At 39.9% G+C, this 57,671-nt stretch carries 53 protein-coding genes and 3 pseudogenes (2 of these 56 cut by a window edge); 42 read left to right on the top strand and 14 right to left on the bottom strand.

From position 1 onward, the window contains the following. From EGS71_RS13410 to galE, 8 genes are all read left to right on the top strand, one after another. Positions 1-410, top strand: partial view of an NAD-dependent epimerase/dehydratase family protein gene (locus EGS71_RS13410; RefSeq protein ID WP_002009338.1) — the 3' portion only. 547 nt of this gene lie to the left of the window's left edge; 410 of the gene's 957 nt are visible here — the last part of the coding sequence; the start codon falls outside the window, past its left edge; its stop codon occupies positions 408-410. 3 nt (positions 411-413) lie between these two features. Continuing rightward, positions 414-1,430: an MraY family glycosyltransferase gene (locus EGS71_RS13415; protein ID WP_002009475.1), complete on the top strand. Its 1,017-nt coding sequence runs from the start codon at positions 414-416 to the stop codon at positions 1,428-1,430. Further along, complete coding sequence (locus EGS71_RS13420) at positions 1,423-1,956, top strand: acetyltransferase (RefSeq protein ID WP_002009370.1); 534 nt, start codon at positions 1,423-1,425, stop codon at positions 1,954-1,956. Before EGS71_RS13415 ends, EGS71_RS13420 begins: the two co-directional genes overlap by 8 nt. 212 nt (positions 1,957-2,168) lie before the next feature. Continuing rightward, the gene (locus EGS71_RS13425) at positions 2,169-4,043 is read left to right on the top strand and encodes a polysaccharide biosynthesis protein (protein WP_002009497.1); all 1,875 of its coding nucleotides are present in this window, start codon (positions 2,169-2,171) and stop codon (positions 4,041-4,043) included. A gap of 11 nt (positions 4,044-4,054) precedes the next feature. Beyond that, positions 4,055-4,930 (top strand): UTP--glucose-1-phosphate uridylyltransferase GalU, encoded by an 876-nt coding sequence (gene galU, locus EGS71_RS13430; protein ID WP_002009451.1) that lies wholly within the window; start codon positions 4,055-4,057, stop codon positions 4,928-4,930. 107 nt (positions 4,931-5,037) lie between these two features. Next, positions 5,038-6,300 carry a nucleotide sugar dehydrogenase gene (locus tag EGS71_RS13435; protein WP_002009587.1) on the top strand — a complete coding sequence of 421 codons (1,263 nt, stop codon included), beginning with the start codon at positions 5,038-5,040 and terminating at the stop codon, positions 6,298-6,300. Beyond that, positions 6,297-7,967 (top strand): glucose-6-phosphate isomerase, encoded by a 1,671-nt coding sequence (gene pgi / locus EGS71_RS13440; RefSeq protein WP_002009418.1) that lies wholly within the window; start codon positions 6,297-6,299, stop codon positions 7,965-7,967. The genes EGS71_RS13435 and pgi overlap by 4 nt, the downstream gene beginning before the upstream one ends. After that, complete coding sequence (galE, locus tag EGS71_RS13445) at positions 7,960-8,976, top strand: UDP-glucose 4-epimerase GalE (protein WP_002009363.1); 1,017 nt, start codon at positions 7,960-7,962, stop codon at positions 8,974-8,976. Before pgi ends, galE begins: the two co-directional genes overlap by 8 nt. Positions 8,977-9,023: 47 nt before the next feature. Here the strand turns inward: galE and EGS71_RS13450 are convergent, their stop codons facing one another. Next, positions 9,024-10,394, bottom strand: coding sequence for a phosphomannomutase/phosphoglucomutase (locus EGS71_RS13450; protein ID WP_002009518.1), 1,371 nt, complete (start codon positions 10,392-10,394; stop codon positions 9,024-9,026). Between the two features lie 368 nt (positions 10,395-10,762). Between EGS71_RS13450 and lldP the strand changes: the two genes are divergently transcribed. From lldP to dld, 4 genes are all read left to right on the top strand, one after another. Then, a complete protein-coding gene (gene lldP, locus EGS71_RS13455) occupies positions 10,763-12,430 on the top strand; it encodes an L-lactate permease (protein ID WP_011857993.1) in 1,668 nt (555 codons plus the stop codon). Between the two features lie 19 nt (positions 12,431-12,449). Beyond that, positions 12,450-13,202 (top strand): transcriptional regulator LldR, encoded by a 753-nt coding sequence (gene lldR / locus EGS71_RS13460; RefSeq protein ID WP_001222772.1) that lies wholly within the window; start codon positions 12,450-12,452, stop codon positions 13,200-13,202. After that, positions 13,199-14,350, top strand: coding sequence for an FMN-dependent L-lactate dehydrogenase LldD (gene lldD, locus EGS71_RS13465; protein ID WP_002009553.1), 1,152 nt, complete (start codon positions 13,199-13,201; stop codon positions 14,348-14,350). The genes lldR and lldD overlap by 4 nt, the downstream gene beginning before the upstream one ends. A gap of 290 nt (positions 14,351-14,640) precedes the next feature. Further along, positions 14,641-16,347, top strand: a complete 1,707-nt coding sequence (dld, locus tag EGS71_RS13470; protein WP_001193028.1) for a D-lactate dehydrogenase — start codon at positions 14,641-14,643, stop codon at positions 16,345-16,347. Positions 16,348-16,395: 48 nt separating this feature from the next. Here dld and EGS71_RS13475 read toward each other — a convergent pair whose 3' ends face one another. Both EGS71_RS13475 and EGS71_RS13480 read right to left on the bottom strand, forming a co-directional pair. After that, complete coding sequence (locus EGS71_RS13475) at positions 16,396-17,610, bottom strand: aromatic amino acid transaminase (protein WP_000486248.1); 1,215 nt, start codon at positions 17,608-17,610, stop codon at positions 16,396-16,398. Positions 17,611-17,945: 335 nt separating this feature from the next. Next, a pseudogene (locus tag EGS71_RS13480) lies at positions 17,946-18,080 on the bottom strand (hypothetical protein). A gap of 45 nt (positions 18,081-18,125) precedes the next feature. Here EGS71_RS13480 and EGS71_RS13485 point away from each other — a divergent pair. The 4 genes from EGS71_RS13485 (at position 18,126) to acnD (ending at position 23,736) form a co-directional block, all read left to right on the top strand. Further along, positions 18,126-18,836 carry a GntR family transcriptional regulator gene (locus tag EGS71_RS13485; protein ID WP_001153627.1) on the top strand — a complete coding sequence of 237 codons (711 nt, stop codon included), beginning with the start codon at positions 18,126-18,128 and terminating at the stop codon, positions 18,834-18,836. Next, on the top strand, positions 18,829-19,713 hold the full coding sequence (gene prpB, locus EGS71_RS13490) for a methylisocitrate lyase (RefSeq protein ID WP_001118923.1): 885 nt from the start codon (positions 18,829-18,831) through the stop codon (positions 19,711-19,713). Before EGS71_RS13485 ends, prpB begins: the two co-directional genes overlap by 8 nt. A 259-nt stretch (positions 19,714-19,972) precedes the next feature. Beyond that, the gene (prpC, locus tag EGS71_RS13495; RefSeq protein ID WP_000097514.1) at positions 19,973-21,130 is read left to right on the top strand and encodes a 2-methylcitrate synthase; all 1,158 of its coding nucleotides are present in this window, start codon (positions 19,973-19,975) and stop codon (positions 21,128-21,130) included. Then, the gene (gene acnD / locus EGS71_RS13500) at positions 21,130-23,736 is read left to right on the top strand and encodes a Fe/S-dependent 2-methylisocitrate dehydratase AcnD (RefSeq protein WP_001093599.1); all 2,607 of its coding nucleotides are present in this window, start codon (positions 21,130-21,132) and stop codon (positions 23,734-23,736) included. The genes prpC and acnD overlap by 1 nt, the downstream gene beginning before the upstream one ends. A 170-nt stretch (positions 23,737-23,906) precedes the next feature. Here acnD and EGS71_RS13505 read toward each other — a convergent pair whose 3' ends face one another. The 3 genes from EGS71_RS13505 to EGS71_RS13515 form a co-directional block, all read right to left on the bottom strand. Then, positions 23,907-25,490: an IS66-like element ISAba25 family transposase gene (locus tag EGS71_RS13505; protein ID WP_001094424.1), complete on the bottom strand. Its 1,584-nt coding sequence runs from the start codon at positions 25,488-25,490 to the stop codon at positions 23,907-23,909. 74 nt (positions 25,491-25,564) lie between these two features. Further along, on the bottom strand, positions 25,565-25,900 hold the full coding sequence (gene tnpB, locus EGS71_RS13510; protein WP_000619347.1) for an IS66 family insertion sequence element accessory protein TnpB: 336 nt from the start codon (positions 25,898-25,900) through the stop codon (positions 25,565-25,567). Continuing rightward, complete coding sequence (locus EGS71_RS13515; protein WP_001055589.1) at positions 25,897-26,280, bottom strand: transposase; 384 nt, start codon at positions 26,278-26,280, stop codon at positions 25,897-25,899. Before EGS71_RS13515 ends, tnpB begins: the two co-directional genes overlap by 4 nt. Before the next feature lie 221 nt (positions 26,281-26,501). On the opposite strand from EGS71_RS13515, the gene EGS71_RS13520 reads away from it, so the two are divergent. From EGS71_RS13520 to EGS71_RS13545, 6 genes are all read left to right on the top strand, one after another. After that, on the top strand, positions 26,502-27,083 hold the full coding sequence (locus EGS71_RS13520) for a hypothetical protein (protein ID WP_227508939.1): 582 nt from the start codon (positions 26,502-26,504) through the stop codon (positions 27,081-27,083). Between the two features lie 529 nt (positions 27,084-27,612). Further along, complete coding sequence (locus EGS71_RS13525) at positions 27,613-28,452, top strand: GTPase domain-containing protein (protein WP_000243495.1); 840 nt, start codon at positions 27,613-27,615, stop codon at positions 28,450-28,452. Beyond that, positions 28,436-28,969 (top strand): hypothetical protein, encoded by a 534-nt coding sequence (locus EGS71_RS13530; RefSeq protein WP_000580364.1) that lies wholly within the window; start codon positions 28,436-28,438, stop codon positions 28,967-28,969. The genes EGS71_RS13525 and EGS71_RS13530 overlap by 17 nt, the downstream gene beginning before the upstream one ends. Positions 28,970-29,360: 391 nt before the next feature. Then, positions 29,361-29,495, top strand: a complete 135-nt coding sequence (locus tag EGS71_RS22560) for a zinc ribbon-containing protein (protein WP_001983336.1) — start codon at positions 29,361-29,363, stop codon at positions 29,493-29,495. Between the two features lie 123 nt (positions 29,496-29,618). After that, positions 29,619-30,194 (top strand): DUF4126 domain-containing protein, encoded by a 576-nt coding sequence (locus tag EGS71_RS13540; protein WP_000447800.1) that lies wholly within the window; start codon positions 29,619-29,621, stop codon positions 30,192-30,194. A gap of 394 nt (positions 30,195-30,588) precedes the next feature. Next, complete coding sequence (locus EGS71_RS13545) at positions 30,589-31,098, top strand: GNAT family N-acetyltransferase (protein WP_000217638.1); 510 nt, start codon at positions 30,589-30,591, stop codon at positions 31,096-31,098. Positions 31,099-31,461: 363 nt separating this feature from the next. On the opposite strand, the gene EGS71_RS13550 is transcribed toward EGS71_RS13545, so the two are convergent. Next, complete coding sequence (locus EGS71_RS13550; protein WP_002009400.1) at positions 31,462-31,746, bottom strand: hypothetical protein; 285 nt, start codon at positions 31,744-31,746, stop codon at positions 31,462-31,464. Between the two features lie 678 nt (positions 31,747-32,424). On the opposite strand from EGS71_RS13550, the gene EGS71_RS13555 reads away from it, so the two are divergent. Further along, a complete protein-coding gene (locus EGS71_RS13555; RefSeq protein WP_000442895.1) occupies positions 32,425-33,651 on the top strand; it encodes a beta-ketoacyl synthase N-terminal-like domain-containing protein in 1,227 nt (408 codons plus the stop codon). Positions 33,652-33,660: 9 nt separating this feature from the next. Here EGS71_RS13555 and EGS71_RS13560 read toward each other — a convergent pair whose 3' ends face one another. Continuing rightward, a complete protein-coding gene (locus EGS71_RS13560) occupies positions 33,661-34,353 on the bottom strand; it encodes a tetratricopeptide repeat protein (protein ID WP_000694318.1) in 693 nt (230 codons plus the stop codon). Between the two features lie 260 nt (positions 34,354-34,613). Here EGS71_RS13560 and EGS71_RS13565 point away from each other — a divergent pair. Continuing rightward, positions 34,614-36,230, top strand: a pseudogene (locus tag EGS71_RS13565) (type VI secretion system Vgr family protein); the annotation flags it as partial. 74 nt (positions 36,231-36,304) lie between these two features. Here the strand turns inward: EGS71_RS13565 and istB are convergent. After that, positions 36,305-37,078, bottom strand: coding sequence for an IS21-like element ISEc57 family helper ATPase IstB (gene istB / locus EGS71_RS13570; RefSeq protein ID WP_001053381.1), 774 nt, complete (start codon positions 37,076-37,078; stop codon positions 36,305-36,307). Further along, positions 37,078-38,103 (bottom strand): IS21-like element ISEc57 family transposase, encoded by a 1,026-nt coding sequence (gene istA, locus EGS71_RS13575; RefSeq protein WP_002009888.1) that lies wholly within the window; start codon positions 38,101-38,103, stop codon positions 37,078-37,080. The genes istB and istA overlap by 1 nt, the downstream gene beginning before the upstream one ends. 88 nt (positions 38,104-38,191) lie before the next feature. Here istA and EGS71_RS13580 point away from each other — a divergent pair. From EGS71_RS13580 to EGS71_RS13605, 6 genes and pseudogenes are all read left to right on the top strand, one after another. Continuing rightward, positions 38,192-39,340, top strand: a pseudogene (locus EGS71_RS13580) (DUF2345 domain-containing protein); the annotation flags it as partial. A 1-nt stretch (position 39,341) separates the two neighbouring features. After that, positions 39,342-40,172, top strand: coding sequence for a triacylglycerol lipase (locus tag EGS71_RS13585; protein ID WP_000370900.1), 831 nt, complete (start codon positions 39,342-39,344; stop codon positions 40,170-40,172). Further along, positions 40,169-40,657: a hypothetical protein gene (locus EGS71_RS13590; protein WP_000873301.1), complete on the top strand. Its 489-nt coding sequence runs from the start codon at positions 40,169-40,171 to the stop codon at positions 40,655-40,657. The genes EGS71_RS13585 and EGS71_RS13590 overlap by 4 nt, the downstream gene beginning before the upstream one ends. An 8-nt stretch (positions 40,658-40,665) precedes the next feature. After that, positions 40,666-41,076 (top strand): hypothetical protein, encoded by a 411-nt coding sequence (locus EGS71_RS13595; protein WP_000714238.1) that lies wholly within the window; start codon positions 40,666-40,668, stop codon positions 41,074-41,076. Next, positions 41,030-41,452 (top strand): hypothetical protein, encoded by a 423-nt coding sequence (locus EGS71_RS13600; RefSeq protein ID WP_000056184.1) that lies wholly within the window; start codon positions 41,030-41,032, stop codon positions 41,450-41,452. Before EGS71_RS13595 ends, EGS71_RS13600 begins: the two co-directional genes overlap by 47 nt. Before the next feature lie 45 nt (positions 41,453-41,497). After that, positions 41,498-41,974, top strand: coding sequence for a hypothetical protein (locus tag EGS71_RS13605; protein WP_000739893.1), 477 nt, complete (start codon positions 41,498-41,500; stop codon positions 41,972-41,974). A gap of 88 nt (positions 41,975-42,062) precedes the next feature. Here EGS71_RS13605 and EGS71_RS13610 read toward each other — a convergent pair whose 3' ends face one another. Continuing rightward, the gene (locus tag EGS71_RS13610) at positions 42,063-42,764 is read right to left on the bottom strand and encodes an SDR family NAD(P)-dependent oxidoreductase (protein WP_001063519.1); all 702 of its coding nucleotides are present in this window, start codon (positions 42,762-42,764) and stop codon (positions 42,063-42,065) included. 608 nt (positions 42,765-43,372) lie between these two features. Between EGS71_RS13610 and EGS71_RS13615 the strand changes: the two genes are divergently transcribed. The 5 genes from EGS71_RS13615 to EGS71_RS13635 all read left to right on the top strand — a co-directional run bounded on the left by EGS71_RS13615 (position 43,373) and on the right by EGS71_RS13635 (position 46,327). Then, entirely contained in the window at positions 43,373-43,876 is a 504-nt protein-coding gene (locus EGS71_RS13615) for a DUF2867 domain-containing protein (RefSeq protein WP_001040075.1), read from the top strand. Between the two features lie 78 nt (positions 43,877-43,954). Continuing rightward, positions 43,955-44,656, top strand: coding sequence for a DUF1003 domain-containing protein (locus EGS71_RS13620; RefSeq protein ID WP_000428567.1), 702 nt, complete (start codon positions 43,955-43,957; stop codon positions 44,654-44,656). A 111-nt stretch (positions 44,657-44,767) separates the two neighbouring features. Next, on the top strand, positions 44,768-45,433 hold the full coding sequence (locus EGS71_RS13625; RefSeq protein WP_001130507.1) for an RluA family pseudouridine synthase: 666 nt from the start codon (positions 44,768-44,770) through the stop codon (positions 45,431-45,433). Positions 45,434-45,543: 110 nt separating this feature from the next. Beyond that, on the top strand, positions 45,544-45,918 hold the full coding sequence (locus EGS71_RS13630; protein ID WP_001078193.1) for a ribonuclease E inhibitor RraB: 375 nt from the start codon (positions 45,544-45,546) through the stop codon (positions 45,916-45,918). Positions 45,919-45,946: 28 nt separating this feature from the next. Beyond that, entirely contained in the window at positions 45,947-46,327 is a 381-nt protein-coding gene (locus EGS71_RS13635; protein WP_000059273.1) for a nuclear transport factor 2 family protein, read from the top strand. 44 nt (positions 46,328-46,371) lie between these two features. On the opposite strand, the gene EGS71_RS13640 is transcribed toward EGS71_RS13635, so the two are convergent. After that, a complete protein-coding gene (locus EGS71_RS13640) occupies positions 46,372-48,462 on the bottom strand; it encodes a TonB-dependent receptor (protein WP_001216144.1) in 2,091 nt (696 codons plus the stop codon). A 75-nt stretch (positions 48,463-48,537) separates the two neighbouring features. Between EGS71_RS13640 and EGS71_RS13645 the strand changes: the two genes are divergently transcribed. Next, positions 48,538-49,683: a DUF1624 domain-containing protein gene (locus tag EGS71_RS13645; protein ID WP_000051114.1), complete on the top strand. Its 1,146-nt coding sequence runs from the start codon at positions 48,538-48,540 to the stop codon at positions 49,681-49,683. Between the two features lie 40 nt (positions 49,684-49,723). On the opposite strand, the gene EGS71_RS13650 is transcribed toward EGS71_RS13645, so the two are convergent. Then, on the bottom strand, positions 49,724-50,191 hold the full coding sequence (locus tag EGS71_RS13650) for an Lrp/AsnC ligand binding domain-containing protein (RefSeq protein WP_001247568.1): 468 nt from the start codon (positions 50,189-50,191) through the stop codon (positions 49,724-49,726). Between the two features lie 136 nt (positions 50,192-50,327). Here EGS71_RS13650 and EGS71_RS13655 point away from each other — a divergent pair, with 136 nt between their 5' ends. From EGS71_RS13655 to EGS71_RS13675, 5 genes are all read left to right on the top strand, one after another. Next, positions 50,328-51,593, top strand: a complete 1,266-nt coding sequence (locus tag EGS71_RS13655) for a D-amino acid dehydrogenase (RefSeq protein ID WP_001263981.1) — start codon at positions 50,328-50,330, stop codon at positions 51,591-51,593. A gap of 20 nt (positions 51,594-51,613) precedes the next feature. Beyond that, positions 51,614-52,717, top strand: a complete 1,104-nt coding sequence (gene alr, locus EGS71_RS13660) for an alanine racemase (protein WP_001137878.1) — start codon at positions 51,614-51,616, stop codon at positions 52,715-52,717. A 10-nt stretch (positions 52,718-52,727) separates the two neighbouring features. Further along, positions 52,728-53,087 (top strand): RidA family protein, encoded by a 360-nt coding sequence (locus EGS71_RS13665; protein ID WP_000071347.1) that lies wholly within the window; start codon positions 52,728-52,730, stop codon positions 53,085-53,087. Positions 53,088-53,249: 162 nt separating this feature from the next. Further along, positions 53,250-54,689: an amino acid permease gene (locus EGS71_RS13670; protein ID WP_000205436.1), complete on the top strand. Its 1,440-nt coding sequence runs from the start codon at positions 53,250-53,252 to the stop codon at positions 54,687-54,689. Between the two features lie 370 nt (positions 54,690-55,059). Then, complete coding sequence (locus EGS71_RS13675) at positions 55,060-56,490, top strand: amino acid permease (protein ID WP_000178995.1); 1,431 nt, start codon at positions 55,060-55,062, stop codon at positions 56,488-56,490. Positions 56,491-56,547: 57 nt separating this feature from the next. On the opposite strand, the gene EGS71_RS13680 is transcribed toward EGS71_RS13675, so the two are convergent. After that, positions 56,548-57,429: a LysR family transcriptional regulator gene (locus EGS71_RS13680; protein ID WP_000861801.1), complete on the bottom strand. Its 882-nt coding sequence runs from the start codon at positions 57,427-57,429 to the stop codon at positions 56,548-56,550. A gap of 165 nt (positions 57,430-57,594) precedes the next feature. On the opposite strand from EGS71_RS13680, the gene EGS71_RS13685 reads away from it, so the two are divergent. After that, positions 57,595-57,671, top strand: the 5' end (the start) of a protein-coding gene (locus EGS71_RS13685; protein WP_001092389.1) for a CoA-acylating methylmalonate-semialdehyde dehydrogenase. Its footprint extends 1,441 nt past the window's final position; 77 of the gene's 1,518 nt are visible here — the first part of the coding sequence; it begins with the start codon at positions 57,595-57,597; the stop codon falls past the right edge of the window.

Consider the following 57,671-nt stretch of genomic DNA (forward strand, 5'->3'; position numbering starts at 1 on the left):
TACTTAAACTTGTTTCAACTAACCTACCTTTACCTTTTGCTTCCCTCAATAATAGGCGCTCTTTTGTTGCTTTAGAAAATCTAGTTTCATTTATCGAAGCTTGTATTGAGCATCCTCAAGCAAAAAATGAATTATTTTTAATTGCAGATAATGAGGTACTTTCTACCCAACAGCTTGTGATTTCAATCAGAAAAGGTATGGGGCGAAAGGCAAACTTAATTTATATCCCTAAGTTTCTTATGAGGGTAGGGGCTATATGTGTCGGTAAGGGTAAGTTGTATGAGCAATTATTCTTATCTTTAGAGATCGATGCTTCAAAAGCGCGTAATTTATTAAATTGGACTCCTCCAATTAATGCGTATGCTGCTCTAGAAAAAACAGGAAAAATATATTTTGAGAGAAGTGAGTAACTTATGCTGATGATTTGGATAATATTAGCAAGTTTTTTAATTTCGTTCTTGCTTACAGGCTATATGCGCCATTATGCATTGAAGAAAAATATTATTGATAATCCGAATGAAAGAAGTTCCCATACAATTCCGACACCACGTGGTGGTGGTGTATCTATTGTTATCACTTTCTTATTAGTTTTAGTGGGATTGATAGTTAGTCATCAATTAGAATCAACTACGGGTTCAATTTTAGTTGCTGCTGGATTAGGTGTTGCAGTTTTAGGTTTTCTTGATGATCATGGCCATATCAATTCAATGCTTCGATTAGCAATTCACTTTGTTATTGCGATTAGTACTGTTTTTTTCCTAGGTGGTTTCTCTGAGGTTACATTATTCAATGGAAACCTGCAGTTAGGTTGGTCCGCAAATATTATTGCAGTACTTTTTCTTGTATGGTTACTCAATTTATATAATTTCATGGATGGGATTAATGGAATTGCCAGTGTTGAAGCAATTACTACTGTACTAAGTCTTGGTTTTATTTATTTAGCATTAGGTACACCGTTATCTAGTGAATTATTATTTATTTTAGCGGCATGTGTACTTGGTTTTGTTCTATGGAATTTTCCTAAAGCTCGTATTTTTATGGGAGATGCCGGCAGTGGTTTTCTCGGATTAATTCTAGGTATTCTGGCTTTAATTTCTTTAAAAATAGACCCTGCTTTATTTTGTGCATGGATCATATGTCTAGGTGTATTTATCGTCGATGCCACTTTTACATTAATCCGTCGGGTGATTAATGGGCATAAAATGTATGATGCGCACAGATCTCATGCATATCAATATGCTTCACGCAAATACAATAGTCATACTACAGTAACAATTGGTGTACTGCTGATTAATGTATTTTGGCTTTTACCTATTGCCTATCTTGCATCACAAAAAGTAATGATGCCAGAATCTTTATTGCTAATAGCTTACATCCCTTTGATTTTACTTGCTTTATTCTTTGGTGCCGGAAAAACTGAAAATGCTTAAAAAGAATGTTTTATTAGTTTTAGGTGCAGGTGGGCATGGTAAATCTGTTGCAGAAGCTGCTCTCTTGTCGGGCAAATGGAAAAAAGTGGTATTTGCTGATGACAGTTGGCCACAAAAAACAGATATAGCGGGCTTTCCGATTGTCACGAATATAAATAGTATACCAGATATACTATCAGATATTTCTGCTGCAATTCCTGCTGTAGGAAATAACCAGCTCAGACAAAAATGGTTTCAACTATTAGAAAATTTATCGATACCTATTGCTACAGTTGTTCATCCATCTGCCATCATAAGCTCTAATGCTGAAATTGGTGAGGGAGTAACTATTATGGCTGGTTGTGTCGTGGGATTTGATGTGAAAGTAGGAGATGGAGCAATTATAAACATGGCTGCGTCAATCGATCATGATACTCATATTGGTGAATTTGCTCATCTTAGTGTAGGTGTTAAAGTTGTAGGGAATAAGAAAATAGACTCCTTATCATTTCTACCAGCTGGTAGTGTGATTACTCATTCAATGTAGTGATAATTTCTTAATTTAGAAACAAAAGATGTAAAAGTGTACAACTTTATAACCCCTATGATTGATAAGACCTTCTAGGGTAAGTAATGTGTTACAGATTTAGTAATAATGGTTTGATATACATTATGTAACCAATGCGTAAAACTTGTTTCTAGTTATATAAGAAATGAGTATAAATATCGCACGGTTACTAGAACGATTAGAAGAGTATTGTGAAAAAGATTATCTATCAATTCGCATCAGCCCCAAGACTTGCGAAACAATGTTTTTTGGTTCTTATAGACCTTTTTGCTGTTCCTGTTATTTTGTGGTTATGTTACGCCCTTCGTTTATTTGACTTAGGTGCAGAAGTTATTCCAGGTATCAATTATGGCGTAGCAATTGTTACAATTGTTGCTATTTTAAGTTTAACGATAACTGGAGTTTATCGGTTTATTGTTCGAACATTTAACGAAGCCTTTATTGCTAAATTAGCGATAGCTGTTGCGCTGATGGTCATTGTTTTATATGGCATGAATGCTTTTTCACCTGCATTTGTTCCGACTTCAATTCCATTAATGTTTGGCTTCTTAATGTTTGGTTGGGTTTGGTGTAGCCGTGCATTTATTCGTTTTATTGTGAAAGCTGCCTTACAAACGAGTGAAGAGCGTAAACGTGTAGCAATTTATGGTGCGGGTGATGCTGGTCAGCAAATTGCAGCAGTACTTTATCGTTCGGGTGATCATTTGCCAATGTTCTTTATTGATGATAATACCTCTTTACACGACCATATGGTTGGCGGTTTAAAAGTACTATCTTTAGAGAAAGCTTTACAACGTTTTGAAAAATATAGAATAGATGAAATTTTGTTAGCATTGCCTTCTGTAGGTCGTGTACGTAAAAGTGAAATTATTCAACAGCTAGAACCTGCACATCTTAAAATTACTGAACTTCCTGGCCTTACACAACTTGTTGATGGTGAGCTCAAAGTTGCAGATATTCGTGAAGTAGACATTATTGACTTGCTGGGACGTGATCCTGTACCTCCAGTAGACCATTTGCTCGCAAAAAATATCCGAAATAAGATCGTCATGGTTACTGGTGCCGGTGGTTCAATTGGTTCAGAATTATGCCGTCAAATTGTTAAGAATCAGCCTAAGATGCTGATTATTTATGAAATTACAGAGTTTGCCCTTTATAGCATAGAAAAAGAATTACGCTTAACGGCTCAATGTGAAATTGTTCCTATCTTAGGTACAGTGCAAGATCAACAGAAATTAGAGCGTATCATTGAGCAATATGGTGTTCAGACCGTTTACCATGCTGCTGCTTATAAACATGTACCTTTGGTTGAGTGTAATCCAATAGCAGGATTAAAGAACAATGCAATTGGTACTGCGAATAGTCTAAATGCAGCTGTGAAAAAAGGTGTGGAGACATTCGTTCTCATCTCGACCGATAAAGCAGTACGTCCTACTAATGTGATGGGTGCATCGAAACGTATGGCAGAGCTTTACTGCCAGGCCATGGCTGAAGCTCAAAAACAGACTCAAATTAGTATCGTGCGTTTTGGTAATGTATTAGGATCTTCTGGCTCAGTAGTACCGTTATTCAAACAACAAATTGCCAAAGGTGGTCCAATCACTGTGACTCATCCAGAAGTAACACGCTACTTCATGACTATTCCTGAAGCATCTCAGTTAGTTATTCAAGCTGGTGCTCTAGGTAGAGGTGGTGATGTATTTTTACTTGATATGGGTGAACCTGTTCGTATTCAGGACTTGGCTCGACAAATGATTTCTTTAAGTGGCTTAACCGTGCGTGAACAAGGTTCAATGCAAGGGGATATCGAAATTCAATATAGTGGATTACGCCCAGGTGAGAAACTTTATGAAGAATTGTTAATTGATCAAGAGAATACTGAATATACCGAGCATAGTAGAATCCTTCGATCCTTTGAAAAATTCTATCCTCTTACAGAAATTCAAGAAGTCTTTGATCGAGTGAATAATATGACCGCTGTCCAACAAGATATCGATTGGGCGCTATGTCAACTTGAGTACTATGTTGATGGTTATAAACGTAGTAAAGATATTATGGTTAATTAGAGAGTAAGTGTGTGATTAAAAAGGCAGTTTTACCTGTAGCTGGATTAGGTACACGTTTTTTACCGGCAAGTAAATCAATTCCTAAAGAAATGGTCACAGTAGTAGATCGTCCTGCAATTGAATATGTAGTACGTGAAGCTGTAGAAGCTGGAATTGAGCAAATTGTTTTAGTAACTCATTCATCTAAAGCATCAATTGAAAATTATTTTGATCGAAACTTTGAGCTTGAAACGACTTTAGAACAAAAGAAAAAGTTTGATTTGCTTGATGAAATCACTCAAATTATCCCATCTCATGTAAGTGTAGTGAGCGTAAGACAGCCTCAGCCTTTAGGGTTGGGTCATGCGGTTTTGTGTGCAAAAAGTATTATTGGCCAAGATGATTTTGCTGTGTTGTTACCAGATGTATTAGTTAAAGATAACTCAGGGCAAAATGATCTATCGCGTATGATTTCTCGTTATGAAGTGAGCCAAGCTGCTCAAATCATGGTTGAATCAGTACCCGATCATTTAGTAGATCAATATGGCATTGTTGATGTAAAACAGAGCCCGGCAGAGGGTGAAAGTATTGTCATGCAGGGTATTGTCGAAAAGCCTGCTGTCGGCTCTGCACCTTCTAATTTATCTGTGGTTGGCCGCTATGTGTTACCTGCAAAGATCATGCAATTACTTGAGAACACACCGAAAGGTGCGGGTAATGAAATTCAATTAACGGATGCAATTGCAATGCTTCAAGAAACAGATTCTGTTGAAGCTTATCGTATGCAAGGCCAAACATTTGATTGTGGTAGTAAGATCGGTTATTTAAAAGCTGTACTACATTATGGCGTTGCACACCCTAAATTAGGGAACGATTTTAAACAGTTAATTCAGGAACTTAAACTATAAAGTTTTGTAGCTCTGCTTAAGTATTTGTAAAAACTGCTGAATACGATAGCAGAGCAGTATATTCTTTTCCTGGAAAAGGGAATAGAAATCTATAAATCAGGTGTGCAATGAAAATCGCAGTATTTGGAACAACGTTACATGCCGGTGTTATGGCAGCATTATTAGCTGAATATGGTAACCAAATTTATTGGTGTACCTGTGTAACTTGTGAAGAAGATATTTCTGTACTTTCGTATCAAGATCAAGAAGTAAATAATTATTTAAATAAACAGAGAAAAGCAGGATTTTTAAAAGAAAGTCCTTTTTCTGAGATCCCTTTAGATATTGAAGTTTATTTATTTTGTTTTAGCCCAACACAAATCGAACTTGCATTAAAGACAGTAGAAAAGTTAAGTGAGCGATCAATTGTTCATCCAAAATTAATGATTAATGGTTCTACTTTTGGTTTACATGGAACTGAGCAGTTAAAACAATATTTACCAAAAGATGAATGGGTTTATTTTCCTGATGTAATTCAAGAAGGAAATGCCATCAATAGCGTATTAAATGTAAAACATGTCATTGTTGGTGTTGAGTCCAATCATGCACGAGATACAATGCAAGAGCTGTTGCGCCCATTTTTTCGTTTTAGTTATCAATATTTATTTATGCCAATTTTAGATGCGGAGTTTACCAAACTCAGTATCTCGGGCATGTTGGCTACCCGCATTAGTTATATGAATGACTTGGCTATGGTTGCCGAAAAGTTAGGTATTGATATTGCGAATGTAAAGCATGGTATTGCTGCTGACACACGTATTGGTGCTGCATATTTATCGCCAGGTGTAGGATTTGGTGGTGAGAATTTTTCACACGATATTTTAACACTTTCGAGTACCGTATCTGAAACGGGAACAAAAAGCCGTCTTTTAGAACAGGTGTGGGCGATTAATGAGCAGCAAAAAGAAATTTTATTCCGTAAATTATGGAATTATTATCACTGTAGTCTAAATGGTAAAACGGTTGCGATTTGGGGTGCCTCTTTTAAAGAAAATACTTCAAATATACATAACTCGCCGATTCATATTTTATTGGCTGCGTTATGGGCACAAGGCGTAATAGTACGCCTACATGATCCTCAAGCACTAGATGAAATAGCTGCGACTTATGGGCCTCGTGAAGATTTAATTTTATGCTCTGATCAGTATGAGGCTGTACAGGATGCTCATGCATTGTGCCTAGTCACGGCATGGAAGCAATATTGGAGCCCTGACTTTAAGCAACTACAACAGTTAATGAAACATCCGTTAATTTTAGATGGACGTAATATTTATGATCCAGCATATGTAAAAGCGAAAGGCTTTGCTTATGAAGGAGTAGGTCGCTTATGAGTAAATCAATTGAGCAATTTCCGAAGGAATTGGTCTCGCCTCTAGCCCATCTTCAAACTTTAGGTGAAGAAAACTCAAAATTACATATCAAAGAGTTATTTGCTTTAGAGCCAGATCGTTTTCATAATTACTCAGTAAAGTTTGATCAATTATTTTTTGATTATAGTAAGCACCGAGTAACTAAGCATATTTTAGAACAGTTAGTAGCTCTTGCGAAGAATAAAAATTTAACCCAATGGATTAATCGTCTTTTTTCACAAGATAAAATTAACTGTACCGAACAACGTGAAGCAATGCACTGGGCATTGCGTTTACCAGCTGACTATTCCAAGTTTCCAGATTTAACAGAACAAGTCCATAGTCAGTTAGAACGTATGTATGCCTTGGTGGAAAAAATCCACGCAGGGCAATATCGTGGTGCTACTGGTGAAGTGATCCAAGATGTTGTCAATATTGGAGTCGGTGGTTCTGATTTAGGACCACAAATGGTGACTCATGCGTTATCTGATTTTAAGGTGAAAACGGCTAAGCCCCTTAACACTCATTTTGTTTCAACGATGGATGGTAGTCAGCTATCAGAACTGCTCCATCAACTTCGCCCAGAAACAACTTTATTTATTATTTCTTCAAAATCTTTTGGAACGATTGATACCTTATCAAATGCCCAAACAGTGCGTCAGTGGTTAGAAAAAACGTTAGGGAAACATGCCCGCGTATTAAAAAGCCATTTTATTGGAGTGTCCACAAAAGCTGACAAAATGTCTGAATGGGGTATTGCACCTGAAAATCAATTATTGTTGTGGGATTGGGTAGGTGGCCGTTATTCACTATGGTCTTGTATTGGTTTGCCTATTGCTTTGACGATTGGTATTGACGGGTTTAAGCAACTTTTAGCAGGGGCTCACACCGTCGATGAGCATTTTCAAAATACAAGTTTTGATCAAAATATTCCTGTTTTAATGGCATTATTAGGAATTTGGAATAATAATTTTTTAAATGTTCAGACTCATGCGGTTTTGCCTTATGATGGACGTTTAAAATATTTTGCTGCTTATTTACAACAGTTAGAAATGGAATCTAACGGTAAGTCGGTGCAGCGCAATGGTCAAAAAGTTGAATTAGATACTTGCCCAATTGTGTGGGGTGAAGTTGGTCCAAATGCTCAGCATGCGTTCTATCAATTGCTACATCAAGGCTCCCAAGCTGTTAGCTGCGATTTTATTGCGCCAATTCAACGTTATAATGCAGACCACTTTACCTATGCCGAAAACGCAGATGCCTTAGTTGAGCAACATCATCTCGCTCTCTCTAATTGCTTGGCGCAATCACGCTTATTGGCTTTCGGTAATGAAGCTTTGGATTCAACTGAATTAGAAAATTTACCAATTTATAAGCAATATGAAGGTAATCAGCCGAGTTCTACCCTATTATTAAAAGAACTAAATCCTTATAGTTTGGGTATGTTAATTGCTTTATATGAACATAAAGTTTTTGTTCAATCTGTAATTTGGAATATTAATCCATTTGACCAGTGGGGAGTTGAAAAGGGTAAACAGATCGCTGATCAATTACTCCCAATTTTAAGTGGCGTTCAAAATGATTCTTCAAAACTTGACGCCTCAACACGTGGATTAATTAAAATATTGTTAGGAAAAGTAGATGGCTAAAATTCTAGTCACTGGTGGCGCAGGTTATATTGGTTCACACACATGTGTTGAACTTTTGCAGGCTGGTCATGAAGTTATCGTTTTTGATAATCTTTCAAATAGCTCAGAAGAATCATTAACGAGAGTTCAAGATCTTACACAGAAGAGCTTGGTTTTTATAAAAGGTGATATCCGTAATGCAGATGAGCTTGATTGTGTATTTCAAGATCACTCAATTGATGCAGTGATTCATTTTGCAGGTTTGAAAGCAGTCGGTGAAAGTCAGGAAAAGCCACTTATTTATTTTGATAATAATATTGCTGGCAGTATTCAACTCCTTAAATCAATGGAAAAGGCGGATGTCTATACGTTTGTATTTAGCTCATCTGCAACAGTTTATGATGAGGCGAATACTTCTCCACTAAATGAAGAAATGCCTACAGGTATGCCAAATAATAACTATGGTTATACCAAGCTGATCGTTGAGCAATTATTACAAAAATTGTCCGCATCTAATCCAAAATGGTCAATCGCATTACTTCGTTATTTTAACCCAGTCGGTGCACATAAAAGTGGACGTATTGGTGAAGACCCCAAAGGTATACCAAATAATTTAATGCCGTATGTGACTCAAGTGGCTGTTGGACGTCGTGAAAAATTATCGATCTATGGTAATGATTACGAAACTATAGATGGTACTGGTGTACGTGACTATATCCATGTGGTTGATTTAGCGAATGCACATTTGTGTGCATTAAATAACCGTTTACAAGCAAAAGGCTGCCGTACATGGAATATCGGTACGGGTAATGGTTTATCTGTATTACAAGTCAAGAATACCTTTGAACTAGTTAACGGTGTATCAATTGCTTTTGAATTCGCACAACGTAGGGCAGGAGATGTAGCAACCACTTTTGCAGACAATCGTCGTGCAGTTGCTGAGTTGGGTTGGCAGCCGCAATATGGTTTAGAAGATATGCTCGCTGATAGCTGGAATTGGCAGAAGCAGAACCCTAATGGCTATAACTAAGTAAATAACAATAAAAAAGGAGCAAATCGCTCCTTTTTTATTTTTGATTAGCTCTGAATCAATCCAGTCAATTCATCTACATAATGTTGCATTGGCTGAGCTTGACGGTCTGCACGGCTTTCAATGTTGAGGCGTAATAACGGTTCAGTATTTGAAGCACGGACGTTAAAGCGCCATGCGCCAAAGTCGAGGCTTACACCATCGGTACGGTCAATTTGTGGATTTTGATCGGCATAGAAGTCGAAAATCTTTTGAATCGTAGTTTGCGTATCGACTACTTTAAAGTTGATTTCACCACTACAAGGGAACTTGGCAATCATATTTTCAACGAGTGTTGAGAGAGATTGTCCTGTTTCAGAGAGTAGAGCAATGGTGAGTAACCAGGGAATCATACCACTGTCACAGTAAGCAAAATCACGGAAATAGTGGTGAGCACTCATTTCACCGCCGTATACGGCATTGTGTTCACGCATAACATCTTTAATAAATGCATGCCCCGATTTTGACTGTACAGCAACACCTTTATATTCGTTGACGATATCAAATGTGTTCCACACTAAACGTGGGTCATGCACAATTTTTTCGCCTGACTGTTTGATTAAGAAAGCTTGAGCCAATAGGCCGACAATATAGTAGCCCTCAATGAATTGTCCTTTTTCATCGAACAAGAAACAGCGGTCAAAGTCGCCGTCCCATGCAATACCCATATCTGCTTTATGCTCAAGAACAGCATTTCGGGTACTGTCACGGTTTTCAATTAAAATTGGGTTAGGGATGCCATTTGGGAAAGTACCATCTGCTTCATGATGAATTTTAATAAATTCAACCGGTACATTAAGCGCTTTAAATTTTTCTTCAATGGCATCAATCACATGACCAGCTGCACCATTACCCGCGTTTACCACTAACTTTAATGGACGGATTTTTGCAGGTTCAATATAAGTCAGTAGATGGTCAACGAACTCAGGCAAAATGTTATAGCTTTGCGTTGTACCTTTTTGGCTAACTTCTTCAAAGTTATTGGTCTCTGCTAAAGCCTGAATTTCTTTTAAACCAGTATCGGCACTAATTGGACGAGCATTTTCTCGAACCAATTTCATACCGTTATAGTCCATTGGGTTATGACTCGCAGTTACTTCTATACCACCTTGTACGTCTAAATGAAAAGCGGCAAAGTACACTTCTTCAGTACCCGTCATGCCTAAATCAAGCACATTCACACCCGCATCATTTAAACCGCGGTTGGTCGCTTGTTTTAAAGCCTCACTGCTTAGACGAATATCACAACCTACAACCACAGTTTTTGGTTTATAGATTTGTCCGTAAGCGCGGCCAATTTTATAGGCGATTTCTTCATTCAATTCGGTGCCGAGTTTGCCTCGGATATCATAAGCTTTAAAACACGTTAAAGTAGTCATTATTCAATTCAATACATGTGGTTTGAGTTGTGTGCACATTATACATAGATCATCAAATTGGTACGTTTATAGTTTTTATATTCAAATACTTCATTTCTGTAGGTCATATTTAAGTTTATAAGGAAGCTTTTTACGACTTTAGTCGAATAAAAAAAATTATAGATGAGAAATGGCTTGATTTTTCTTGTCTCTATTGGTCATACCAATTGTGATAATTATTTAATCATTGATCTTACCAATAACTGTGTTTATGATACGCATTGTGGTTTAAGGAAAAACATTTGCACTTAAATTTTAATTGGTCATACCAATTTGTGTTAAATGTTGAAATTTTAAGGTACAAAAATTCGCCCCGGCATTTCAAGGAGATGACAATGCTCAATATGTGGCAACAACTTTATGACCCTTTAAATAATATTTGGCTGTCTAGTGCGGTTGCATTAATCCCGATTATTTTCTTCTTTTTAGCATTGGCTGTTTTTCGTTTAAAAGGCAGTATCGCGGGTACGGGCACAGTTATTATTGCATTACTGATTGCGCTATTTTTCTATCAAATGCCTGGTCAAATGGCCTTTGCGTCAATCATTTACGGTTTCTTCTACGGTCTATGGCCAATTTCATGGATCATTATCGGGGCAGTTTTTCTATACAAGATTTCGGTAAAAACAGGCCAGTTTGAGGTTATTCGCTCAAGCATTCTATCTATTACCGAAGACCAACGTCTGCAAATGTTACTCGTTGGTTTTGCATTTGGTACTTTCCTTGAAGGAGCTGCGGGCTTTGGTGCTCCTGTCGCAATTACCGCTGCACTACTTGTCGGTTTAGGGTTTAAGCCACTTTACGCTGCTGGTTTATGTTTAATTGTAAATACAGCACCAGTTGCATTTGGTGCAATGGGTATTCCAATTATTGTGGCAGGGCAGGTGTCAGGCGTAGACACTATGGAAATTAGCCAGATGGTGGGTCGTCAGTTGCCATTTTTAACCATTATTGTGCTGTTCTGGATTATGGCGATTATGGATGGCTGGCGTGGTGTTAAGGAAACTTGGCCTGCGGTATTGGTCGGTGGTGGTGCTTTTGCGATTGCTCAGTATCTCACCTCTAACTTTATTGGCCCTGAGTTACCAGACATTACCGCAGCAATTGCTTCATTGGTCAGCCTGACGTTGTTATTCCGTGTTTGGAAACCAAAACATATTTTCCGTTTTGAACCTGAAGCAGGTCAGACTTTGACTCAGCAACCTACAACAGTTCAACGTTATAGCATTGGGAAAATTGCAAAGGCATGGTCTCCATTTGCTATTTTAACGGTAATGGTCACGATCTGGAGCGTTAAGCCATTTAAAGCATTATTTGCAAAAGATGGTGCTCTTGAACACTGGATTTTTAAACTTGAAGTGCCGTATTTACATAAATTGGTCGAGAAAATGCCACCGATTGTGTCCGAGATGAAACCATACGAAGCGATTTATAAGTTTGACTGGTTCTCTGCAACAGGTACTGCAATTTTTATTGCTGCGATCATCACAGTTATTTTCTTAAAAATGAAAGCAAGTGAGGCAGTAACAACCTTCGGTGAAACGCTCAATGAGTTAAAAACACCGATTTACTCGATTGGTATGGTGTTGGCGTTTGCTTTTATTGCGAACTATTCAGGTTTATCTGCAACTTTGGCTCTGGCTCTATCGCATACGGGTCATGCGTTTACTTTCTTCTCGCCATTTTTGGGTTGGCTTGGTGTGTTCCTTACAGGTTCAGACACTTCTTCAAATGCTTTGTTCTCGGCATTACAGGCGACTACAGCTCAGCAGATTGGTATTCCAGAAGTATTGTTGGTGGCTGCGAATACCAGCGGTGGTGTGACAGGTAAAATGATTTCGCCACAGTCGATTGCGATTGCGTGTGCCGCAGTAGGCTTAGTTGGAAAAGAGTCTGACTTGTTCCGTTTCACGGTAAAACATAGCATCATATTCACTGTCTTTGTTGGCATCATTATTACGGTTCAGGCTTATCTGGTTCCGTGGATGATTCCATAACTCCAGTGAAGGAAACGCGATGAGAATCTCCGATCAAGTGGTCATGAAATTGCAGGCATTAATTGAAGAGCGTCACATGAAAAAAGGTGATCGTTTGCCTGCCGAGCGCCAGCTTGCAACTAGCTTAGGAGTTTCTCGTCCATCCTTACGTGAAGCAATTCAACAGCTCAATAGTCAAGGTGTACTGATTAGTCGCCGTGGCGATGGAACTTATATTCAGCAATTACCTGAACAATGGCCACAGCAACTGATTGTGAACCCAATCAGCAACCTGATTGAAGAAGATCCTTTATACCGTTTTGATGTGCAAGAGGCGCGTTTGGTGCTTGAAGGGGGGACGGCATGGTATGCCGCGTTACGTTCGACCCCAGAAGATCGCGCCAAAATTCATCATTATTTTAATGAAATTAGCCGCCACCAAAATGCAGGTGACTCAGCACAGGCGGCGGTGGCCGATGCTGAATTCCACTTAGCGATTGCTGAAGCATCTCACAATGTGGTGCTGATTCAAATGATGCGCAGCTTGTTTGATTTGCTGCAATACAACGTCTTGTTAGGGCGTAAAAAAGTTTATAACGACCCCGTAAATGGTGACTTGCTGAGCGAGCAGCATTTTCAGGTGATGGATGCTATTGATCGTAAAGATCCCGAGGCCGCACGCCAAGCTGTCTGCGGTCATATTGAATTTGTGATTAATCATGTGCGTTCTCTGGATGAAGATGAAGCTCGCCAGAAACGTGCAAACCGTTTAAATAGAGTTGATTCAAAATGATTATTTCTTCTGGCAATGATTATCGTGCTGCGGCACAACGTCGCTTACCCCCATTTTTATTTCATTACATTGATGGTGGAGCGTATTCGGAATATACCTTAAAGCGTAACGTACAAGATTTGTCAGAAATTGCATTGCGTCAACGTGTGCTGAATGACATGTCAGCGTTAAGTTTAGAGACAAAACTGTTTAATGAAACGCTGTCGATGCCAGTTGCCTTGGCGCCTGTAGGTTTAACAGGTATGTATGCACGCCGTGGTGAAGTGCAAGCCGCAATGGCAGCCGATAAAAAAGGTATTCCATTTACGCTTTCAACGGTTTCTGTTTGCCCGATTGAGGAAGTTGCACCTGCAATTAACCGTCCGATGTGGTTCCAGCTTTATGTGTTACGTGACCGCGGTTTTATGCGTAATGCTTTGGAACGTGCAAAAGCGGCAGGTTGTTCAACACTGGTGTTTACCGTAGATATGCCTGTGCCGGGTGCACGTTATCGTGATGCCCATTCGGGTATGAGTGGGCCAAATGCTGCGATGCGTCGTTATATGCAGTCAGTGTTTCATCCGCATTGGTCATGGAATGTGGGTTTAATGGGTCGTCCGCACGACTTGGGAAATATCTCTAAATATTTAGGTAAGCCGACTGGGCTTGAAGACTATATTGGCTGGTTAGGCTCGAACTTTGACCCATCCATTTCATGGAAGGACCTTGAGTGGATTCGTGAGTTTTGGGATGGCCCAATGGTGATTAAAGGTATTTTAGATCCTGAAGATGCCAAAGATGCTGTGCGTTTTGGTGCAGATGGGATTGTAGTGTCGAATCACGGCGGTCGTCAGTTAGATGGCGTGATGTCATCTGCTCGTGCATTGCCTGCAATTGCCGATGCGGTGAAAGGTGACTTAGCGATTTTGGCTGACTCAGGCATTCGTAATGGTTTAGATGTGGTGCGTATGTTGGCGCTCGGTGCGGATACGGTTTTACTTGGCCGTGCGTTTGTTTATGCCTTGGCAGCAGCAGGTGGACAAGGTGTGTCGAACTTACTTGATTTAATTGATAAGGAAATGCGTGTTGCGATGACGCTCACGGGTGCTAAGTCGATTTCGGATATTAATGCGGATTGTTTAGTACAGGCGATGAAGCAAGGTTTTTAAGACATAGTAAGTGAAGCAGTAAGCACAGCCTCAAAGTTTGGTGATTTGCTAATGTTTTACATATAGGCATTTGTCACTTTTGAAAGGTCAAAAGTAACCAAAAACCTTTGTCTCGATGACGGTACGTCCTTGCTACCGCATCGAAACGGCGGCATCCATGCCGCCACCACGATAGTAAATATAGGGCTGATTCACATTAGAGAATGAGCTAATTAAATTATAAATTACAAACGGTAAGATCCCGTCGTGTTGGTCTAATTTGATAAATGGATGACCAAAAGGAAACCATCATGCAAACATTTTCTCCTCAAGCAGTGATCGAACGCTTACAAAATATTGTAGGGCGTTCTTATGTTTTGACCGATGACCAAAGTACGCGTCAGTACCGCCAAGGTCGCCGTTTTGGTGAGGGGAAAGTGCTGGCTGTGGTGGTGCCGGGCACATTGCTAGAGCAATGGCAAGTGTTGCAGGCTGCAATTGAGGCGGACTGTATTGTGATTATGCAGGCAGCAAATACAGGACTCACCGGTGGTTCAACTCCGTATGGTGATGATTATGACCGTCCTGTTTTGGTCATGAGTACACGCCGATTAAAGGGTATTCAAGTCATCCATGATGGCAAGCAAGTGATCTGCTTACCGGGTGCGACCTTAGATAATTTAGAGCAAATTTTAAAAGGCTATAATCGTGAACCACATTCGGTGATTGGTTCATCTTGTATTGGTGCATCGGTACTTGGTGGTGTGTGTAATAACTCTGGTGGTGCACTGGTACGTCGTGGTCCTGCGTATACGGAACTGGCATTATATGCTCAGGTCAATGCTGCTGGTCAATTAGAGCTGGTGAATCATTTAGGCGTAAATTTGGGCTCGACACCCGAAGAAATTTTGACTCGTTTAGAGAAGCAGCAATACCAAGCCGTAGATATTTTAGATGACAACGAAAAGCAGGCATCGGACCATCGCTATGCGCACGACGTGACTCAGGTCGATGAAGATACGCCTGCTCGTTTTAATGCAGACCCGTCACGTTTGTTTGAAGCCTCGGGTTCGGCAGGTAAGGTCTGTGTGTTTGCTGTACGCCTTGATACCTATGAAAAAGTAGAGAGCAGTGTTTTTTATATTGGTAGTAATGATGCCGATGATTTAACGGCTATTCGTCGCTACTTACTGACCTCACTGCCAAGCTTACCGATTGCAGGCGAATATATTCACCGTGACGCTTACTTGATTGGTGAAAAGTACGGAAAAGACACGTTCTTATTTATTGAAAAGTTTGGTACAGCCAATGTTCCAAAAGCCTTTGCGATGAAAGATAAAGTCGATGGCTTTTTAGAAAAATTTAAAATTAAAGGTTTAACAGACCAGATTTTACAGGCGATTACCTTCTTTTTACCGAGTCATTTGCCTAAGCGTATGACCGAATATCGAGATCGTTATGAGCACCATTTAGTGTTACGTGTTGAAAATAATTCAAAAGCTCAGACCGAGCAGTTTTTAAAAGAATATTTTGCAGTGCATCAGTCAGGCAACTATTTCGTATGTAGCGAAGAAGAGGGGCGAAAGGCGTTCTTACACCGTTTTGCGATTGCAGGGGCGGCAATTCGTTATCGTGATACGCACCGTAGTGAAGTTGAAGATATTGTAGCGCTTGATATTGCGCTACGTCGTAATGACCGCGAATGGGTAGAGCAACTACCAGCCGAGATGGAAAAGAAAATCATCCATAAACTCTATTATGGGCATTTCTTTTGTCATGTGTTCCATCAGGACTATATTCTTAAAAAGGGTAATGATCCGTTAGAAATGGAACATCAAATGTGGAAATTACTCGATGCGCGCCGTGCTGAATATCCGGCAGAGCATAATGTTGGGCACCTTTACATTGCCAAACCTGCATTAGCCAATTTCTATCAAAAACTCGACCCAACCAATAGCTTTAATGTGGGTATTGGCCATACCTCAAAACTGAAATATTGGGGTAAGGCTAAATCTTAATATCGAGACATAAAAAAAGGCGCCGAAGCGCCTTTTTTTATAGATGTCTTATGCTGCTTCTACTGATTTAGCAAGCACTTCAGCCATTGCTTTAGCAACAGTGTAAACATTGTTCATGTTTAAACCTGCTACACAAATACGGCCACTACGTACTAAGTAGATTGCATATTCTTCACGCAAGATATCAACCTGTTCAGCAGTTAAACCTGTGTAGCTGAACATACCTTTTTGGTTTACAAGGTAGCTAAAGTCGCGGTCTGGTAATGCTTTAGTAAGTTCGTCTTTCAAGATGCTACGCATTTTAATAATACGCTCACGCATCTCTTTCACTTCGCCTTGCCATTGTTGGTTAAGTTCAGCGTCATTTAACACTTCATCAACTAACCAAGCGCCTGTAGTAGGAGGGCTAGAGTAAATACGGCGTACAGTCGCTTTTAACTGACCGAATGTGCACTGAGCAGCTTTTGCATCGTCACATACGAAAGTTAAGCCGCCAACGCGTTCGCCATATAAAGAGAAGATTTTAGAGAACGAGTTGCTCACAATGAAGTTTAGACCCGCTTGGTCTAAAGCACGGATTGCATACGCATCTTCTTCCATACCGTCACCAAAACCTTGGTAAGCGATGTCTAGGAATGGAATAAGGTTACGTTCTTTTAATACTGCAATTACCTGGTCCCATTGCGCTGGGTTTAAGTCAGCACCCGTTGGGTTATGGCAGCATGGGTGCAACAACACAATGCTTTGCTCAGGCAAAGTTTTAAGTGTAGAAAGCATACCGTCAAAATCTACACCACGCGTTTCTGCATCGAAATATGGGTAGAAATGAGTCTTAATGCCAGCGCCATTGAAAATCGCAACGTGGTTATCCCAAGTTGGTTGGCTTACCCAAACGTCTGAATTTGGGAAATAAGTTTTTAAGAAATCTGCACCAACTTTTAATGCACCTGAACCACCAAGTGTTTGGATAGTTACAGCACGGCCAGCTTTAACTGCTGGGCTGTTTGCACCAAATAAAAGTGCTTGAATTGCTTCACGGTAAGGTTTGAAGCCTTCCATTGGCAAATAAAGTTTGGTTTTACCGTTCTTAGGCTCAATACGCTTTTGCGCCTCGATAATGGTCTCTAACTGAGGAACAATGCTGTCTTCGTTATAATAAAGACCAATACTCAAGTTTACTTTTTCAGAACGAGTATCAGCATTGAACTGTTCCATTAAAGAGAGAATTGGATCGCCTGCGTATGGGGGGATATGTTGAAACATCAAAAAAGTCCTTTCATTCAACAATATGCATAGTGCTGGGTTTTTTCTGTCTCGAAAAATACGCCACAACTATGTCGATGCTCAATAATGTATCAATAAAGCTACCGTGAAGCACCTGATAATTTCACTAATATCGATATTTTCTGGATGAAAATGATAAAAAGATTTAAAAGAAATTACGGTAAATAGAAACTAATTTCTAACTCATGCTTTCATTCAAGCAGATTGTCTACAATCTTGCTGTAATACATTGGTTGTAGACTAAAGTTTGAAACAAAAGATTAGAGGCCGAAAAGCAACTAAAAAAGTGCCATAAATCTATAGGTAAATTAATATTAAGTAACTGTTTTATATATACTAATTGGAAAGTGGTTTAATGGTTTAAATATAAGGTGAGATAACAGGTCATACTATAAAAATTGACCTGATGCGTTCTGTAAAGTGTCAACAATCACCTTGATTTTTTTCATTCATACCGCTATAAAACTCATAATTGATTAAAAATTGTCGACAATATGCAAGATTTGACCTTCGCACCAGAGCCATTACAAAGTCAGGGAAGAACACTGACCGAGAATGTATTTAAACAAATACAGACGGCGATTGTTTTGGGTCAAATTCCGGCAGGTAGCAAGATTTCTGAGCCTGAGCTAGCACGTACTTATGGCATTAGTCGTGGGCCTTTGCGTGAAGCGATTCATCGCCTTGAAGGGCAACGTTTGGTTGAGCGTACTGCACATGTGGGTGCGCGCGTGGTTTCGCTCTCACTGCAACAGTTCAAAGAGCTTTACCAGATTCGTGCGTCTTTAGAAGGTTTGGCCTGCAAACTTGCTGCACAGCATATTGATAAAAAGCAAATCTTGGCGCTGCGTGATGTATTGCGTATGCATGCTGAAGATGAAAACTTTAAAGCAGGTAAGGGATATTACTTGCAAGAAGGGCAGGATGATTTTCACTACTGCATTATCAAAAGTAGTGGCAATAAAACCTTAGAAAAAATGCTATGCGATGAGCTTTATCACCTTATCCGTATGTACCGAATTCAGTTTTCAAATACACCCGATCGTCCGAGCAAAGCTTGGGACGAACACATCCGTATTTTAGATGCAATTGCAGAAGGCGATGGTGAACTTGCCGAGCTGCTCATGCATCGACATATCAATGCTTCTTACAAAATTATTGAGCAAACACTGCTACAAGCACAAGGAGAACATAACAATGGCTAAACAATCCGCAGGTCAGCTATTTCGCGATGCCGTAGCCCAAGAAAAGCCATTACAAGTGGTTGGAACCATCAATGCCAATCATGCACTTTTGGCAAAACGTGCAGGTTATAAAGCGATTTACTTATCAGGTGGTGGTGTAGCAGCTGGTTCTTTAGGCTTACCTGATTTAGGAATCAGTAACCTTGATGATGTGTTGACCGACGTACGCCGTATTACTGATGTATGTGATCTTCCATTATTGGTCGATGCGGACACAGGCTTTGGTGCTTCTGCATTTAACATTGCACGTACTACAAAATCACTGATCAAGTTTGGTGCTGCGGCAATGCACATTGAAGACCAAGTGGGCGCAAAACGTTGCGGTCACCGTCCGAACAAAGCCATTGTGACTCAAGAAGAAATGGTTGACCGTATTAAAGCAGCAGTTGATGCGCGTGGTGATGACAGCTTCGTGATTATGGCGCGTACCGATGCGTTAGCGGTTGAAGGCTTACAAGCTGCAATTGACCGTGCGGGTGCCTACATTGAGGCAGGTGCAGACATGTTGTTCCCTGAAGCAATTACCGAGCTTGATATGTACAAGCAATTTGCTCAGAAGACAGGCGTACCAATTTTGGCAAACATTACCGAGTTTGGTTCTACACCACTGTTTACCACTGAAGAGTTGGCATCTGCCGATGTAAGTCTTGCACTTTATCCGCTTTCTGCTTTCCGTGCCATGAACAAAGCCGCAGAAACTGTGTATGAAACCTTGCGTAAAGAAGGTACACAAAAGAACGTGATTGATATTATGCAAACGCGTAAAGAGCTATATGAACGCATTAACTACTACGCGTTTGAAGACTACTTAGACAACGCATTTGCTAAAAAGAAATAAACAAGCCCTCTTTTAAAAGAAGGGGAAGCGATGGTCTTGGCTATCGCGAGGGCGGCATGGATGCCGCTACGTTGGACTGCGATATAGGGATATATCGTCAGACCAACAAGGATTTTTGCTTACTTTTCATCCGTGAAAAGTAAGGCGAACGGCAGGTTAAACCAAAAATTGGATGAGAACTCGGCAAGAAGCTGTCGCGTTTTTACCCAAGTAAAAATTGAACAAACAACAAATTCTGGTTGATATAAAGGATGATTCTATGAGCTCAAATGAAACAACAACAGGCTTCAAACCAAAAAAATCAGTTGCACTTAGTGGACAAGTTGCAGGCAACACAGCACTTTGTACCGTAGGACGTAGCGGTAACGACTTGCACTATCGTGGCTATGACATTCTTGACCTTGCGGCAGGTAGCGAGTTTGAAGAAGTTGCTCACTTGCTCGTACATGGCAAATTACCAAACAAAGCTGAACTCAAAGCATATAAAGCAAAATTAAAAGCGCTTCGTGGTTTACCGGCAGCACTTAAAACTGCACTTGAGCAATTACCACCATCTGCACACCCAATGGATGTGATGCGTACTGGTGTTTCAGTACTAGGTTGTTTAACTCCAGAACATGAAGACCACAATGAAGCGGGCGCAAAAGACATTGCTGACAAATTAATGGCAAGCTTAGGTTCAATGCTGCTTTATTGGTATCACTTCAGCAATAACGGTCGTCGCATTGAAGTTGAAACAGATGACGACTCAATTGCAGCGCATTTCTTGCACTTACTTCATGGCGAAAAACCATGTGAAGAGTGGATTCAAGCGATGCATACATCACTTATTTTGTATGCTGAGCATGAGTTCAACGCATCTACATTTACGTCACGTGTGGTTGCAGGTACAGGTTCTGACATGTACTCGGCAATTACAGGCGGTATTGGTGCACTTCGCGGACCTAAGCACGGTGGTGCAAACGAAGTTGCATTCGTGATTCAACAACGTTACGACAATCCAGACGAAGCAGAAGCTGACATCCGTAAACGTGTTGAAAACAAAGAAGTCGTGATTGGTTTTGGTCACCCTGTATATACAGTTTCTGACCCACGTAACGAAGTGATCAAGAAAGTGGCGCATGACTTAGCAGAAGCGCAAGAGAACACCAAAATGTACCTCATCGCTGAGCGTTTGGAAGCAGTGATGAAAGAAGTGAAAAACATGTTCCCGAACCTCGACTGGTTCAGTGCGGTGAGCTATCACTTAATGGGTGTTCCAACTGCCATGTTTACACCGTTATTCGTAATTGCACGTACAGCAGGTTGGTCAGCACACGTGATTGAACAACGCCAAGACGGCAAAATCATTCGTCCAAGCGCGAACTATACGGGCCCTGAAAACCTCGAATTTAAACCATTGGCGGAGCGTGGTTAATGAACACAAAATACCGTAAACCGCTGGCAGGTACCCAGCTTGAATATTACGACGTGCGTCAAGCCGTTGAAGATATTCAGCCAGGCGCATACGAAAAACTGCCTTACACCTCTAAAGTACTCGCTGAGCAATTGGTACGCCGTGCCGATGCCGAGAACTTAACTGCTTATTTAACGCAGTTGATTGAACGCCGTCAGGACTTGGACTTTCCTTGGTATCCTGCACGCGTGGTGTGTCATGACATCTTGGGTCAAACTGCATTGGTTGACCTTGCAGGTTTGCGTGATGCGATTGCTGAGAAGGGCGGCGACCCATCTAAAGTTAACCCAGTTGTACCAACACAGCTCATTGTCGACCACTCTTTAGCAGTGGAATATGGTGGTGCTGACCCAGACGCTTTTGCAAAAAACCGTGCTGTCGAAGACCGCCGTAACGAAGACCGTTTCCACTTCATTGAGTGGACCAAAACTGCATTTAAAAATGTCGATGTGATCCCTGCGGGGAACGGCATTATGCACCAGATTAACCTAGAGAAAATGTCTCCGGTGATTCAGGCGCGTGATGGTGTAGCATTCCCAGACACATGTGTCGGTACAGACTCACACACACCACATACAGACGCTTTGGGCGTAATTTCTGTGGGTGTAGGTGGCTTAGAAGCTGAAAACGTAATGTTAGGCCGTGCATCTTGGATGCGTCTGCCAGACATTATTGGTGTTGAGTTGGTTGGTCAGCGTCAGGCTGGCATTACTGCAACAGATATCGTGTTGGCTCTAACTGAATTTTTGCGTAAAGAGCGTGTGGTTGGTGCTTACCTTGAGTTCTTTGGTGAAGGTGCTGACAGTATGTCTGTGGGCGACCGTGCCACCATTTCGAACATGACACCAGAATATGGCGCTACGGCTGCGATGTTCTACATCGACCAAAATACAATCGACTACTTACGCTTAACAGGTCGTGAAGATGCTCAAGTGGCATTGGTTGAACAGTACGCAAAAGAAATTGGCCTTTGGGCATCTGAAATGACCAAAGCAGAGTACCCACGTGTACTACGTTTTGACCTCTCGACAGTCACACGTAACATTGCTGGTCCATCAAACCCGCATGCACGTGTTTCAACCAGCGACCTAAAAGAAAAAGGCATTGCGGGTGTAGTTGAAAACCGTTCTGATGGCTTAATGCCAGATGGCGCAATCATTATTGCTGCAATTACTTCATGTACCAACACCTCTAACCCACGTAACACCGTGGCGGCAGGTTTGTTGGCACGTAAAGCGAATGAACTTGGTTTGGTTCGTAAACCTTGGGTGAAATCATCATTTGCACCGGGTTCAAAAGCGGCTGCACTTTACCTTGAAGAAGCAGGTGTTCTAAAAGACTTAGAGAAACTTGGTTTTGGTATTGTGGCTTACGCTTGTACGACGTGTAACGGTATGTCGGGTGCATTAGATCCAGCCATTCAGCAAGAAATTATTGACCGTGACTTGTACGCAACCGCAGTACTCTCTGGTAACCGTAACTTCGATGGCCGTATCCATCCATATGCAAAACAAGCATTCTTAGCATCTCCACCACTTGTTGTGGCATATGCAATTGCAGGTACGATTCGTTTTGACATCGAAAAAGATGCATTAGGTCATGACAAAGAAGGTAACCCGATTTACCTCAAAGACATCTGGCCATCTGACGCTGAAATTGATGCGTTGGTTAAGCAAGCCGTGAAGCCTGAACAGTTCCGTAAAGTCTACATTCCAATGTTTGACTTGGGCGAAGTTGAGCAAGCGAAAAGCCCACTTTACGACTGGCGTCCACAAAGTACTTACATCCGCCGTCCACCATATTGGGAAGGGGCATTGGCTGCACCACGTACTTTGGCGAACATGCGTCCGCTCGCGATTTTGGGTGACAACATCACTACCGACCACTTGTCACCTTCAAATGCGATTTTGATGGACTCGGCTGCGGGTGAATATCTTCACAAAATGGGCGTACCAGAAGAAGACTTCAACTCATACGCAACGCACCGTGGTGACCACTTGACTGCACAACGTGCAACATTTGCCAACCCGAAACTCTATAACGAAATGGTTCGCCGTTCAGACGGTACCATTAAGCAAGGTTCAAAAGCGCGTGTAGAGCCAGAAGGCGAAGTGATGCGTATGTGGGAAGCGATTGAAACCTACATGAACCGTAAGCAACCGTTAATTATTATTGCGGGTGCTGACTACGGTCAGGGTTCAAGCCGTGACTGGGCTGCAAAAGGTGTGCGTCTTGCAGGTGTTGAAGCGATTGTGGCAGAAGGTTTTGAGCGTATTCACCGTACCAACTTGGTGGGTATGGGCGTGTTACCACTTGAGTTTAAACCGGGTGTAAACCGTAAGACTTTAAAACTAGATGGTACAGAGCTTTACAGCGTGATTGGTAATATCGCGCCGCGTTCGACTTTAACTTTGGTGATTGAACGTGCTACAGCGGATGGTAAAGAAGAGATTGTTGAAGTGCCTGTGACTTGCCGTTTAGATACAGAAGAAGAAGTTTCTGTATATGAAGCGGGCGGTGTTTTACAGCGTTTTGCACAAGACTTTTTAGAAGGCCAAGTGGCTTGATACTTTAGTTAAACATTATTGATATTGTTAAAAAAAATCCCTATCTTAATGATGGGGTTTTTTTTTATGGGAATTAATAAGCCTTAAAATTTATAAGTAATTAGAAATAGATATATTCAGGTGGTAACATGATAGAAAAGTAAGCGTCCGCTGAATCCCATACCTATTTTTTAATTCGATTTAGGTTTCCAGCAGTGCGGCAGTAACTCTTCAATCTGGGTCACTTTATGTGTCGGTAACCTTTTCAGCACATCACTTAAATAGGCATACGGATCCAGCCCATTCAGCTTTGCTGACTGGATTAAAGTCATGATGTTTGCCGCTCGCTGACCACTGCGCAGCGAACCTGCAAACAGCCAGTTCTTGCGCCCCAACGCCCAGGGACGCATCTGATTCTCTACCCAATTGTTGCATATCGGTAGATTGCCATCATCCAGATAGCGGCTTAAGGCTGGCCAACGCTTCAGAGTGTAATTGATGGCCTTGGCGGTGGGAGAACTCGATGGCACTGTCAGATGATGTTGGTTGAGCCATTCATATAGTTGTTGCATCACTGGTTGACTATGCTGTTGTCGGTATTCGCGGCGGTCTTCCGCTGTACCATCGGTCTTTTTCCTGAGTTCTGCTTCTATCGCATACAGTTTCTGAATCAGCACCAATGCCTGTTCAGCGACCTGACTTTTCCCGGTCACATGCAGTTCATGGAATTTACGACGTGCATGGGCCATGCAGCCGACCTCTATGACCTGGCCTGATTTAAAGCGTGCTTTATAACCACTGTAATCATCACAGACTAGATTGCCCTGCCAGCCTTTCAAGAACTCTGCAGCATGCTGGCCTGAACGACTATCCTGAAAGTCATAGATCACCGCCTGAACTGGATTGTACTGTGTGGTGGCATAGGCCCAGACATAACCTTTCTTCGGTTTTTTCTCATTCTCACCCATCCGCATGATGGTGACCGGTGTTTCATCTGCATGCAGCACCCGCTGTTGCAGCACCACCTCTTTTAAGGCATTGGCCAGAGGTTCCAGTTCTACACCGCAGCGACCTATCCAGTCAGATAAAGTTGATCTAGAAAGTTCGATTCCCGCCCGCTGATAGATCAGACGTTGACGGTACAGCGGCAAATGATCGGCATACTTCGATACCAGCACATGGCTGAGCAATTCAGGTGAAGCAATGCCTTTATCAATCACATAGGCGGGCATCGCTTGCTGAGTCAGAGTGTCACACTGATCACAGACCCATTTACCACGCACATGCTGTTCCTTATAGAACTGTGCCGGTCTGAAATGCAGTTTCTCACTGACATCTTCGCCGATACGACGGAGTTGGCATCCACAAGTGCATTGGGTTGATGCAGGTTCATGCTCAATACGGATGGTGTGTAGATGATCTGGCAGTGGTCGACGTTTAGGTTTATTGGTTTTGGCTTTCTGTGTCGCTGCATCGGTTTTATCTGCATTTAATCGTTCTAATTCCAGATCAACAGCAGCAATATCTTCTTCAACCGCTTCATCCCATAGGTGGATTTGTTTTGCCGTTAAGTGTTCATTCTTTTGGGCGAATTTGTGCTTTTTAAACAGCGCCAGTTCATGCTCGTATTTTTGATTGAGAATAGAAAGATGTTGAACTTTGGCATCCAATTGTTGGTTTGATTGTGCTAGAGACTGATGCTGCATCGCCAACTGTCTGGTGAATTCCAGCAGTTGTTCATGGGTCAGTTGGCTTAAGTCAGGCAGCGTATTCATGACCGCAGTATGCCTGAGGTCATGAAGAGAATGAAATAGAACGTTTGGAGGATGGCAGAATGGTCGAGCTTGGTTTAGAGCATATTCACCACTTGCTGCAATCCAATTCTCTGCCAGGGCAAACCTTGGATTAATGCCTGTAACTGTTCCGGGCTGAGGGCCACGGTTTCACCTTGGTGAACTTGAGCCCAGTGAAATTTACCCTGTTCCAAACGCCGGGCACACAGCCAGATGCCCAGTCCATCATGTACCAACACTTTCATACGATGACCACGTTTATTACAGAACAGGTAGGCGCAATGCGGTTTGATGTAGCCAAAGGCTCTCACCACCTGAGCCATGACAGTATCCATTCCTGCTCGCATATCCATGGGCTGGGTAGAGAGCCAAATTTCATTGATACGGATCATGTTGCCAGTGCCTTGAGTAATTCTGCCAAGGCAGGTATTTCTGATGTCTGCCATTTTAGCTGAATATCATTATTCGTATGAGGCACGGTGATACACAACGTGATCCTCTCATCAATAGGTTGGCTGATTGCAGCAGTGTAAGGCAAAGCAATAAATGCTGGATTCACATGAGTAGGATCCTGCACGGCACCCTCATGATGGCTGAAGATCCTGATCCAACGACTGACAAGGTTGGCATTAATACTATGTTGCAGTGCGACCGAAGCGATCGAGGTATTAGGATTTTTACAGGCATTGACAATACTGAGTTTGAATTCTTTGCTGTATGTTCTGCGTTTTTTAGCAACAGGAGGTGTTGCTGAATATATATCCATGTTCATGGATTAAGTCCCCACTTGTTTTTAGGTGGGAACTAAATTAAGGCTTATAGGACCGCTTGGTAAGGCTGTGTTAGCCGGATGCTTACATAGAAAAAGATAATAACTTAGATGCAAATTTTTTAGACCATAGGGTTGCAACTTATAAGGCTATTGTAGGTTTAGTACCTGGATTTGGTTCTATCCTTTCAGAAGTTGTAGGCGCTATTATTCCTGACCAGCGAATGGATAGATTAGTACAATATATAAAATTATTGGATGAAAAAGTTCAAAAAATTGATAGTAATTTATTAGAAAATGCTAAACAGAATGAATTGGCTATAGATCTAATTGAAGAGGGATTTGTTCAGGCATCCAGATCACTGTCTAACGAAAGAAGAGAATATATTGCAAACATAGTAGCAAATGGTATATCAGATGAAGAAAAAAATTATGCAGATAGTAAGTATGTTTTAAGATTATTAGGCGAGCTTAATGATCAAGAAGTGATTTGGTTGCGTTTCTTTTTAGAGCCAACAATTAATGGCGATGAAGAATTTCGACAAAAGCATCAAAACGTTATTGAGCCAGTTAAAACATATATTGGTGTCGATGATAATATTTTAGAGAAGAGAGATATTCAGGAAAGCTATAAATCGCATTTAGAAAGGCTAGGATTGATTAAATCGAAATATCGAATTGATAGAAAAACAGGATTGCCTCAATTTGATCAACAGGGGATGCCAAAGATTTCTCATAGATTTATTACTCCCCTTGGAAAGTTAATGCTAAAAAGAATTGGTCTTATAAATTCAGCGAATACATAAGTTATTACATAAAAAAGCCCGACATCCTGTCGGACTTTTTCGTATTTGGTTGCTAGATATGACTCCTGCCGTATCTCACGCTCCTGATGCATGAACCTATTATTGTTGTTTTGTGTTCTGGAACATTCTGTTCCTGTATGGACTCATCATAGGAAAAAGCTGGGAGTCGCCAATCCGCAAAATCCCTAAATCTATGTAAGATAAATCGTACAAATAACATTTTTTGCATTTATACCATTATTATTGAGTAAATAAAAAATTAACCCTTATTCTAACTTCACCATATTCCTATTTATCAGATTAACTTGGTGAGTAGGGAGATATTACCGCTTAATTTTAAAATTGAACATATATTATAGATTTTTTTGAAAGATTTTCTAGGTAACCAAGTGGTTGAATGGCCTGATTAAAAAAATCATTATTACTCAAAATATTATTTTAAGGATAGGGTTTTTAGTAGTTATGTTATAAAATAAGTTATTGTGAATGTTAATTTTTACGAAATTTTAAGCTTTAATTTGTTTAACGGGTGGTTTTGTTGAATATTAAAAATAGGAAGTGGAAAGATTTCCCAAAAAATTTTTGGGAGAATTTTACTGGTCTAAGTATAATTTTGACAGTTATAGGATTTATTTTAGGTGTAGGTGGCTGGAAGTTAGATGAAGGGTGGGTACAATATTTTGGAGTATTAAGTATAATTTCAGGAATATTTCTAACAATTAGATTATCATGGCCTGAGCCTGTCTTGCAGCTTAAAGAATTAGTTGGAAAAAAGCTAACTTTAGAAGAGGTAAATTCTATCTATCCAATTCCATTTTTATTAGGTGTTGTTGGAACCACAAAATCTGGAAAAACAACTTTTTTAAATCAAGCTTTAAGAGCCTCCACTCAGACGAATAGGACAAATATCATTTATGGTGAAGTCTTATCAGTCCCTAGAAAATATGATAATTATTTTATTGTAATAGATGGTGATGGAGCTAAATTAAAACAGCAATTTGAAATTATTAATAAAGTTGATTATTTATTGGTTTTTTTAGACCATAATATGAGTCATACAAAAAAGCAACTAAATACTCATAGATTACGTGAGCATGAAAATTTTTTTGAACATTTAAAGGGATATTTATCAGAGCATAAAAAAATAAAAAAAATTCATTTAGTTTTAAATAAGCAAGATTTATGGGATAGTAGTGCAAAGAAAAAACAGCTTTGTGATTGGCTTGAAACAAAAGTTCAAGATTGTATTGATAGTTTGAATATTGAGGTTTCCTACTCATTTCATAGTAATTTGAATTCGGCATCCGTTAATGAACTAATTAATAATATTTCTCAAGAGGTTGTGAGTGCAAATGATAGGAAGAAATGATCAGAATATTTTAATTGTAGAGTCACCTATTGAATTTGTGTTAATTGGCACTTTCCATAACAGAAGAGTTGTTTTAGCGAAGTCCAGTAGTGCTCAAATTGACTTACTATCGGCAAGAATAAAGGAGCGCTCAAAACAATCATTCTATAATCAATTTTTTAAGTTTAAAATTGAAAAAAAGCCTTTAATAGTTGAGTCAGTTTATGTTAGAAAATCAGGGATGGATCGTTATGATAATATAGAATTTGTATGGAGGGGATTAGCAACAAAAAATAATATTGATTTTTTAAATGAAATTTTAAATAATAATGTTTCTTATATATATACTGGTATTAATAATTATCAGAAAGTTGAGTTGGATTGGATTATTGCTGAGTTAGTATTTTTTGCTAATGAGTTTAATAATAAAAGATATCAAGTACTCTCTAATATTAATATCTTTATGTATTTTTTTGCATTTTTATATTTTTGTATTTTTATTTATATTTGGGTTTTTAAATTTAGAATCGGTTTTTAAAAAATTACCGCTAACCACCTCATGGTAGTATATAGATAACTAAAATTTAGTAACTTTAACCTTATATAGGAATATAAAAAAAGCCCGACATCCTGTCGGGCTTTTTCGTATTTGGTTGCTAGATATGACTCCTGTCGTATCTCACGATCCTGATGCATGAACCTATTATTGTTGTTTTATGTTCCGGAACATCCTGTTCCTGTATGAGTTCATCTTAGAAAAAAAGCAGGGGACAGCCAATCCGCTAAATCCCTAAATCTGTGTAAGATAAATCGTACAAATAACATTTTTTGCATTTATGCCATCATCATCGGGCGAAATGGACAATTGACATTCACTTTAAGTGGGTTATATTCCTGTTTAATATATATACGATTATAGGAATGTAATCATGGTAACAGCTGGCGAAAAACCCGGAACAGGCTTCTATTTCTGTGCTCAGTGCGGTCATAGAGTGTTTTTAGAAATTAATACCGACCCTTTACCACCTTGCACGAAATGCTACTGCACGCAATTTAAACGTTAAGAATGAAATAATATTTGCGTTCGCATTTAACAAAAAGCCCTGTCACCAGATGGGGCTTTTTGTTAATTTAAAAATAAGACTTACATAACAAGACCCGTGATGGGCATAAAGAAGGAAACCGTTATGGAAACGATATTGGGTTTATGTATTGGTGTGGGCCTGAGCGCTGCCTGCGGTTTTCGCGTGTTTGTACCGCTATTGGTTATGAGCATTGCCACCATGATGGGCTGGTTTGAGCCATCAAAAGGCTTTGAGTGGTTAGCTCTGCCATCGGTGTGTTTGGCTTTAGGTGTGGCAACGGTGTGTGAAGTCGCAGCTTACTATATCCCGTGGGTCGATAATGCCTTAGACACAGTCGCAACCCCTGCGGCGATGATCGCGGGTACGTTAGCGACAATGGCGGTCAGTAGTGGAGAAATGTCTCAGTTTGCCAGTTGGGCAGCAGCCATTATTGTTGGTGGTGGTACGGCAGGTGTGGTGCAAATGAGTACCGTTGCTGCACGTGGTGTTTCAACTGCAACCACGGGTGGCTTGGGTAATTTTATCGTTGCGACAGGGGAGTGGATTGGAGCAATCTTACTTTCAGTTTCGGCTATGCTGGTGCCTGCGCTTGTTGCAATAGTGGTACTGATTGCGGTTATTTGGGTGGTGCGTTGGATTCGCCATAAAAAGCAAGAACAGGCGCATACCCCGCTATAGGTGGTGTAAATATCATTTTTAAATGACCATAAAAAAAGCCCGACATCCTGTCGGGCTTTCTTGTATTTGGTGATTAGATATGACTCCTGTCGTATCTCACGCTCCTGGTGCTTGAACGTATTATTGTTGTTTTATGTTCCGGAACATCCTGTTCCTGTATGAGTTCATATTAGGAAAAAAGCAGAGTGTCGCCAATCCGCAAAATCCTTAAAAGTTTGTAGGATAAAACGTACATTAGAAATGTGGTGTGGGGTATTTTGTAGTTGTGATAGTTGAGTGACTTCACTTTTATATCTAACCATTTAGAGTCGAGAGAAGAATAAGAGTTGTTATTGATAACAATATGTTATGTTTAAGTTTGATTGTAAAAAGAACAATTTTTCGGGAGAAATAAATGACCGTTATGTTGGTAAAACCTCATTTAAAGTTTAAAGAAAGCTATAACAACTATATTAATGAATTAGCAGATGAAGATCGCCACCCTTTGACAACAGAGTTTGACCATACAGATTTTGAAAGTTTTTTGAATAAACTAAGAGATTATGAAAAAGGGGAGTCCCTAGAAGAAGGGCATGTTCCTAACATTACATATTGGTTAGTAGAAGATAATGAAGTTATTGGTGCATCTAACTTGCGCCTTAAACTCAATGAACAGATTGAATATTGTGGTGGGCATATTGGTTTAGGTATTCGTCCCTCTAAGCGTGGACAGAATTTTGGCTCGAAATTGTTGGAACTTACAATTCAGGAAGCATGGAAACTAGGCTTAACAGAGTTATATATACATTGCTATAAATCTAATTTAGCTTCTGCAAAAACCATTCAAGCAAACAATGGCCGCCTTCATTCTGAAATTACTCTCGATCAAGTGGTTCAAAGATATGTGGTGTATAAAACCCTATAAAAATTTTCTTTTAGATTATTTTTAAATAAGCATAAAAAAGCCCGACATCCTGTCGGGCTTTTTCGTATTTGGTGATTAGATATGACTCCTGTCGTATCTCACGCTCCTGGTGCTTGAACGTATTATTGTTGTTTTATGTTCCGGAACATCCTGTTCCTGTATGACTTCATATTAGGAAAAAAAGAGAGTATCGCCAATCCGCAAAATCCTTAAAAGTTTGTAGGATAAAACGTACAAGATTGCCTTTTATATATCTTATCTTGAATTAGGCTTAGGCCCCTATGCCGCAACAGACTTTAATTTTTTGCGCTGATTTAAACTAATAAACCATTGCGACACAGAGATAAAGAGCTAAGCCAACGCTTAGCCCAGACTACTTCTGTCACACCGCTGCATGGTGCTTAAAAAAGTAGGGGCAAAGTCCCCTGGGAGAACAGGACTTTGCAAACTGACATGTTCTAGACGCTGCATGAGCTTTGGAGAGTAGGTTTGTTCGAGTCGTTGGTAAATACATTCGCAACTGGTCTTGCTATGCCCACTCGACAGGCAAATTTTTTCAAATTCTTGCTGAGTGTGGAGGTTACAGCCTGAAATACCCAAGCTCACTAGAACAAAACTTAAAGCCAAAAAGGGTTTATAAATTGTCATATTATTCTCATAATGAGTTGTATCTATGAGTAGAATAAAAATATAATCTGTTTAAAAATTAAAATAATTTTTTAGGTAATAATTAATCCTCCCATGCATACAGGAAAATAAAATAATTAAAATTTTAAAATAAAAAATAATTTATAAATTTAAAAAATAGGGCTTAAAAAACCAAATTTTAAATCAATAAAATAGTTAAATAAGAGAGAAAATGAGTTTGAAAAGTGGCATAGTCAACTCCTTAAAAAATGGAGTCCTACCACCAAATCACCGCGAATTAATTAGGGTGGTAGAACGAAAGGGGGTTGACAGACTGGAGCTCATAGACCCAGCACGCACAGGGCGTCCCCCTCCCGTCCTACCGCAAAGAAAGGGGACGCAAGGGTCTAACGAATTATAGTAGAACTACAATCCGCTATGAGCTTACGGTCTGTCAAAACCGTCTGGCAATGTAGGCCAGCAACGGAATAATAATCGGTGATTTTAAATACGTCAATTTAATATTTAAAATATTTTTAATTTAATAATAAAACTAAATAGATTTTAAAATAAAAATATTATTATTAACTTTTTATTTATATTTGATGAGAAAAAATAATAAATATAGAAATATTTTGCCAGTTCCAAAAAAGAACTTGATTGTTAAGATCTATTTTTGTCGTTTTTATAGAGATAAGAATGGAACGAGTTGTCATCACAGGTATGGGAATTAATTCTTGTATTGGAAATACATTAGAGAAAGTAACCGAGTCCTTAAAAGCAGGCCGCTCTGGCATTCGCTATAACGAAGTCTATGCAAAACTAAACTTTCGAAGTCATGTGAGCGCCACTGCCGAAATGAATTTTGAAAATATTGATCCAGAATTAAAAAAACATATGGGCGTTTGCGCGATGTATGCCTATAACTCGGCACTCGATGCGCTACAACATGCCAAGCTTGATGTAACTGACATTGCCAACAACTCAAAATATGGAGTGATTGGGGGAACAGGGGGCACCTCAACAGCATCTATCATCGACATGCTGCATACCCTAAAAGAAAAAGGCACAAGTGAGGTATCACCCGATTTAGCACCACGCTACCTCACCAGCACCATTAGCTCTAACTTATCACGCGCTTTCAATCTAAAAGGCGTATCCCAATCGATCGCAAGTGCCTGCGCGACTTCAGCCGACGCAATTGGCTATGCATATCACCTTATTGCCGCTGGCAAACAGGATCTCATGCTGGCAGGTGGCGGCGAAGAAGACCATTGGTCCCAAACCGCAATATTCGATGCGATGGGTGCATTATGTTCTAAATATAATGACGCACCAGAAACGGCTTCACGCCCATATTCTGTCGATAACGATGGCTTTGTGATCGCTGGCGGCGGTGGCATGGTGGTTTTGGAGTCTTTAAGCCATGCCCAAAAGCGCGGAGCAAAAATTTTGGCCGAAGTGGTTGGGTACGCTGCCAATAGTGATGGTGTCGATATGGTAGCCCCGAGCGGTGAAGGTGCGACCCGGTGCATTAAACTGGCACTCGCAGAAGCCAAGCAAAACGGTTCAGACACCATCGACTATATCAACACGCATGGCACTTCAACGCCAGCAGGGGACATTCCCGAACTATTGGCCATAGAGCGAGCTTTTGGTGGCGAAAAAGTACCGCCGCTCAGTTCGACCAAGTCTATGACTGGGCATTGTTTGGGGGCCGCAGGGGTACACGAAGCTATTTATTCTATTTTAATGCTGCAAAATAACTTTATTGCGCCGAGTATTAATATTACCGAACTGCGCGAAGAAGCTAAAAAGTTCGATATTGTTCAAACGAGCCGAGAAACCGAACTAAAAACAGTCATGAGTAATAGCTTTGGTTTTGGTGGGGTAAATACTTGTCTGGTTTTTAGAAAGTGGGAATGACTGCCTTATTTAATCTAAACTTTTAAGCATTTCTTTCGCATCCGAATCACCTGCATCGGCAGCTTGCTGGAACCATTTCTTTGCCAGTTGTAGGTTTTTCGGCGTGCCTTCACCATTTAAATACATCTGGGCCAAGTTGTACTGGGCATCGCTTTCATTATGCTCAGCCGCTTTGGTGTACCACTTAAGGGCTTGCTCATCGCTTTGAGCGACGCCGTGACCTTTTTTATATAGATGAGCTAAATTATATTCTGCGGGCGGATAGCCTTGCTCTGCAGCACGACTATACCATTCAAAAGCCTGCTCATAATTTTGCGCAGTTCCTTCACCTCTGTCATATAACACCCCTAAGTTATATTGCGCTTTGGCATGGCCCTTATCCGCAGCTTTAGCAAAATATTCAAAAGCGCGTTTCATGTCTTTTTCTACGCCTGTACCCGTGAAATACATCATTCCTAAACTATATTTTGCCCCCACGCTGCCATTTTGGTCAGCGGCAGTTAACCATTTAAAAGCTTGTTCATAGTTTTTAACAACACCTTGTTCACCAGTTAAAAGCATGATGCCAAGATGATATTGCGCAATCGGTTGTCCTTGCTGTGCACGATATTGAACATCAGCAACACTCGGCTCAGCAAATGCTGAAGAATGAAGCGAAAAAATCATGGTAAATATATAAAAAGCAGACTTTTTTATTTTCATATCTCATCCTGAATTTTATTAATCTTAAAATTTAATTTCTTGGTATATGTTTGATTTTTATTTGAAAAATTTAATAATATCTCCATGATTTATAGTACTTTAAAATGATCGAATTTTACGGTTTAAATACCTATTTAATAAGAAATTAACGTAAAACTGCATATTTAGACTAGTTACATTTTGAAAATGAGTATAGATAGACAGATTAGTCTTTTTTTAATTAAAATATGGCTTAAATATAAGTTTGATTGATAATAAAAATGCAGATGAGTGTGTCGAGTATATTGGAACGTTTAGGCCTTGTTTCACAAAATCGTGCTGTTCATATCCAATTCTCAAATCAGTCTTTAAATCAGCAAGTCTTCTTACAACGTATTGAAGGCGAACATACGCTTAATCAGGGCAGCGTTGCTGAGTTATTGTGTCTGTCGACGAACGCCCATATTGCATTAAAACAGTTTATTGGCTGTCAGGTTGCCGTCGATCAGGTCACCGATACAGGCCAGTTTTTTAGAACGACAGGTATTATTACCGAAGCCAGCCAAGGGCAAAGCGACGGCTCACTCACTATTTATAATTTAACTTTAAAAGACCCAACTGCACTCTGGCATAAGCGCCGTAATAGCCGCGTGTTTATGAATAAAAGCGTGCGCGATATTAGTGAAATTCTATTTAAGGAATGGCAAGGCAAAAGTCCGTTATTTGCCTCAAGTATAACGCTCGATACATCCGGCTTAACTAAAGACTACGATGTGCGTCCATTTGTGATGCAGTCAAATGAAAGCGATTATGACTTTTTAACTCGTTTGTGGCGTAGTGAAGGTATTAACTGGCTGGTCGATGAGTCACAGCTTTTTATCGTTGACCCAAATGCTTCTATTCAGCCACAAGTCTTACGTCTAATTGACGATAACCAAAATTATCAGGCACTTGAACGCCGTAGCATCCGCTATCAACGCAGCAGTGCGACAGAACAGTTCGATACCATTACCCAAGTCAAAGCTGAGCGTCGTTTACAACCAACCTCGGTTCATGTGCAACGCTGGCAAGCCGATGCTTTGCAACAAGAAGAAGGTAGCGGCAGCGTACAAGGCACCCAAAAGCACAGCGAACACTATGACAATGCAAGCCTGAACCTTGAAGATGCATGGCATGTTAGCCCAGCGTGGATGCAGGATTTAAACGGGGAAGATCAAGCCACAGCTTCAGGCAATAGCCAGATTGAACAACTTAACCAGCACATCAATGCTTACCATCACTTGAGTTCTAAACAGTTTACCGTTGCAGGGAATGTCCGTGATGCACAGGTAGGTTACTGGTTTGAACTCAATGACCACCCAGAACTTGACCAACATGACAGTGCTGATAAAGAGTTCTTAATCTTAAGCAAACACTACTATAACCAGAATAATTTACCGAAAGAATTACAACAGCAACTTGAGCGCTTATTACCACAAGGCAAACTCAAGGCAGCCCAACTCGACAGTCAAAACCCTGAGCAGCGCCACTTTGCTGAGCTGAATGTCGTTCGTCGTAACATCAAAGCTGTGCCTGAATATAACCCGCTAGAGCACCGACCAGCCGCTCACCCACAGCGCGCTAGAGTGGTGGGTTTAGAGGGTGAAAGCATTCATGTCGACCAGTGGGGACGCATTAAAGTCCGTTTCCTGTTTACCCGAGCTGATGACCACAGTCATGATGGTGGAGCAGGAAGTAACGACAATGACACTGACTCCGCTTGGGTCGATGTGCTGACCCCATGGGCGGGTGCAGGTTATGGCGCACGCTTCTTGCCACGTGTTGGTGAAATTGTTGTCATCGATTTCTTTGACGGTAATGTTGACCGCCCGTTTGTGGTGGGGCGTATTCATGAAGCTGTGTCAACGGCAATTTAAAACTGACCCCTTTTACCTTAAAACAGCAAAGTAAAATTGACCCCTTTGATGATTTATTAAGACTCAATTTGTGGTTGAATTCCTACTCTCTTTTTATCTTTTAGACGATAACTTTCCCCAGATATTTGTACAACATGACAATGATGTAATAAACGATCCAACATTGCTGCTGTCAAAGTAACATCATCTGCGAATGATTTAGACCACTGGCTAAATGGTAAATTACTGGTCAAAATCGTACTGCCTTTTTCATAGCGCTTGGCAATAACATTAAAAAATAAATTTGCTTCTTCACGACCAAATGGTAAATATCCTATTTCATCGATAATCAATAACTTTGGAGCAAGTACAACACGTTGCATGTAGTTTTTTAATTTACCTTGTTGATAAGCTAGGCTAAGTTGCAACATTAAATCAGCTGCAGTAATAAACTTAGTCTTAATATTATTCATAATTGCCTTATAGCCTAAAGCCATTGATAGATGTGTTTTCCCAACACCACTTGCACCAATAAATACAACATTTTCAGCTCTTGGAATAAAGCTTAAATTAAATAGTTCAAGCAACTGCGACTTTGGAGCACCTAAAGCATAATTAAAATCATAAGCCTCCAACGTTTTGATTTGAGTAAGACCTGAAAGTTGTAAAAGAATCTGTTGACTACGTTGCTGCTTGGCTGTGTATTCATGTAATAGCATAGCTTCAACGAAATCTGCATAACTGCCATCCTTTGCTAAGGTTTGTTGTGCATGATGTGACCATTGTGATGCCACTGTTTGTAGACCAAGCTGACGGCAAAGCTGTTCAATACGCTCATACTGTAAATTCATTAAGAAACCTCCAGTAATTCATCATAGATTGATAAGGGGTGTTGAACACTCTCATGAGGTATGAGTGATGATGGGCTAACATCATCAATTACAGATTTTTTAGAACCATCATTAAATAAAGGTAATGAAGAAAAATATTGTTGTTCTTCAAGCAAACGAGTACTTGGTTTTTCTTTAGTTGTTGCATGAATGCGTTGATTTGCTGTTTCACTAAGCCATCGACCAATATAGGCATTTGCCATATCAACATCTAAGCTAAGGTCAACCACCTTTAAACTTGCTTTTAATGGCACGATAAAACTTGATTTCAAATAACTATTAAAGCGTTCTACTTTACCTTTTGTTTGCGCACGATATGGCTTACAAACACGTGGTCGGAAGTTATATTTCTTAGCACAATCAAGTAATTTAGCATTCCAGCGATGTTGACCATCTTGATAAGCATCACGTTCAATCATAATGGCCTTAGCATTATCAAATAATACATCTTTAGGAACACCACCAAAGAACTGAAAAGCACTTTCTAAGCCATCAATCCATGCATCAGAACGTTCATGATCATAAAACTTAACAAAGGTTGCTCTAGAGTATCCCAAAGTTGCAACAAATGCTTTTAATGTGGTGTGATGACGTCGAATTTTTGTGAAATCAACCTGCATTTGTTGACCTGGTTGAGTCTCAAATCGCTTAATCGGCTCTGGTTGTTTAGTTGGCTTTAATGTATTGAGATAATTTTGTAGTGTTCTAATTTTCCCCGTGTAGCCTTTTTGCAAGATTTCTTGATACAACACTGCAGCCGGTATCCATTCTGGATCGGCGGCATTTACACGTTTGATTAAATACGGTTTATAAGGCTCAAGAATACTCACTTTAGATTGTGTTCGTTGATATTTAGGTGTTACTTGAGATCGTAAATATTTACGCACAGTATTTCTAGAAATACCGAGTTCGCGGCTAATTGCCTTAATAGATTGACCTTGTTGATGAAGTATTTGGATTGTCACTGCTTGCTCCAAAGTTAACATGTTGAGCAGTCCAAAAAGACCACTATATTAACCAAGGGGGTCAATTTTCAAATGCTGTTGGGGGGTCATTTTTACATTGCCGCTAACAGCTGAGCGCCACCCAACCCAGTTCGACCAGAAAGGTCAGCTACCTGACACCAAAAAACTCAGCGGCATTCGTTCAGAAGAAGTCGACGGTAAGGGCTTTAACCAGCTCCGTTTTGATGATACCACAGGGCAAATCAGTGCCCAGCTACAAAGTAGCCATGCCGCAAGCCAATTAAACCTCGGTAACTTAAGCCATCCAAAAGACAAGGCAGAAAGCGATGGTCGTGGGGAAGGTTTTGAACTCAGAACTGACCAGTGGGGTGCGGTTCGAGCCGGCAGTGGTTTACTCGTTAGTACCCACAAACAGGATCAAGCACAAGGTGTACACCTTGATGCAAGCGAGGCCAAGCAACAAATCGAAGGCGGCCTCAATAATGCCAAGGCACTCAGTGAAGTTGCTAAAAATCAGCAAACTGATCCATTGGAAATGCTTGAGAACTTAAAAACGTTCATAGAGCAAATTGAAGAGAAAGATCAAGACAAAGCTGCTGCTTTTAAGCAAGCTTTGATGATATTAACTGCGCCTAACAGTATTGCTCTAGCCAGTAACGAAGACATTCACTTAAGTGCAGATGGTCAGCTCAACCAAACTGCCGGAGATAGCATCAATCTGTCTACTCAAAAGAACTTGATTGCACATGCCCAAAATAAGATTAGCCTTTTTGCAGCGCAACAAGGGGCAAGACTGTATGCAGGCAAAGGTAAAGTCGAAATACAGGCGCAAGGCGATGGAGCTGATTTAATTGCCCGTAAAGCTGTTCAGGTGATTTCGACTGAAGACAAAATCGAAGCGACCGCAGCCAAAGAAATTGTTCTCACCGCAGGCGGCTCTCAAGTCAAAATTACTGGATCGGGTATTTTTATGACCACGAGCGGCAAGTTTGAGGTGAAGGCTGGACAGCATTTGTTTATGGGGGGCGGGAGTGTGAATAGTTCATTACCGTATCTACCAGAACAAGGAAAACAAAAATATGGTGTATGGTTTGATGTAATGGATAAACAAGGAAATAAACTAAAACCTGGTACGGAATATATTATTTTTGATGAACATGATAAAGAAATTGAGCGCGGTAAGTTAGATCGAACTGGCTTGGTTAAGTTAGAAACTGAAGAGCCGAATAAGCAATATAAAATACATGTGGTAAATTGAAATGGATAATGTAATAGATGCCAATAAAGATATAAAAAAACAAGCGACTGAATTGTTAAAAAAAGCACATGGAAAAGTAAGTAATGTGCCGCCAGTAATTCCAGTTAAGTTAACAACTTATACTCATAGTTTAACAATCTTCATTGGAGGGGCAGCTGATAAGTATGTATTTACACCCGGAGATGTTCCTGTCGGGTGGGGGGATTTTAGACCTATTGGCCCAACATACTTTGTTGGAAACTATGTTAATAATTATTTTGCAACTATAAAAGGTGGCAGTAAAAATGCATTTGTTAAATATTATGGGTATGAAGAGGCATATGTATCTGATACAAGAGAGTTAACAGTAAATACAAATAAGGATAAAAAATTAAATGCTTTCAATGATGTAAAAAATTTTTTAAAAACCTATCCTCAAACACAAGTAAATATTGTTGGTCATAGTTTAGGTGGTTGGAATGCAGCTGGATTAGCTGAAATATTGCATAAGAATAATATTTGTAAGGTTAACGTGCTGGTAACTATTGATCCAGTGGGAGAAATATTATCTAAAATTGGTTTGGGATCTAGAACTAGTATCTATTATAGTAGACCAAAGCCAGTATTTAATCTTTGGATTAGTATAAGTTGTGACCCTAAAAGTTATGAGTGGAACAATGATTTGATTGCAGATTTAGGTGGGCAATGGAGTAGTTATCCCTCTAGTAATAGTTCCTATTACTATGTAACAAGGTATAGCCATGCAGATTTCAGATTAATGATGCAAGAGAAAATTGTTAATAATTTAAGTGTGCAGGATATTTTGTCAAAAGAGTTGAGTAGAATAAAATGAAATATTTTTTATTAACATTGCTTTCTATAACATTGTCAGCATGTAATCCTTTTATAAATAATGAGAAAGCATCTAACAATAATGCAGAGATTAAGAGTTTAACTTACTCACGTCTGGATGGTATGAGTGGTGATATTTTTAAATTTAATTTAGAAACAAATGATGATTTAAATAAGATTTATCAAGAGAATAATTATAAATATTCACATTTTAAGTGCGATAATATTAAAAATTACTTTGTGACAGGAGCTATTTCAGTCGAGGGAGAGAAGTTAAAAAAAGGAAAATATACTTCATCTGGGTACTTCAAAGTCTGCGAAGATGAATCCATGAATGTATGTATCGATAAGAATCAATTGGAAAAATTGTTAACTAGCAATATGTCTTGTAGAGTAGTTTTTGGGGGTTTATTACAAAGTAGTAAAGTTGTAGCAGATAATATTTTAATATCCAAAGAAGCTATAAGAAAATCCAATTTCCAATAGAGTTTTAAATGAAAAAATTTCTTTACCTATTAGGGCTAATTTTTTTAAGTGGATGTAGTGAAAAAATTTCAAATTTCACAATAGAACATACTAGGAAAAGTAATGAAAAATTAAACTTTGCTACGAAAATTGAAGATAAGGAAGTTTTAAATAAAATAAAAGAATCTTCATCAAAAAAAATTGTTTGCAAAAATACTGCTAATAACAATCAAATGTTGGATGCTTATATAGATAAGATTGAAAATAACAAAATTGATGTATCTGTAGAATTTTGCTCAAATTATGATAATAGAAGCTGCGAGCCTATAAATATCAGTTCACTTAAAAAAATTAATTTAGAATGCCAAGCAATTTTCTCTGCAATGATTGGTAATGTCTCTAAATCAGAAAAATTTCCAATTGTATGGGAAGAAAAATAATTTGTTTAGAAATCTAAAACTTGACTTGATAACTTTAGGTCTTCCCTTGTTACTTATGGCAGGGTGTGGTCACGAATATACAATTGAGCCTGAAAGACTTCCAGTAGCCTATGTAGGTAAGGCATATAACCAGCAATTAAACATATCAGGTGGTAGAGTGATACCATATTCTTTTGAAGTTGAAACTAATTTCCCTAGTGATATGAATATCTCTATTAGCCCAATAGATGAACATGAAGCGGATGCTTATAATAATTTAAAAATTTCTGGAGTTCCAAAGTATAAGGGAACTTTTACAATTCATATATATGCGGGTTTTTATGCTACTGGGGATGGGAAGTTAGATAAGACCTATGAATTTATTGTAAATGAATAAGATATTTAACCATATGATTTTATTTGGTTTAAATAAGAGATAAGTATGAAAAAGAATTTATTAATTACCATACTAATTTTACTTTTCATCATACAGTCCTTAATAAACTATTACTTCTGGAAAAGTACAAAAGTACCAGAAATTCATGTTTTAGAAAAACCTTTAAAGATATATTCGTTTGAAGGTAAATATTCGAAAAATAGCACTTTGCCAGAATATTATATTTTGCCAGAAGGTACTGTTTTATATGATGATAGTGACTCTTTGAACAGAAGAGTTATGGTTTATTTCAATTTACAAGGTGTAGATTTTAAATTCGAAGAACAAGACCCAGATATCTTAAAACAACCTAGTGAAGTCAGTGGTATAAGGTCGAAGGACTTGCCTGATTTACTAAAAGAAATTCCTCTGACTAAAAAAGATATTTATTTAATTATTAAACATGATGAACGTATAAAAGACTCTGTGCGTTCAATTTTATTCAAAGAATACAAAATTGATACTTCAGAGTATGAAAAATAATTAAATATTTCTGGGGCATAGAAACATAAAATTAAAAAAGTTCAGAGAAGCGTAATTAATTACGCTTCTCCTCTCATAAGAAAATTATTTAAGCAGCTTGAATGGCTTCACCACAAAAGGAGACAGTCTCTTGTTTATGCTGGTGTAAATACCAGAACTGCCCCGCAATCGTTTCAGGATGTACCGTGTAGGTCTTATCTTGTGCTCCAGATGTCCCATCAACGAAACCATTCACAATTACTTGGCTCACGTAAACATTTGAGTCAGCAAGACTATGAGCAAGTAAATTTGTGGTTTTATATTGAGCGGCAGCGGTAGTTGCTAAGGATGAGTACTCTTTAGCCACCAAGTCGATACCCACTGCATCGAAAGCAAAAATTCCGTTTGTCGATAAAATGCTACCGTGGTTCTTCTCTAAATCACCTAAACAAGCCTGTACCGTCGCAATATAGCTCGAAACGCGAATATGAAAGCTTTTGGTAAGTTCTAGTGGAGGGGTTTCTAAAATATTGCCTTCAATATCATGGAAAGCATTCCAATGAATATTTTTAATCTCTCCTAATTGATCTTTAATACGTTTAATAAGATTTGGTATATCTTCAAGAACAGCTAAATCACATGCAAAAGCGTAAGCTTCAATACCTTGTGCTTTAAGTTCTAGAATAGCCTTTTCAAGTTTTTGGGCGTTTCGTGCCACTAACCCGATTTTATAGCCTTCTTTACCAAACTTATGTGCTACGGCTTTGGAAATACCTGTTCCATAACCAAAAATTATAATATTGTTGTTCATTATAAAGTTCCAAAAAACCAATCATTTGGTTAGAAATAATTTATAATATGTTTTTATAATGTATTCAAGCGCAAAAGTTATCTCTAAGAATAATGCCCAAAGAATAAAAATGCTTAAAAGTGGAGATTAGGGAGTCAGCTTTACATGAGTTATTGGGCTAAACATGCGCGGTTGAACGAACTTCCAATTTGGCTTAAAAATTTATCTTGGTAAAATAAACCGAAAAATACAAATAAAGTGGAATTTAAATTTAACTAATTATGTGTAAATGGGAATAAATTCTTTTAAATTGGCTTAATGTTGTAAAAATTCCCAAAAATACTAAAAATTCGCTTTTCTTAGAAAAACAATCCCGCAGGGTGCTGGCTAAACTATATCTCAAGGGTGTGATAGGGATCGAAAAGAGTAGCATGCACCAAAACGTATAACGTTAGTGTGTACTCACCCAAAAGGTCTCGATTCGGCTTAGGACGCTATAGATCAAAAGTTTATAGGCACAAGGTTATAACTTACAAAGTTATGATTGTTGAAGTAAACCATAGATGTTTTCCCTTGACACCCTAAAAAATTCTCTATAATAAAAACGATACTTTACAAGAATATAATTTATGAATAAGCCTTATCTTTCTGCTTTACCTATCGATAGTCAAATCTCATCTCAATTGAACAATGCCTACTTCCAGGACTCGTGGAGCATTGTGCTTGGTCAACCTGATCTAAGTGTATTTGAGCAGCTTATTAAGCTATTTCAGCACACTCCGCAGTGGATAGAGTGGAGCATGAATATGCGTAATAAAATTACTTCAAAGATTGGGCTTAAAGATTTAGGAAGTTTTAAGCAGATTGATACTCATAAAAAAGAAAATGAGTATGTGGCAGGCGACCGAATTGGAATTTTTACTTTTTTGCAGCGTACCGAAAATGAATTAGTGATTGGAGACGATGACAAGCACTTAAATGTGACTTTATCTATTTATAAAAATGAAGATACCCAAGTGCTTACCGTAACTACAATAGTGCATATTAAAAATTGGCTTGGGCGATTGTATATGCTACCTGTAATTCCTGCCCATCGAAAAATCGTACCAGCGACTTTACAGATTTTAGGTTAGAGCGCTATTTTTATTTACGATGCGATCAATCAAAATCGTTTATATACTAATCTTATGATCAATTGCGAGCTGGATAATATGGAGAATAAAAATCAGTGTCGCCAATGCGCCGTATGTAGAAAGAGCTTTCCTTTAAAAGATTTAGTATCGGGTGAAGTCATCCGTAACGTGATTAGTGATGAAATTTTAAAAGACCATCCAGATTGGAGTTACTCAAGCTTTATTTGTCGGGCCGATCTGGCAGATTATCGAATTAAATATGTGCAGTCCCTATTACGCTCGGAAAAGGGTGAGTTATCTAACCTAGAAAATGAAGTAATTGGCAGTATGCAACGGCATGAATTAATTAGCCGAAATACAGAGTCAGATTTTGATCAAAACTGGACGTTTGGAGAAAAACTGGCAGATAAAATCGCATCATTTGGTGGGAGTTGGGCTTTTCTCATTTGTTTTGCTTTATTTTTAACGGGGTGGATTGTTTTAAATACGGTTGTGATGGTGGTCCGTCCCGTCGACCCTTACCCTTTTATTTTGCTGAATTTAGTGTTGTCATGTTTAGCTGCAATTCAGGCACCTATTATTATGATGAGTCAAAACCGCCAAGAAGCAAAAGACCGTTTGCGTTCGCAACATGACTATCAAATTAATTTAAAAGCCGAGCTTGAAATTCGCCATTTACATGAAAAAATGGACCATCTTTTATCACATCAGTGGGAAAGGCTTGCACATATTCAAGAAATTCAGCTCGATCTTTTAGCTGAAATGAATAAAAAACGATAAAGATTTTCCGAGTTTCACGTGGAACATGAGTAAAGCGCTATAGATTATTTTGCGGTAGGTCTGAAATTTCTTTATGATTTGCCGCCATGCTCCATTGCTGCTTCTACGACCATGCCTTTAAACGACAACTTTGTTTATGCTCCACCACAAGATCCGCTTTCAATTTTATTTGAAGATGACGATTTAATTGTGGTTGATAAACCTGCGGGTTTGTTGTCGGTCATGGGTCGGTTACCTGAACATCATGACAGTGCGTATTTAAGGGTATTGGAAAAGTTCCCTTTAGCAAAGGTTACGCACCGTTTAGATATGGCAACCTCAGGTTTACTTATGTTTGCCAAACATCGCGATGCAGAAGTTGCGGTAAGTAAAATGTTTCAGGCCAGAACAGTCAAAAAACATTATATTGCTTTGGTGCAAGGCCAAGTAAAACAAGAGGGCAGTGTTGAAGTTCCACTCATTACTGACTGGGAAAATCGCCCAAGACAAATTGTACATTTTGAATTAGGTAAACATGCTAAAACCTTGTTTCAACCATTGGTTTATGATGCAACAACAGATCAAAGTCGTGTGTTGCTGGAACCTGTGACAGGGCGTTCGCACCAGTTACGTGTACATATGATGCATATTGGGCATCCGATTATGGGGGACAAGTTATATCATCCTGAACCTAAACGGTTTCATTTGAATCGTATGGCTTTACACGCTGCATATCTTGCTTTTCAACATCCTTTGAAGGGAACAGATGTGGTGATTGAGTCACAAGTGCCTTTTTAAAAAATTAAAATTTGATGCAATTCGCAACTGAATACATATCCAAACTGCAATAAAAGTCGGTTATTCTTAATGCCGAATAATACAAATAGAGCAACAACAAGGACAATCTAATGAACCGCGATTACGAACAATTTCCAGATGATGATAACGGCAATGTACTTTGGCAAATGGTTGAAGACGGGGATGATTTAACCGAGCTTCATGAAATTGAATTTTCAATTGCATTTCAAGATCAACAAAATGCAGAGCAATGCGCGATGCATTTACTCTATCAAGAGCAAAAAATTTCTCTTTTCCAAGATGATTCTGTTGAACCGAATGAATGGATCATTACCATCTTTGTTACGATGGAACCAGAGTATTCAGATATTGTTGATCTGGAGCAGTGGTTTTCAACAATCGCTGAGCAATTTAACGGCGAATATGATGGATGGGGCTGTATGGCTTATGTCTTCGACGAAGAAGAAGATGACATTTTACAATAAAGCCTAAATATAGCCGGGAGGTTCTATAATGAGCTTATCTCAAAAAGAAATTGCGGTACGTTTTTTAGAGCTTGCTGCCGCTGGCGAGGTCGATGAAGCCTACGGCAATTACACCGCTCCAAACTTTAAGCATCACAATCCTTATTATGCTGGTGATAAGACTTCTTTGAAGGAAGGGATGCGTGAAAGTGCAGTTGAAACTCCAAACAAAGTTCTTGAAGTTCAGCATGTCATTGAAGATGGCGCTTTAGTTGCAGTACATTCGAAACTGGAAATGCAAATGAATAACAAGCTAACAATTTTAGCTGTGGTTCATATATGCCGTTTTGAAAATGGAAAAATTGCGGAGTTTTGGGATATTGGGCAAATACAGCCTGATCCACTCGTTAATGAAAATGGTATGTTTTAGTGAAAAGCCCGAAACCATTCGGGCTTTTTTATTTTATAGATAAATTAAAACTTCCACTGTGCCGAAATTGAGGCGTTCAATGGTTCGCCCGGTTGAACCCATAAATCGCTATAGCTTGAGACATAGTAGGTCTTATCAAATAGGTTATTTATATTCAGCTGATAGCGTAAGCGGTCAGATGGGGCATAGTAGCCATTTAAATTGACCAGCGTATAACTCGGTAAGTTAAAGCCATTATCAAGGTTATGTCCACTGCGCTCACCTACATAAGTGAGATTGGCACCTACACCTGCTTTTCTTGCACCGTCTTGTAGAAACTCATAATTGGTGCTTACGGAGCCTTGGTGTTTTGGAACATTGCTTAGACGAGCGCCTTTCGCCAAGTCTTGGTCTTTTTCAATTTGAGCATCGGTATAACCATAGTTGGCATTAACGAACCAGCGGTCATTGATCTGGCTATTTAAATCAAACTCAATCCCTTTACTACTTACTTCGCCTGCTGCGGTTTGAAAGTCTTTGTCGATCGGGTCTGTCGTTAGCACATTCTGTTTTTTCATTTTAAACAAAGCGAGACTCAGCACACTTTGGTCGTTTATTTTATATTTGGTACCGACCTCATAGCTTTCGCCTTTTTCAGGAGCGAAGGTTTGTCCATTTCGGTTCATACCACTATTCATGGCAAATGAGCGGCCATAGTTTGTATAAAACGCCCATTGGTCAGAGGCTTTAAAATTTACTCCGAAACGGGGACTATTCTGGTGAAGTGTCTGGTTGTCTTCGGTCTGTTTTATATGATTTTTAAAGTCTTGTTCGACCTGATCAAAACGATTACCAAGTAACACGCTCCACTGGTCATTGAAAAAGATCTGATCTTGTACATTAAGTGCGAAATAACGCTGGCGCTCTTTGGTGTCGGTAAACGGAGTGAGATTCGGTAAATATTTGCCGTATTCAGGTTGGTAGATATCAATTGTGTTTGTTGAGCTTGTGCTGTGATTGCGACGAAGCTGGTTTTGCTTATAGTCGAGTTGACCAAGCTCGGTTGAAAGTAAAATTTCATGGCGAGCCCACGAAGTATCAATCTTGCCAAGTAACTCTGTCTGAGCCAGAACATCTTCACTTGTATAATCACGATAGCGACGTTGACGTTCTAAAGTACGTCCATCGGCTTGCATACGCCGAGGTTCGGTTGCAAAGCCGACCATTTTGGCGTCTTTATAGCTGACCGCACTATTTAGTTTCCAGTCAGGATTAAACTCGTGACTTAGATGTAATTGGTAAAAGTAATCTTTTATCTTCAGGTCGCCATCGTCAGGCTCACCTGTAAAGGTTTTCGGGTCCATCACAAACTGATGATTGACTGTGCTGACACCACGGTCAAAGGTTCCTTTGTGCTCTGTAAATTCACTGTCAAAGTCGAGTTGTGTTTGGTCTGAAATTTTCCATGTGAGCTGTGGTGAAAAGAACCAGCGTTCACTGCTGACATGATCACGGAAGCTTTGATTATCTTCGTGAGCCACTGCTAAACGATAGGCCAGTTCATCGTTAATAGGGGCAGTATGCTCCAAACTTATGCGATATTGTTCTTGGGTATTGGCGCGTAGGTTAAGTTCACTTTCGCTTTCCCAATGTGGTTTTTTACTGTTGAGGTTCAGCAAACCTCCTGTTTCGCCGCGGCCATATAGTGCAGCCATTGGTCCTTTTAAAAACTCTAAAGATTCAATATTTACTACATCTTTTGGAGCGCTAATTCCTCGGTTAACACTCAAACCGTTACGGATCATAGCCGCACCTAAATTGGGGTCGGTACTAAAACCGCGAAATGAGTAGTTATCCCAAAAGCCACCACCAAAGCTATTTTGATGAAAAACCCCACTGACTAAAGTTAATGCATCATCAATCCGTTGCACGTCTTGCTGTTCCATTATTTGTTTAGAAAGATAAGCACGGTTAAAAGGGACATCTAAAACATCGTGAGTAAATTTAGTTGCCGAGCTATTTTGGCTCACATCTTCTCGAGTACTTTCGGCCTGAACACGTATGGTTTCAAGTACCGTTGACGTTTCCTCTCCCCAAGTGAGTGTCGATATAAATGATAGACCTAACGAAGACAACAATCCTAATTTGTGTCGCATAAATAATCAGCCATAAAAAGACAAAAGGAATTAAATGTAATATTATAACGTTACATTATTTTGTTGATTACTGCTATGTCTTTAGAAAAGAATATTGAACGTTTACAGTCGATTGATGCATTGCGTGGTTTGGTGATCATCATTATGTTGCTCGACCATGTAAGAGAAACTTTCTATTTACATAAACAGGTTACCGATCCAATGGACGTAACAGTAACAGAACCGGCTTTATTTGGCAGTCGATTATTGGCCCATATTTGTGCTCCGGTTTTTGTACTTTTAACCGGTATTTCTGCTTTTTTATTTCAGTCAAAAAAACAAGATTTACAGCAAACACGTGCTTTTTTATTAAAGCGTGGCTTATTTTTGATTGTGTTAGAGCTTACCCTCGTGAATTTTGCATGGACGGCAACTTTTCCGCCTGAAGTCATTTATTTACAAGTGATCTGGGCGATTGGTATTAGCATGGTGGTGCTAGCTTGTTGTGTAAGTTTGCCTTTGCCTGTTCTTGCTGGTGTAGCGTTGGTGATTATTTTTGGACACAACTTATTAGATTCTGTGTATTTCTCACAAGGCATCCTACAGAATATATGGTTCGTTTTACATGAACGTGGCTGGCTTGAGTTTGCGGGTATCAAGCTTCGTACAAGTTACCCTGTTTTACCTTGGATTGGGGTGATTTTATTAGGCTACGTATTAGGTCAGTTCTTTAGTTCAAAATATTCAGCAAAGCAAAGAAGCCGCACTTTACTCAGTCTTGGTTTAGCAAGCGTCGGGTTATTTGTTTTACTCCGTTTTATCAATGTCTATGGCGACCAGCAGTGGCAACATTTTGAGTCATTACAACTGAGCCTCATGAGCTTTTTTAACCTCACCAAGTATCCACCGTCTTTATTGTTTATTTTGCTGAATGTTGGAATTGGTTTGCTTGTGCTCGTTGCTTTTGAACGTATGCAGCAGCACTCGTTTTTAAAACCATTGGTCGTGTTTGGCTCGGTGCCGATGTTCTTTTATTTATTGCATTTATATGTGCTGAAACTGATGTATGTGTTGGCACTCAGTGTGTGGGGAGCTAACTACGGAAACTATTTGTCGGTCAATCATGTGTGGATGTTGTGGCTAATTACGATTGTGCTGTCTTTTGCACTCTATCCAGCGGTGAAATGGTTCTCGAAATTTAAACATCAAAATAAACATATTTCGATTTTAAAATATTTCTAATTTTCAAAAGGTGAGTAAAGCGAGTTCAGTAATGCTCGCTTTACTTGCTTACATCTAAATACAGAGTTTCTTTCACTTCTTCCATGACGACATAACTGTGTGAAGATGCCGAAGCTGGGAGTTTCTTTAATAGATCTCCTAACAAGCGACGATATGCACTCATTTCTTTTAAACGCGCTTTTACAAGGTAGTCAAATTCACCTGAAATGAGGTGACATTCGAGCACTTCAGGAATCTCAACTAAGTCTCTAGCCACCTGATCAAATACATCGCCAGATTTGGCAGATAACTTAATTTCTAAAAAGACAAGCAGGTTACGGTCAACGTAGGCTGGGTTTAGACGTGCGTAATAACCCATGATAATGCCATCGCGCTCAAGGCGCTTTACACGCTCTGAACAGGGGGTGGTAGAGAGGTTGACTCTTGATGCCAATTCACTAATCGCAATTCGTCCTTCACGCTGCAAAATATCCAGAATCATGCGATCTATACGATCTAAGGGGCGCATAGATATTTCCTCTTTTTTTAAAATTCTCGCGAAAAAAACATAAATTTACCTAGATTATAGCCTGAAAAATAGTGAAATAAACTATTGAAGCAGAAATATACTAGTGAAATAAACTGGTGTGCGTGAGGGAATGGAAATGCGCGTAATTGTACTAGGTAGCGGCGTTATTGGAGTGGCAAGTGCCTATTATCTGGCTCGACAAGGGGCCGAGGTTACTGTTCTCGATCGCCAGTCAGGTCCTGCTGAAGAAACAAGTTTTGGTAATGCAGGTCAAATTTCGCCTGGGTATTCGACCCCTTGGGCAGCACCAGGAATTCCTTTTAAAGCTGTGAAATGGATGTTCCAACACCATGCACCGCTTGCGATTAATTTAGATGGCAGCATGTGGCAATTACAGTGGATGGCGCAAATGCTGAAAAACTGTAATCCGCAAAGTTATGCTGTGAACAAAGAACGTATGATGCGTGTGGCTGAATATAGCCGTGACTGCTTACGTGAACTTAGAAAAGACACGGGTATTCACTACGAAAACCGCGCTAAAGGTACGTTGCAGTTATTCCGTAAAGAAGCACAAATGGAAGCGGTTCAACGCGACATTAGCGTGCTTGAAGAGTGCGGCGTAAGCTACGAATTATTAAATGGCAACGAACTTGGTCGTGTAGAACCAGCGTTGGCCAATGCACAAGATAAACTTGTGGGTGGTTTACACTTACCAAATGATGAAACAGGCGACTGCTATTTATTTACCAATGCTTTAGCTCAAATTGCTAAAGAGCTAGGCGTTAACTTCCAGTTTAACCAGAATGTAGAAAAATTGATTGTCGAAGGCGATCAAATTAAAGGCGTTCAGGTCAATGGTAAAGTTTTAACTGCAGATCGTTATGTTCTAGCGTTTGGTAGCTATTCACGTGATTTCTTGAAACCGCTTGATCTACAGTTACCTGTATATCCTGTAAAAGGTTACTCGTTGACGATTCCTATTGTTGACCCAGCCTTTGCTCCGCAATCTACAGTGCTGGATGAAACTTACAAAATCGCGATTACTCGTTTTGATCAACGTATTCGCGTAGGTGGTATGGCTGAGCTAAGTGGCTTTAACTTAGGTCTAAACGAAGACCGCCGTGCAACCTTGCAAATGGTGACTCAAGACTTGTTCCCGGGTGGTGATATGGAACAAGCATCTTTCTGGACAGGTTTACGTCCAATGACACCAGACAGTACTCCAATTATTGGTGCGACTCGCTTTAAAAATCTGTTCTTGAATACAGGTCATGGCACTTTAGGTTGGACCATGGCATGTGGTTCAGGAAAATTAATCAGTGACATCGTATTGAATCACAAAACTGATATCAGTACCGATGGCCTTTCAATTCAGCGTTATTCACACGCGCATGCTGCATAACGGACGTTAGGAAAGTAATCATGCCTCGTCCTATTACCGCAGTGATCCACCGTCAAGCCTTACAAAATAACTTGGCGGTGGTACGCAAAGCTATGCCAAACAGTAAGGTCTTTGCCGTTGTCAAAGCCAATGCTTATGGACATGGAATTGAACGTGTCTATGAAGCATTTAAAGCAGCAGATGGCTTTGCCTTACTGGATCTTGAAGAAGCAAAACGAATTCGTGCTCTAGGCTGGACAGGCCCGATTTTATTGCTCGAAGGAGTTTTTTCTCCTCAAGATTTATTTGATTGTGTGCAGTATCAGCTTAGTTTCACCATTCATAGTGAGGCGCAAATTGAGTGGGTAGAACAGCATCCTTATCCTGCTCAATTTGATGTTTTCTTGAAAATGAACAGTGGTATGAACCGTCTTGGTTTTAAACCACAGCATTATGTGCAGGCTTGGGAACGTTTAAATAATTTGGCAAATGTCGCCAAGATTACCCACATGATGCATTTTTCGGATGCAGATGGTGATCGTTTCGGTCAGCAAGGTATTGATTATCAAATTACTGCCTTTGAAGAAATTGTGAAGGATTTACCGGGTGAAAGATCGGTAAGTAATAGTGCGGCAATTCTGCGTTATCAAGACCAGCTCAAATCAGATTATGTCCGTAGCGGCATCATGCTTTATGGCAGCTCGCCAGATTACCCAACCCATAGTATTGCGGACTGGGGCTTGCAGCCGACCATGAGCTTACGTAGTGAAATTATTTCCGTTCAGCATTTGGAGCCGAATGAAAGCGTAGGTTATGGCTCAAACTTTGTCGCAGAGCAACCCATGACGATTGGGATTGTGGCTTGCGGCTATGCCGATGGTTATCAACGTATTTCGCCAACAGGTACTCCAGTTTTAGTGGACTCAGTACGCACGCGTACAGTTGGCCGCGTCAGTATGGATATGTTGGCAGTCGATTTAACGGGTATTGAGAGTGCCAAAGTTGGTAGTGAAGTGGTGCTCTGGGGTCAGTCAAGTACAGGCGTCGTTCTATCTATTGACGATGTTGCAGTTTCATCCGGTACGGTGGGTTATGAACTGATGTGTGCCGTCACCGCCCGTGTTCAATTTATTAATCAGGTATAAGGAAATCCGAATGTCTAATTCAGATATACAAAAGATTAACACTAACGAAGTCATGAGCGCCGTGACTGTTTTTAACAAAGTGGTTTATTTGTCAGGTCAGGTGCCTAAAAATACCGAGCAGGACGTGGCAGGTCAAACCCGTGAAATTCTTGCAACAATTGATGAACTTTTGGCATTAGCCAATACCGATAAATCTCGCTTGCTCTCTGCGCAGCTCTATTTGAAAAATCTTTCTGACTTTTCAACCGTAAATGCAATTTGGGTTGACTGGTTAAAAGGGTGTGTTGCTCCATCGCGTGCCACAATTCAGGCTGATTTGGTCAATCCAGATTGGTTAATTGAAATTGCCGTGACGGCAGCACAAAAGTAATTCGGCTTTACTCCAAAAACGATGATGTATCTAACAGAAGGAAGATAGATGCGGTTTAACCAGTCGTTTTTTGGTGAACAGATTCAGTGACCTATGGCATACGGTTCAATTTTCGCCATAGGTTGCTGATCTTAACAAAGGAATTCAAAAAGGAATTTTAATATGACAACGGCTCGTCATTCAGATACGGAAAATTCTCCCGATCATCTGCAACGAAAACTGTCTAACCGTCATTTACAACTGATTGCAATTGGCGGTGCAATTGGAACTGGCCTATTTATGGGCTCAGGTAAAACCATCTCCCTTGCAGGTCCTTCAATTCTCTTTATTTATATGATTATTGGAGGCATGTTCTTTTTCTTAATGCGTGCAATGGGTGAACTACTCCTTGCAAATCTGCATTACAAATCTTTTGTTGATATGGCTCATGACTTAATTGGTCCTTGGGCCGGTTATTATTTGGGTTGGACCTATTGGTTAGGTTGGGTGCTGGTCGGTATTGCGGACCTTTCAGCAGTCATTAACTATTTGAGCTTCTGGCTACCCGATGGTGCAAGCTTCTCACCAATACAGCAGGCCATGATTAGTGCAGGCTGTGTGTTGTTTGTGATGGGACTTAACCTCCTTACAGTACGTCTATTTGGTGAAATTGAATTCTGGTTTGCCCTTATTAAGATTCTGGCAATTATTGGCCTGATCGGTGTGGGTGGCTATATGATTTTCAGCCATTTCCAAGCTCCGCAAGGCGCTGTTGCCAGCATTAGTAATGTCTGGTCACATGGCGGTTTATTCCCGAAAGGTACAGAAGGCTTCTTGGCAGGATTCCAGATTGCCGTTTTTGCGTTTGTCGGGGTTGAGTTGGTTGGTACAACAGCTGCTGAAACGAAAGACCCGCAGAAGAACTTACCGAAAGCAATTAACGCGATTCCGGTACGTATTATTTTGTTCTATGTATTGGCGTTATTTATTGTGATGTCGGTAACACCGTGGGATCACATTCGTGCAGATAAAAGCCCGTTTGTTGAGTTATTCTTAAATGCGGGTATTCCAGTTTCTGCGATCATTATGAATTTGGTGGTGCTATCTTCGGTCATGTCTTCAATGAACAGCGGTGTGTTTTCAACCAGTCGTATGCTGTTTGGTTTATCAAAAGATGGTCAGGCACCGGGAGCATTTGGACGTTTATCAAAACGCGCAGTCCCATCAAATGGTTTGATTTTCTCTTGTACTTTCATTATGGGCGGGGCAGTGCTTCAGTACTTTGTTCCAAACACAATGGAGGCATTTACATTAGCAAGTTCACTCTGTGTGATTCTATTCATTAGTGTCTGGAGTCTCATTATGGTGTGCTATTTACGCTATCGTAAATTACGTCCTGAATTACATGAAAAATCTACGTTCAAAATGCCGGGCGGCATTTGGATGAGTTATGTTGTTTTGGCATTCATGCTTTTCACTTTGGTAATCTTGGCATTAGAGCCTGATACCTTAAAAGCGCTATATGTCAGTCCAGTATGGTTGATCATTTTAGGTGTGACTTATCATGTGCTGTATAAACCGCGTATGAAAAGACTAGGACGTGAACTCGTCAACGACCATTAAGTTTTATTAAAAAGCCAATCGAACATGATTGGCTTTTTTTATTTTCTTTAGGTTTTTTATCGGAATAATATTGTTTATTTTTGAGTCATCAGTGCAGTTTTGAAGGGGGTGGGAAAGCGACATTGAACAATATCGCATGCTACACTTCGGCTCATCTGGTGAATTGAGATTGGATAATTAAAATTGCCGTGAAGGCAGTACATAAATAATGCAATTTAAAAAAATAGGGATAAAAGATAGATCAATTAAGGAAAAAATATACTTGAACATCTTGTCCCGATGTATAGACTCAGCAACCCACGATATACGGTTCGTTTTCTCCCTATATGTTGCTGATTGAAATTAAGCAAATATAAAAAGGACTTCTAATATGACAATGGTTCATCATTCAGATGAGGCAAGTTCCCCTGATCATTTACAACGGAAATTAAGTAATCGCCATTTACAGCTCATTGCAATTGGCGGTGCAATCGGTACGGGTCTATTTATGGGCTCGGGCAAAACCATCTCCCTCGCAGGTCCTTCGATTCTCGTTATTTACATGTTAATTGGCGGTATGTTCTTTTTCCTTATGCGTGCATTAGGTGAATTACTACTTGCTAATTTACATTACAAGTCATTTGTTGATATGGCATATGACTTAATCGGCCCATGGGCTGGCTATTATATTGGCTGGACCTATTGGTTAGGCTGGGTATTGGTCGGTATTGCCGATCTATCAGCAGTTATTAATTATTTAAGTTTCTGGTTGCCCGAGGGTGCCAGTTTCTCACCAATGCAACAGGCCATGATTAGTGCGGGCTGTGTACTATTCGTGTTAGGACTTAATTTGCTTACGGTCAAGTTGTTTGGTGAAGTAGAATTCTGGTTCGCACTCATTAAGATTTTGGCAATTATTGGCTTAATTGGTGTGGGTGGCTACATGATTCTCACTCATTTCCAAGCTCCTCATGGTGACGTTGTCAGCATCAGTAATGTCTGGTCGCATGGAGGTCTGTTTCCAAAAGGTGTAAGTGGATTTTTAGCCGGATTCCAGATTGCCGTGTTTGCCTTTATTGGTGTTGAGTTGATTGGTACCACAGCGGCTGAAACGAAAGATCCGCAAACTAACTTACCAAAAGCAATTAACGCGATTCCGGTACGTATTATTCTGTTTTATGTGCTGGCACTTTTTGTCGTGATGTCAGTGACGCCTTGGAATCATATCCATGCAGATAAAAGCCCGTTTGTTGAATTGTTCTTAAATGCAGGTATTCCGATTTCAGCAATTATCATGAACTTGGTGGTGCTGTCTTCGGTCATGTCTTCGATGAACAGTGGCGTGTTTTCAACGAGCCGTATGTTGTTTGGTTTATCAAAAGATGGTCAGGCACCGAGTGTCTTGGGACGTTTATCAAAACGTGCTGTACCGTCAAATGGTTTAATCTTCTCATGTATTTTCATTATGGGCGGAGCAGTGCTTCAGTACTTTGTTCCAAACACAATGGAAGCATTTACTTTGGCAAGCTCGCTCTGTGTGATTTTATTCATTAGCGTGTGGATTTTAATCATGGCGTGTTATTTACGCTATCGTAAAATTCGCCCAGAGTTACATGCAGCATCTACCTTCAAAATGCCGGGCGGTGTGTTGATGGCTTATGCCGTTATTGCATTCTTCTTGTTTACCTTGGTGATTTTGGCATTAGAGCCAGATACCTTAAAAGCGTTATACGTTAGCCCAGTATGGTTAGTAGTTTTAAGTGTGACCTATTATGCGTTCTATAAGCCGCGTATGAGAAAATTAGGTCAAGAAATCTTTTAATTAACCTGTCTCGATTTACCAGAAAGCCAATCATATGATTGGCTTTTTATTTATTATTTAATCAACCAGTAAATGTTGGTATTTATCGGCCTGTTTACGCAAGTAATCCCAGACCAGTTTAATGCGCGGCTCATGCTGTAAATCAACGAAGGTCAGCATCCAGAACGTATGAGTAAAACGAACTTGTTGTTCTAACACCTCTTCAAGCTCAGGCTTATCATCTGCCAAAAACTTGGGCAAAATTGCAAGACCTGCGCCTGCGCTGACCGCAATTTGTTGCGCCAAAATACTGCTACTGCGAAAGTTCGCGTTAAGCTTTAAAGGTAAGCGTTCTAGACAATATAGCTCGGGGCTATACACCAGATCATCAATATAGTTCACAAAGCGGTGCTGGGTTAAATCTTCCAGACGGCGAATTGGTGGGTTTTGCGCTAGATAGTTTTGGCTACCATAAATTTTTAAACAGTAATCAGACAAGCGCGTAATGATATAAGGCCCTGAGGTTGGGCGTTCAATCGACACCACAATATCTGCTTCACGGTGCGAGAGCTTAATCATTTTTGGTACGGGTATCAGGTCGATGGTAAGCAGAGGATACTGTATGGAGAACTCAGCCAGTAAGCGGGCTAAAAATGCAGTTCCAAAACCCTCAGGTGTGCCAATTCGCACACGACCTTGCAAAGGTTGATGCGGTTTTTCAATTTGTAAGAAAGCTTGTTCCATTTGTTCAACTCGAGGGACAAGTGCCATCCCTTCGAGAGTTAACTCATAACCGGTTGCTTCACGTTTAAATAGCGTAGTACCTAAAGCAAGTTCTAGAGCCTGAATCCGTCTAGCCACCGTACTGTGCTCGACACCGATAATACGTGCAGCATTGGTTAGAGTTTTAGTGCGTGCTAAAACCAGAAAAAACTGTAGATGATCCCAATCCACTTTCATTTTTGTTATTGTCCCTGTGCATATTTGCACAACAATCGTGCATGAATTTGCGTTGGTGGTCAAAGATTTCTTTGTTAGTCTCAAATAAAACCTGAATAAAGAAAATACATAGAAAAGTATTTTCTAATAACTGAACACAATAAAAATATGACCTACGGAGAGGTTATGAACACAATCCAGAAAATCGAATTGGACACCGCTAAATTACTTATTAACGGACAGTTTATCGAATCTAAAACACA

It is taken from the genome of Acinetobacter sp. FDAARGOS_559 (genome assembly GCF_003940475.1).
Classification (GTDB): Bacteria; Pseudomonadota; Gammaproteobacteria; order Pseudomonadales; family Moraxellaceae; genus Acinetobacter; species Acinetobacter baumannii.

What these genes read in the sequence shown, in the direction of transcription:
- EGS71_RS13415 (WP_002009475.1), top strand. Translation starts at nt 414, where the DNA reads ATGCTGATGATTTGGATAATATTAGCAAGTTTTTTAATTTCGTTCTTG.
- EGS71_RS13420 (WP_002009370.1), top strand. Translation starts at nt 1,423, where the DNA reads ATGCTTAAAAAGAATGTTTTATTAGTTTTAGGTGCAGGTGGGCATGGT.
- EGS71_RS13435 (WP_002009587.1), top strand. Translation starts at nt 5,038, where the DNA reads ATGAAAATCGCAGTATTTGGAACAACGTTACATGCCGGTGTTATGGCA.
- pgi (WP_002009418.1), top strand. Translation starts at nt 6,297, where the DNA reads ATGAGTAAATCAATTGAGCAATTTCCGAAGGAATTGGTCTCGCCTCTA.
- galE (WP_002009363.1), top strand. Translation starts at nt 7,960, where the DNA reads ATGGCTAAAATTCTAGTCACTGGTGGCGCAGGTTATATTGGTTCACAC.
- EGS71_RS13450 (WP_002009518.1), bottom strand. Translation starts at nt 10,394, where the DNA reads ATGACTACTTTAACGTGTTTTAAAGCTTATGATATCCGAGGCAAACTC.
- lldP (WP_011857993.1), top strand. Translation starts at nt 10,763, where the DNA reads ATGACAATGCTCAATATGTGGCAACAACTTTATGACCCTTTAAATAAT.
- lldR (WP_001222772.1), top strand. Translation starts at nt 12,450, where the DNA reads ATGAGAATCTCCGATCAAGTGGTCATGAAATTGCAGGCATTAATTGAA.
- lldD (WP_002009553.1), top strand. Translation starts at nt 13,199, where the DNA reads ATGATTATTTCTTCTGGCAATGATTATCGTGCTGCGGCACAACGTCGC.
- dld (WP_001193028.1), top strand. Translation starts at nt 14,641, where the DNA reads ATGCAAACATTTTCTCCTCAAGCAGTGATCGAACGCTTACAAAATATT.
- EGS71_RS13475 (WP_000486248.1), bottom strand. Translation starts at nt 17,610, where the DNA reads ATGTTTCAACATATCCCCCCATACGCAGGCGATCCAATTCTCTCTTTA.
- EGS71_RS13485 (WP_001153627.1), top strand. Translation starts at nt 18,126, where the DNA reads ATGCAAGATTTGACCTTCGCACCAGAGCCATTACAAAGTCAGGGAAGA.
- prpB (WP_001118923.1), top strand. Translation starts at nt 18,829, where the DNA reads ATGGCTAAACAATCCGCAGGTCAGCTATTTCGCGATGCCGTAGCCCAA.
- prpC (WP_000097514.1), top strand. Translation starts at nt 19,973, where the DNA reads ATGAGCTCAAATGAAACAACAACAGGCTTCAAACCAAAAAAATCAGTT.
- acnD (WP_001093599.1), top strand. Translation starts at nt 21,130, where the DNA reads ATGAACACAAAATACCGTAAACCGCTGGCAGGTACCCAGCTTGAATAT.
- EGS71_RS13505 (WP_001094424.1), bottom strand. Translation starts at nt 25,490, where the DNA reads ATGAATACGCTGCCTGACTTAAGCCAACTGACCCATGAACAACTGCTG.
- tnpB (WP_000619347.1), bottom strand. Translation starts at nt 25,900, where the DNA reads ATGATCCGTATCAATGAAATTTGGCTCTCTACCCAGCCCATGGATATG.
- EGS71_RS13515 (WP_001055589.1), bottom strand. Translation starts at nt 26,280, where the DNA reads ATGAACATGGATATATATTCAGCAACACCTCCTGTTGCTAAAAAACGC.
- EGS71_RS13520 (WP_227508939.1), top strand. Translation starts at nt 26,502, where the DNA reads ATGGATAGATTAGTACAATATATAAAATTATTGGATGAAAAAGTTCAA.
- EGS71_RS13530 (WP_000580364.1), top strand. Translation starts at nt 28,436, where the DNA reads ATGATAGGAAGAAATGATCAGAATATTTTAATTGTAGAGTCACCTATT.
- EGS71_RS22560 (WP_001983336.1), top strand. Translation starts at nt 29,361, where the DNA reads ATGGTAACAGCTGGCGAAAAACCCGGAACAGGCTTCTATTTCTGTGCT.
- EGS71_RS13540 (WP_000447800.1), top strand. Translation starts at nt 29,619, where the DNA reads ATGGAAACGATATTGGGTTTATGTATTGGTGTGGGCCTGAGCGCTGCC.
- EGS71_RS13545 (WP_000217638.1), top strand. Translation starts at nt 30,589, where the DNA reads ATGACCGTTATGTTGGTAAAACCTCATTTAAAGTTTAAAGAAAGCTAT.
- EGS71_RS13550 (WP_002009400.1), bottom strand. Translation starts at nt 31,746, where the DNA reads ATGACAATTTATAAACCCTTTTTGGCTTTAAGTTTTGTTCTAGTGAGC.
- EGS71_RS13555 (WP_000442895.1), top strand. Translation starts at nt 32,425, where the DNA reads ATGGAACGAGTTGTCATCACAGGTATGGGAATTAATTCTTGTATTGGA.
- EGS71_RS13560 (WP_000694318.1), bottom strand. Translation starts at nt 34,353, where the DNA reads ATGAAAATAAAAAAGTCTGCTTTTTATATATTTACCATGATTTTTTCG.
- istB (WP_001053381.1), bottom strand. Translation starts at nt 37,078, where the DNA reads ATGAATTTACAGTATGAGCGTATTGAACAGCTTTGCCGTCAGCTTGGT.
- istA (WP_002009888.1), bottom strand. Translation starts at nt 38,103, where the DNA reads ATGTTAACTTTGGAGCAAGCAGTGACAATCCAAATACTTCATCAACAA.
- EGS71_RS13585 (WP_000370900.1), top strand. Translation starts at nt 39,342, where the DNA reads ATGGATAATGTAATAGATGCCAATAAAGATATAAAAAAACAAGCGACT.
- EGS71_RS13590 (WP_000873301.1), top strand. Translation starts at nt 40,169, where the DNA reads ATGAAATATTTTTTATTAACATTGCTTTCTATAACATTGTCAGCATGT.
- EGS71_RS13595 (WP_000714238.1), top strand. Translation starts at nt 40,666, where the DNA reads ATGAAAAAATTTCTTTACCTATTAGGGCTAATTTTTTTAAGTGGATGT.
- EGS71_RS13600 (WP_000056184.1), top strand. Translation starts at nt 41,030, where the DNA reads ATGTCTCTAAATCAGAAAAATTTCCAATTGTATGGGAAGAAAAATAAT.
- EGS71_RS13605 (WP_000739893.1), top strand. Translation starts at nt 41,498, where the DNA reads ATGAAAAAGAATTTATTAATTACCATACTAATTTTACTTTTCATCATA.
- EGS71_RS13610 (WP_001063519.1), bottom strand. Translation starts at nt 42,764, where the DNA reads ATGAACAACAATATTATAATTTTTGGTTATGGAACAGGTATTTCCAAA.
- EGS71_RS13615 (WP_001040075.1), top strand. Translation starts at nt 43,373, where the DNA reads ATGAATAAGCCTTATCTTTCTGCTTTACCTATCGATAGTCAAATCTCA.
- EGS71_RS13620 (WP_000428567.1), top strand. Translation starts at nt 43,955, where the DNA reads ATGGAGAATAAAAATCAGTGTCGCCAATGCGCCGTATGTAGAAAGAGC.
- EGS71_RS13625 (WP_001130507.1), top strand. Translation starts at nt 44,768, where the DNA reads ATGCCTTTAAACGACAACTTTGTTTATGCTCCACCACAAGATCCGCTT.
- EGS71_RS13630 (WP_001078193.1), top strand. Translation starts at nt 45,544, where the DNA reads ATGAACCGCGATTACGAACAATTTCCAGATGATGATAACGGCAATGTA.
- EGS71_RS13635 (WP_000059273.1), top strand. Translation starts at nt 45,947, where the DNA reads ATGAGCTTATCTCAAAAAGAAATTGCGGTACGTTTTTTAGAGCTTGCT.
- EGS71_RS13640 (WP_001216144.1), bottom strand. Translation starts at nt 48,462, where the DNA reads ATGCGACACAAATTAGGATTGTTGTCTTCGTTAGGTCTATCATTTATA.
- EGS71_RS13645 (WP_000051114.1), top strand. Translation starts at nt 48,538, where the DNA reads ATGTCTTTAGAAAAGAATATTGAACGTTTACAGTCGATTGATGCATTG.
- EGS71_RS13650 (WP_001247568.1), bottom strand. Translation starts at nt 50,191, where the DNA reads ATGCGCCCCTTAGATCGTATAGATCGCATGATTCTGGATATTTTGCAG.
- EGS71_RS13655 (WP_001263981.1), top strand. Translation starts at nt 50,328, where the DNA reads ATGCGCGTAATTGTACTAGGTAGCGGCGTTATTGGAGTGGCAAGTGCC.
- alr (WP_001137878.1), top strand. Translation starts at nt 51,614, where the DNA reads ATGCCTCGTCCTATTACCGCAGTGATCCACCGTCAAGCCTTACAAAAT.
- EGS71_RS13665 (WP_000071347.1), top strand. Translation starts at nt 52,728, where the DNA reads ATGTCTAATTCAGATATACAAAAGATTAACACTAACGAAGTCATGAGC.
- EGS71_RS13670 (WP_000205436.1), top strand. Translation starts at nt 53,250, where the DNA reads ATGACAACGGCTCGTCATTCAGATACGGAAAATTCTCCCGATCATCTG.
- EGS71_RS13675 (WP_000178995.1), top strand. Translation starts at nt 55,060, where the DNA reads ATGACAATGGTTCATCATTCAGATGAGGCAAGTTCCCCTGATCATTTA.
- EGS71_RS13680 (WP_000861801.1), bottom strand. Translation starts at nt 57,429, where the DNA reads ATGAAAGTGGATTGGGATCATCTACAGTTTTTTCTGGTTTTAGCACGC.